Origin of the sequence: Streptomyces sp. MUSC 14, assembly GCF_001866675.1 — a bacterium.
Classification (GTDB): domain Bacteria; phylum Actinomycetota; class Actinomycetes; order Streptomycetales; family Streptomycetaceae; genus Streptomyces.
The window spans coordinates 55,285-111,730 of sequence record NZ_MLYN01000070.1; the positions used below are offsets into that span (position 1 = coordinate 55,285).

The 56,446-nt window shown below is 68.3% G+C and carries 54 protein-coding genes, 2 tRNA genes and 4 pseudogenes (2 of these 60 running past the window's edge); 28 read left to right on the plus strand and 32 right to left on the minus strand.

The window, feature by feature from the left end:
- The 3 genes and pseudogenes from BIV25_RS37950 to BIV25_RS37965 all read right to left on the minus strand — a co-directional run.
- Positions 1-325, minus strand: the start of a protein-coding gene (locus BIV25_RS37950; RefSeq protein WP_071377097.1) for a PD-(D/E)XK nuclease family protein. The gene continues 767 nt to the left of window position 1, outside the view; 325 of the gene's 1,092 nt are visible here — the first part of the coding sequence; the start codon lies at positions 323-325; its stop codon lies beyond the left edge, outside the window.
- Positions 326-389: 64 nt separating this feature from the next.
- Positions 390-1,640: pseudogene (locus BIV25_RS37955) on the minus strand (recombinase RecT).
- A 47-nt stretch (positions 1,641-1,687) separates the two neighbouring features.
- Entirely contained in the window at positions 1,688-2,074 is a 387-nt protein-coding gene (locus BIV25_RS37965; protein WP_079177139.1) for a hypothetical protein, read from the minus strand.
- A gap of 192 nt (positions 2,075-2,266) precedes the next feature.
- On the opposite strand from BIV25_RS37965, the gene BIV25_RS37970 reads away from it, so the two are divergent.
- The 7 genes from BIV25_RS37970 (at position 2,267) to BIV25_RS38000 (ending at position 6,885) form a co-directional block, all read left to right on the plus strand.
- Positions 2,267-2,752, plus strand: a complete 486-nt coding sequence (locus tag BIV25_RS37970) for a hypothetical protein (protein WP_177235551.1) — start codon at positions 2,267-2,269, stop codon at positions 2,750-2,752.
- Positions 2,753-3,201: 449 nt separating this feature from the next.
- On the plus strand, positions 3,202-3,699 hold the full coding sequence (locus BIV25_RS53580) for an SAV_915 family protein (protein ID WP_256257072.1): 498 nt from the start codon (positions 3,202-3,204) through the stop codon (positions 3,697-3,699).
- Complete coding sequence (locus BIV25_RS37980) at positions 3,699-4,001, plus strand: DUF6317 family protein (protein ID WP_071377101.1); 303 nt, start codon at positions 3,699-3,701, stop codon at positions 3,999-4,001. The genes BIV25_RS53580 and BIV25_RS37980 overlap by 1 nt, the downstream gene beginning before the upstream one ends.
- Positions 4,001-5,290: a WXG100 family type VII secretion target gene (locus BIV25_RS37985; RefSeq protein WP_071377102.1), complete on the plus strand. Its 1,290-nt coding sequence runs from the start codon at positions 4,001-4,003 to the stop codon at positions 5,288-5,290. Before BIV25_RS37980 ends, BIV25_RS37985 begins: the two co-directional genes overlap by 1 nt.
- Complete coding sequence (locus BIV25_RS37990) at positions 5,271-5,804, plus strand: hypothetical protein (protein WP_071377103.1); 534 nt, start codon at positions 5,271-5,273, stop codon at positions 5,802-5,804. Before BIV25_RS37985 ends, BIV25_RS37990 begins: the two co-directional genes overlap by 20 nt.
- Complete coding sequence (locus tag BIV25_RS37995) at positions 5,801-6,352, plus strand: hypothetical protein (protein ID WP_256257073.1); 552 nt, start codon at positions 5,801-5,803, stop codon at positions 6,350-6,352. The genes BIV25_RS37990 and BIV25_RS37995 overlap by 4 nt, the downstream gene beginning before the upstream one ends.
- Positions 6,349-6,885: a hypothetical protein gene (locus BIV25_RS38000; protein ID WP_071377104.1), complete on the plus strand. Its 537-nt coding sequence runs from the start codon at positions 6,349-6,351 to the stop codon at positions 6,883-6,885. The genes BIV25_RS37995 and BIV25_RS38000 overlap by 4 nt, the downstream gene beginning before the upstream one ends.
- 61 nt (positions 6,886-6,946) lie before the next feature.
- On the opposite strand, the gene BIV25_RS38005 is transcribed toward BIV25_RS38000, so the two are convergent.
- On the minus strand, positions 6,947-7,597 hold the full coding sequence (locus BIV25_RS38005) for a hypothetical protein (RefSeq protein WP_071377105.1): 651 nt from the start codon (positions 7,595-7,597) through the stop codon (positions 6,947-6,949).
- 125 nt (positions 7,598-7,722) lie between these two features.
- On the opposite strand from BIV25_RS38005, the gene BIV25_RS38010 reads away from it, so the two are divergent.
- Entirely contained in the window at positions 7,723-8,754 is a 1,032-nt protein-coding gene (locus BIV25_RS38010; RefSeq protein WP_071377165.1) for a hypothetical protein, read from the plus strand.
- A gap of 90 nt (positions 8,755-8,844) precedes the next feature.
- On the opposite strand, the gene BIV25_RS38015 is transcribed toward BIV25_RS38010, so the two are convergent.
- From BIV25_RS38015 to BIV25_RS54740, 4 genes and pseudogenes are all read right to left on the minus strand, one after another.
- The gene (locus BIV25_RS38015) at positions 8,845-9,090 is read right to left on the minus strand and encodes a hypothetical protein (protein WP_071377106.1); all 246 of its coding nucleotides are present in this window, start codon (positions 9,088-9,090) and stop codon (positions 8,845-8,847) included.
- A gap of 64 nt (positions 9,091-9,154) precedes the next feature.
- Positions 9,155-9,397, minus strand: a complete 243-nt coding sequence (locus tag BIV25_RS38020; RefSeq protein ID WP_079177140.1) for a hypothetical protein — start codon at positions 9,395-9,397, stop codon at positions 9,155-9,157.
- Between the two features lie 105 nt (positions 9,398-9,502).
- Positions 9,503-9,598: pseudogene (locus BIV25_RS54735) on the minus strand (N-acetylmuramoyl-L-alanine amidase); the annotation flags it as partial.
- Positions 9,599-10,353: 755 nt separating this feature from the next.
- Positions 10,354-11,610 (minus strand): annotated as a pseudogene (locus BIV25_RS54740) (NB-ARC domain-containing protein); the annotation flags it as partial.
- A gap of 193 nt (positions 11,611-11,803) precedes the next feature.
- Between BIV25_RS54740 and BIV25_RS38030 the strand changes: the two are divergent.
- The 7 genes and pseudogenes from BIV25_RS38030 to BIV25_RS48295 form a co-directional block, all read left to right on the plus strand.
- The gene (locus BIV25_RS38030) at positions 11,804-12,346 is read left to right on the plus strand and encodes a hypothetical protein (RefSeq protein WP_256257074.1); all 543 of its coding nucleotides are present in this window, start codon (positions 11,804-11,806) and stop codon (positions 12,344-12,346) included.
- Positions 12,347-14,033: 1,687 nt separating this feature from the next.
- Positions 14,034-15,404: a type VII secretion-associated serine protease mycosin gene (gene mycP, locus BIV25_RS38035; RefSeq protein ID WP_071377108.1), complete on the plus strand. Its 1,371-nt coding sequence runs from the start codon at positions 14,034-14,036 to the stop codon at positions 15,402-15,404.
- Between the two features lie 141 nt (positions 15,405-15,545).
- Positions 15,546-15,995 carry a hypothetical protein gene (locus BIV25_RS38040; RefSeq protein ID WP_071377109.1) on the plus strand — a complete coding sequence of 150 codons (450 nt, stop codon included), beginning with the start codon at positions 15,546-15,548 and terminating at the stop codon, positions 15,993-15,995.
- Between the two features lie 9 nt (positions 15,996-16,004).
- Complete coding sequence (locus BIV25_RS38045) at positions 16,005-17,858, plus strand: alpha/beta hydrolase (RefSeq protein WP_071377110.1); 1,854 nt, start codon at positions 16,005-16,007, stop codon at positions 17,856-17,858.
- 116 nt (positions 17,859-17,974) lie between these two features.
- Positions 17,975-18,811, plus strand: a complete 837-nt coding sequence (locus BIV25_RS38050) for a hypothetical protein (RefSeq protein WP_256257075.1) — start codon at positions 17,975-17,977, stop codon at positions 18,809-18,811.
- Positions 18,812-18,883: 72 nt separating this feature from the next.
- Positions 18,884-19,534 (plus strand): hypothetical protein, encoded by a 651-nt coding sequence (locus BIV25_RS38055; protein ID WP_143076774.1) that lies wholly within the window; start codon positions 18,884-18,886, stop codon positions 19,532-19,534.
- An 808-nt stretch (positions 19,535-20,342) separates the two neighbouring features.
- Positions 20,343-20,462 (plus strand): annotated as a pseudogene (locus tag BIV25_RS48295) (type I restriction-modification system subunit M N-terminal domain-containing protein); the annotation flags it as partial.
- On the opposite strand, the gene BIV25_RS51625 reads toward BIV25_RS48295, so the two are convergent.
- Positions 20,408-20,719, minus strand: a complete 312-nt coding sequence (locus tag BIV25_RS51625; protein ID WP_071377113.1) for a hypothetical protein — start codon at positions 20,717-20,719, stop codon at positions 20,408-20,410. The pseudogene BIV25_RS48295 and the gene BIV25_RS51625 sit on opposite strands and share 55 nt — an antisense overlap.
- Before the next feature lie 194 nt (positions 20,720-20,913).
- On the opposite strand from BIV25_RS51625, the gene BIV25_RS38065 reads away from it, so the two are divergent.
- The gene (locus BIV25_RS38065) at positions 20,914-21,585 is read left to right on the plus strand and encodes a hypothetical protein (protein ID WP_071377114.1); all 672 of its coding nucleotides are present in this window, start codon (positions 20,914-20,916) and stop codon (positions 21,583-21,585) included.
- Here BIV25_RS38065 and BIV25_RS50575 read toward each other — a convergent pair.
- Both BIV25_RS50575 and BIV25_RS38075 read right to left on the minus strand, forming a co-directional pair.
- Positions 21,582-21,935, minus strand: coding sequence for a hypothetical protein (locus BIV25_RS50575; RefSeq protein ID WP_143076775.1), 354 nt, complete (start codon positions 21,933-21,935; stop codon positions 21,582-21,584). The genes BIV25_RS38065 and BIV25_RS50575 overlap by 4 nt on opposite strands.
- A complete protein-coding gene (locus BIV25_RS38075) occupies positions 21,844-23,256 on the minus strand; it encodes a hypothetical protein (protein WP_071377116.1) in 1,413 nt (470 codons plus the stop codon). Before BIV25_RS38075 ends, BIV25_RS50575 begins: the two co-directional genes overlap by 92 nt.
- Before the next feature lie 317 nt (positions 23,257-23,573).
- Here BIV25_RS38075 and BIV25_RS53590 point away from each other — a divergent pair, with 317 nt between their 5' ends.
- Positions 23,574-24,098: a hypothetical protein gene (locus BIV25_RS53590; RefSeq protein WP_071377117.1), complete on the plus strand. Its 525-nt coding sequence runs from the start codon at positions 23,574-23,576 to the stop codon at positions 24,096-24,098.
- Between the two features lie 201 nt (positions 24,099-24,299).
- Here the strand turns inward: BIV25_RS53590 and BIV25_RS38085 are convergent, their stop codons facing one another.
- The 11 genes from BIV25_RS38085 to BIV25_RS54745 all read right to left on the minus strand — a co-directional run bounded on the left by BIV25_RS38085 (position 24,300) and on the right by BIV25_RS54745 (position 31,367).
- The gene (locus tag BIV25_RS38085; RefSeq protein WP_071377118.1) at positions 24,300-25,751 is read right to left on the minus strand and encodes a terminase large subunit domain-containing protein; all 1,452 of its coding nucleotides are present in this window, start codon (positions 25,749-25,751) and stop codon (positions 24,300-24,302) included.
- Positions 25,748-26,299, minus strand: a complete 552-nt coding sequence (locus BIV25_RS38090; RefSeq protein ID WP_071377119.1) for a hypothetical protein — start codon at positions 26,297-26,299, stop codon at positions 25,748-25,750. Before BIV25_RS38090 ends, BIV25_RS38085 begins: the two co-directional genes overlap by 4 nt.
- An 81-nt stretch (positions 26,300-26,380) precedes the next feature.
- Positions 26,381-26,578 (minus strand): hypothetical protein, encoded by a 198-nt coding sequence (locus BIV25_RS38095; RefSeq protein WP_071377120.1) that lies wholly within the window; start codon positions 26,576-26,578, stop codon positions 26,381-26,383.
- Positions 26,575-26,787 (minus strand): hypothetical protein, encoded by a 213-nt coding sequence (locus BIV25_RS38100; RefSeq protein WP_071377121.1) that lies wholly within the window; start codon positions 26,785-26,787, stop codon positions 26,575-26,577. The genes BIV25_RS38095 and BIV25_RS38100 overlap by 4 nt, the downstream gene beginning before the upstream one ends.
- On the minus strand, positions 26,784-27,248 hold the full coding sequence (locus tag BIV25_RS51630) for a VRR-NUC domain-containing protein (RefSeq protein ID WP_071377122.1): 465 nt from the start codon (positions 27,246-27,248) through the stop codon (positions 26,784-26,786). The genes BIV25_RS38100 and BIV25_RS51630 overlap by 4 nt, the downstream gene beginning before the upstream one ends.
- Positions 27,245-27,502 (minus strand): DUF6354 family protein, encoded by a 258-nt coding sequence (locus BIV25_RS51635; RefSeq protein WP_071377123.1) that lies wholly within the window; start codon positions 27,500-27,502, stop codon positions 27,245-27,247. Before BIV25_RS51635 ends, BIV25_RS51630 begins: the two co-directional genes overlap by 4 nt.
- On the minus strand, positions 27,499-28,407 hold the full coding sequence (locus BIV25_RS38115; protein ID WP_071377124.1) for a ParB N-terminal domain-containing protein: 909 nt from the start codon (positions 28,405-28,407) through the stop codon (positions 27,499-27,501). The genes BIV25_RS51635 and BIV25_RS38115 overlap by 4 nt, the downstream gene beginning before the upstream one ends.
- Before the next feature lie 83 nt (positions 28,408-28,490).
- Entirely contained in the window at positions 28,491-29,777 is a 1,287-nt protein-coding gene (locus BIV25_RS38120) for a hypothetical protein (RefSeq protein WP_071377125.1), read from the minus strand.
- Positions 29,778-29,949: 172 nt separating this feature from the next.
- Positions 29,950-30,021 (minus strand) — tRNA-Gly (locus tag BIV25_RS38125).
- A 341-nt stretch (positions 30,022-30,362) separates the two neighbouring features.
- A complete protein-coding gene (locus BIV25_RS38130; protein WP_071377126.1) occupies positions 30,363-30,773 on the minus strand; it encodes a hypothetical protein in 411 nt (136 codons plus the stop codon).
- A 135-nt stretch (positions 30,774-30,908) separates the two neighbouring features.
- Positions 30,909-31,367, minus strand: a complete 459-nt coding sequence (locus tag BIV25_RS54745) for a hypothetical protein (RefSeq protein ID WP_177235552.1) — start codon at positions 31,365-31,367, stop codon at positions 30,909-30,911.
- Positions 31,368-31,468: 101 nt separating this feature from the next.
- On the opposite strand from BIV25_RS54745, the gene BIV25_RS38140 reads away from it, so the two are divergent.
- The 4 genes from BIV25_RS38140 (at position 31,469) to BIV25_RS38155 (ending at position 37,390) form a co-directional block, all read left to right on the plus strand.
- On the plus strand, positions 31,469-31,834 hold the full coding sequence (locus BIV25_RS38140; protein ID WP_071377128.1) for a hypothetical protein: 366 nt from the start codon (positions 31,469-31,471) through the stop codon (positions 31,832-31,834).
- Entirely contained in the window at positions 31,824-36,116 is a 4,293-nt protein-coding gene (locus BIV25_RS38145) for a DUF6531 domain-containing protein (RefSeq protein ID WP_143076776.1), read from the plus strand. The genes BIV25_RS38140 and BIV25_RS38145 overlap by 11 nt, the downstream gene beginning before the upstream one ends.
- A gap of 9 nt (positions 36,117-36,125) precedes the next feature.
- Positions 36,126-36,926: a colicin immunity domain-containing protein gene (locus BIV25_RS38150; protein WP_071377129.1), complete on the plus strand. Its 801-nt coding sequence runs from the start codon at positions 36,126-36,128 to the stop codon at positions 36,924-36,926.
- Positions 36,927-37,129: 203 nt separating this feature from the next.
- Entirely contained in the window at positions 37,130-37,390 is a 261-nt protein-coding gene (locus BIV25_RS38155) for a hypothetical protein (RefSeq protein ID WP_071377130.1), read from the plus strand.
- A gap of 154 nt (positions 37,391-37,544) precedes the next feature.
- Here BIV25_RS38155 and BIV25_RS38160 read toward each other — a convergent pair whose 3' ends face one another.
- From BIV25_RS38160 to BIV25_RS38170, 3 genes are all read right to left on the minus strand, one after another.
- The gene (locus tag BIV25_RS38160; RefSeq protein ID WP_143076777.1) at positions 37,545-38,330 is read right to left on the minus strand and encodes a hypothetical protein; all 786 of its coding nucleotides are present in this window, start codon (positions 38,328-38,330) and stop codon (positions 37,545-37,547) included.
- A 78-nt stretch (positions 38,331-38,408) separates the two neighbouring features.
- Positions 38,409-39,344, minus strand: coding sequence for a recombinase family protein (locus BIV25_RS38165; RefSeq protein WP_071377132.1), 936 nt, complete (start codon positions 39,342-39,344; stop codon positions 38,409-38,411).
- Positions 39,345-39,877: 533 nt separating this feature from the next.
- Positions 39,878-40,075, minus strand: a complete 198-nt coding sequence (locus BIV25_RS38170) for a DNA-binding protein (RefSeq protein WP_071377133.1) — start codon at positions 40,073-40,075, stop codon at positions 39,878-39,880.
- 385 nt (positions 40,076-40,460) lie between these two features.
- Here BIV25_RS38170 and BIV25_RS38175 point away from each other — a divergent pair, with 385 nt between their 5' ends.
- Positions 40,461-42,074, plus strand: coding sequence for a tyrosine-type recombinase/integrase (locus BIV25_RS38175; protein WP_071377134.1), 1,614 nt, complete (start codon positions 40,461-40,463; stop codon positions 42,072-42,074).
- A 97-nt stretch (positions 42,075-42,171) separates the two neighbouring features.
- Here BIV25_RS38175 and BIV25_RS38180 read toward each other — a convergent pair.
- The 6 genes from BIV25_RS38180 to BIV25_RS38200 all read right to left on the minus strand — a co-directional run bounded on the left by BIV25_RS38180 (position 42,172) and on the right by BIV25_RS38200 (position 47,649).
- Positions 42,172-42,244 (minus strand) — tRNA-Arg (locus tag BIV25_RS38180).
- A 149-nt stretch (positions 42,245-42,393) separates the two neighbouring features.
- Complete coding sequence (locus tag BIV25_RS51645) at positions 42,394-42,558, minus strand: hypothetical protein (protein WP_177235553.1); 165 nt, start codon at positions 42,556-42,558, stop codon at positions 42,394-42,396.
- On the minus strand, positions 42,555-43,385 hold the full coding sequence (locus tag BIV25_RS38185) for a hypothetical protein (protein ID WP_071377135.1): 831 nt from the start codon (positions 43,383-43,385) through the stop codon (positions 42,555-42,557). Before BIV25_RS38185 ends, BIV25_RS51645 begins: the two co-directional genes overlap by 4 nt.
- On the minus strand, positions 43,382-44,008 hold the full coding sequence (locus tag BIV25_RS38190; RefSeq protein ID WP_071377136.1) for a hypothetical protein: 627 nt from the start codon (positions 44,006-44,008) through the stop codon (positions 43,382-43,384). The genes BIV25_RS38185 and BIV25_RS38190 overlap by 4 nt, the downstream gene beginning before the upstream one ends.
- Positions 44,009-44,656: 648 nt before the next feature.
- On the minus strand, positions 44,657-46,303 hold the full coding sequence (locus tag BIV25_RS38195) for an IclR family transcriptional regulator C-terminal domain-containing protein (RefSeq protein ID WP_071377137.1): 1,647 nt from the start codon (positions 46,301-46,303) through the stop codon (positions 44,657-44,659).
- Positions 46,304-46,413: 110 nt separating this feature from the next.
- Entirely contained in the window at positions 46,414-47,649 is a 1,236-nt protein-coding gene (locus BIV25_RS38200; RefSeq protein ID WP_071377138.1) for a M6 family metalloprotease domain-containing protein, read from the minus strand.
- Positions 47,650-48,290: 641 nt separating this feature from the next.
- Between BIV25_RS38200 and BIV25_RS38205 the strand changes: the two genes are divergently transcribed.
- Positions 48,291-48,983 carry a TetR/AcrR family transcriptional regulator gene (locus BIV25_RS38205; protein WP_177235554.1) on the plus strand — a complete coding sequence of 231 codons (693 nt, stop codon included), beginning with the start codon at positions 48,291-48,293 and terminating at the stop codon, positions 48,981-48,983.
- Between the two features lie 168 nt (positions 48,984-49,151).
- Positions 49,152-50,699, plus strand: a complete 1,548-nt coding sequence (locus tag BIV25_RS38210; protein WP_071377139.1) for an MFS transporter — start codon at positions 49,152-49,154, stop codon at positions 50,697-50,699.
- A gap of 54 nt (positions 50,700-50,753) precedes the next feature.
- Here BIV25_RS38210 and BIV25_RS38215 read toward each other — a convergent pair whose 3' ends face one another.
- Complete coding sequence (locus BIV25_RS38215; protein WP_071377140.1) at positions 50,754-51,266, minus strand: MarR family winged helix-turn-helix transcriptional regulator; 513 nt, start codon at positions 51,264-51,266, stop codon at positions 50,754-50,756.
- A gap of 382 nt (positions 51,267-51,648) precedes the next feature.
- Between BIV25_RS38215 and BIV25_RS38220 the strand changes: the two genes are divergently transcribed.
- From BIV25_RS38220 to BIV25_RS38235, 4 genes are all read left to right on the plus strand, one after another.
- On the plus strand, positions 51,649-52,425 hold the full coding sequence (locus tag BIV25_RS38220) for a dioxygenase (protein WP_107486585.1): 777 nt from the start codon (positions 51,649-51,651) through the stop codon (positions 52,423-52,425).
- Positions 52,426-53,056: 631 nt separating this feature from the next.
- Positions 53,057-54,055 (plus strand): RNA polymerase sigma factor RpoD/SigA, encoded by a 999-nt coding sequence (locus BIV25_RS38225; RefSeq protein WP_071377141.1) that lies wholly within the window; start codon positions 53,057-53,059, stop codon positions 54,053-54,055.
- A 1,116-nt stretch (positions 54,056-55,171) separates the two neighbouring features.
- Positions 55,172-55,786 (plus strand): methyltransferase domain-containing protein, encoded by a 615-nt coding sequence (locus BIV25_RS38230; RefSeq protein WP_256257076.1) that lies wholly within the window; start codon positions 55,172-55,174, stop codon positions 55,784-55,786.
- Positions 55,787-56,126: 340 nt separating this feature from the next.
- A protein-coding gene (locus BIV25_RS38235; RefSeq protein WP_071377169.1) for a TetR/AcrR family transcriptional regulator crosses the window boundary here: on the plus strand, positions 56,127-56,446 show its 5' portion. Its footprint extends 277 nt past the window's final position; 320 of the gene's 597 nt are visible here — the first part of the coding sequence; it begins with the start codon at positions 56,127-56,129; the stop codon falls past the right edge of the window.

Sequence of the window (56,446 nt, forward strand, 5' to 3'; positions counted from 1 at the left end):
CCGGGGCCCAGTAGGCATCGGCGTGGCCGAGGAGAGTGCCGTTCGTCAGTTCCAGCTCGGTGAAGGCGCCGTACTGCTTGGCCAGGACGCGCAGGATGCCCTCGTGGAGCCAGGTGCCGAGGATCGCGGCGTGCCTGTTGTCGGCGAGGTCGGTGGGCCACGTGCCGTGTACCTCGTAGGCGGCCCGGCGTCTGCACAGACCGATGGAGGACGGGCCGAGCAGCTGCTGACGGGAGCGGGGGCGGGAGCGGTCGTCGCGGTGGGCGGCCTTCCACAGATCGGGGATCGGGACGGTACTGACGTCGGTGGTGGTGTCGGTGGGCATGCAGGGTCCTCGCACTCTGCTGGTCAGGGGTGCCACCGCGCCGTGGCGCGGTAGGCGAGAAGGGCTACTTCGCGCTGCGGGACGAGGTCTTGGCCGAGGGCGAGCGGCGCGTCGCCGTGGTCTTGGCCGGCGTTTGCTTGCGAGATGTGGTGTTCTTCGCGGCCGTCTTCTTCGTCGCCGTTCGCCTGCGTGACGGTGTCGGTGCTTCCGCGTCCTCGGCGACCTCGTCCCGTTGTCGGCGGAACTCGGCGATGCGGGCGGCCATGTGGGGGGTTCCGATGTACTCGTCGCTGTTGGCGAGGAGCCGGACCAGATCGTCCAGTTGTCGGGCATCGGCGTCCTGGTAGGAGACGCCGTTGAGTTCGAAGCAGATGTCGTTGACCTCGCCGAACACGATGTCCAGGCAGTCAGCGGTCCGTACGACCTCCTGCCGGGCCTTTTCGAGCTGTGTCAACGGGGCCGCGCTGTCTGCCTGATCGGCCTCAGCGGCATGCTGACTTGCCCCGTGCGACTGAGCGGTGGAAGGGTCGACAACCTCGGCGTTCACAAAATCCTGCTGCGCGTCATCAGACGTGGCTTCGGCGGACGTCGGCTTCCCCGCGCTGCCAGCCGACCTCCCAGTGGTGCCGCGCAGACGTGCGACCGTGGCCTCGACGCGCTCTCGGGACTCCGCCGCGTCGGCGGCGTGCATCTCCTCGTCCACGTGCAGCCCGGAAAGATCAGCCGGGCAGGCACGACGCAGCACCAGGGCCTCGGCGACCTTGCTCAGCTGACTGGCGGGCATCTGCGGCCACAGTCCGCCGAGCTTGTACTCCTGCGCTTCGTAGTCCCAGACCTTCGGCGCGTACTCGCGCCAGTGCGCGACCGCCGAGAAGCGCGAGTCCCCGCGCCACACCACCGCCCGGCACGCCGCCGGTGGTTCCTCGCGCAGCCACACCGTGTGCTCGCCGCCGCCTGAGTCTTACCAGACGAAGTCCTCGTACGCGATGGGCTGCGCGGCGCGGTCGACGGCCCGGCGGGCGATCAGCCGGTAGCCGTCGATACCCGTCTGGATCGTCCACCGGATTTCGCCGCGCGACTTCCGCTTGATCATGTAGATCTGCCGCCCGAACGGGTCGAGCCCGGACGCCTTGCAGTAGTGGAAGAAGATCCCCAGCTGCGCCGGACTGGCCTCGGCCAGGTCTGGGAACGCCGCGCGCAGAGCGCGCAACTGTTGGTCCTCGAACGCCTTCTGGTCCTCGCGGATCGCGAGCCAGGTGACCGGTGCGTCGGCCACATCCCCTCCTGCCAACGAATCACCTTGTAGGTCAGACATTTGTCTCCACGGGTGGATGGAGTAAATGTCATTGATGAAACTTTATTTCACTGAGCTTCTTGCGTCAATGATTCTTCATCGTTCGCGGCGGAGGTCGAGCGCAGGCGGCGCAACTCGAAGGCGTCGGCCCACTCGGGGTGTTCGTGGCGCAACAGGCGCGCATAGCGAGACGTGAACACGTTGTTCAGCTGGAGCGGTGTGTTGCCCGAGGCGTCTCTGGCCGACCAGCGAAGCTGCTCAAACAATGCCTTGACGCTGATGCGCCCGCCGCCGCGCTCCACCCACTCGGTCATGAGCTCTTCGAGGGCCTCGAACACCCACGGGTGCGAGGCGTGGAAGGCGTCGAAGCGTTCATCGATCGACGGGCGTGGCTGTCTGGATGCATCTGCAGTGTCGTCGGCTATCTCCAGTGGGAGTTCCTCCTGGTGGTACACAGATCACCTCCGCACGTTGCGGCTACTGTCTCCACGGATGCTGAACTGAGACTGTCGAGGGTGATCGCGAAGGCGGCCAGTGCCCGGCCACTCCGAGCTCTGCACTGATCAATGATCCGTCCGGGGCCCCTTAAGTCTTTCGCCACGGGAAACGGGGGTGCGTTGGGTCGGGGGGCCGGGCAGCATGGCGGGGTGGCCGATCTGCTGTGGGATGACGTGAGCTGCTTCTTCGACCCGGACTTGATGGGGTCGCTGCCGGACGTGCGTGTCCCGAATACCTCGGCGGAAGACTGGCAGGCGGTCCTCGATCTTGTCGCGGAGAAGGGCTGGAAGTGTCAGTACTCCGAGGGAGGGACGGTGCTTCCGGTGCCCCGGGCGAAGGCCGTGCTGTCCCGCCCGGCGGATGCCGAGTGCCCGGACCTGCGAGTCTGGCCGACTGCCGACGTGTTGGTGATCCTCCGTTTTCACGCCGCCGATGAAGTCGACTTCGACGTCGACCTGCGGGAGTTGCAGGGCCAGGAGCGACTTGATGTGTTCTGCGGCTTCCTTCGGGAGATCGGGAGGCGGTTGGGCAAGCCGGTGCCGATGGACCCCGAAGGCGACTACGGTCATCCGGTGCTTGCCTTCGACGTCGAGGCTGATCGCGTTGTTCTCCTCGCAGGCCCGCAGGACATGTGACTGGGGCCGACGGCCGGCCTTGTGGATTTGGGCCGGGATCCGAACCGTTCCAGGAGCGTGAGGATGGCCGGGGGGCTGCAACCTTGGCCCCGGACCCGTTCCAGTGAGGGGTGGGATCTGGGCGAGCAGGTGACACCCCCGATCGTGAACAACAAAGGGGGAAGTCGTGTCGGGACCCGAAGGGCGGAGGCCCCAACAATGCCGCCGTCGTCGGCGACGCCCACGGGCCGGCGAGGCAGGTCTTGCCGGTAGTCCTGCGCGGTTCTCGGGCCATGTCGCACGGGTGCATCAACAGGTCAAGGTCTGATTAGCGTACGGCCAAGCCGCCGTATGGGTTCCGTGTGCGCCCTGATCGGCGACCTGACATAGGGGGATTTGCCCCGACGACCGCTGGCTAATGTGGTCAGGCTCCATCATCAACGGGGAATCACGGGGAAGAGGTGACGGCGGTGGGAGCGCCGATACGTTCACGCCTGTTCGACTACGTCGAGCCGGATCCGGCCGCCCCGTCAGAACCGGCACCCGAGCCGCAGCGCTCGCGTCTGCTGGACCTCGTGGAGGAGGCACCGCCCGCGCGGCTGGACACAGACGATCGTCCCGGACCGAAGCCGGGCGTTCCGGCCTATCACACGCCGGTGTTCGTCCCGGCCCATCCCAGGTCTGTCGTGGCGACGGGCGCCAGGGGCAGTCTGGCCCGCGTGCCGTTCATTGTCTACGAGCTCTTCGCGCACCCCTCGCACGGCACCGTGGCCTTCGCTTTCACCACGCTGGAGAAGCTGGTGGAGGCGCTCGGGGAGTCGCAGCCGTGGGTCGCCACGTCCATCGGCCCGCTCTCCGAAGGTGTCCGTGAGCAGGGCGTCGGTGTCCTCCTCGACCCGCGGGTCGTCCCCGGACACCACAACTGGCAGCCGGACGACGTGGCCGCTTATGCGCGGGAGGCGAGCTGATGTCGGCCGACTTCAAGGTGATCCTGGGTGACCTCACCAGGATGACGAAGGCGTTCCACGACTCGGCGACCGACTATCGCAAGCTGCACAGCGATGTGGCGCCGCCCGTAGGCAGCGGGGGCGATCCGGGACTGGACCACGCGATCAAGGAGGTCGCCGACCTCATCATCGGGCTGCACATCGGCCTGGCGGACAGGTTGGACGAGCACGGGGACAAGGTCGGATACGCGCGGGACTCCTTCCACCGGCACGACATCGACGTGCGTGGGCTGTTCGACGACCTGGACTTGGGGGAGGGCTGATGGGCGACAGCTGGGTCGGGGGCGACATCGGCGTGCTGCGCACGATGTCCGACACGTACAAGAACGCCAAGGACAAGCTGGACGGCGTGGTGAAGCCGCTCACTCAGGTCGTCGACGAGCTGGCCACCGATGCGAGCTGGAAGGGCGAGGCCGCGAGCAACTTCCGTGGGCAGTGGACCGCCGACGCGATCACAGCTGGCGCCTTCGCGACCCTTGTGTACGAGGCGGGCAAGATTCTCGGGGACCTCACCGACGCCCTCTCCACCTGCGACACCGCTCTGAAGAACGCCGAGCACGTCGCCGCGCGCAAGGGCGTGCCGACAGTGGGCGGAGGCGTCGTCGCACCGAGCGTCACCTCCGACCCCACGACGGCGGCCGCCGTGAAGGAGTACGAGGCGGCCCGCACCGAGATCCTGCACACCGCGCAGCATGCCCGGCTGGTGGCAGCGGACGCGTTGCGGGGGTTGTACCTGCAGGTCACGGAGAAGAAGAAGTCTTCGGTATCCACGGCCGACAGGATCACCATTGACGACTTCCTACGCGGCCTGTACGCCTACTCTGCCGAGGACACCCGGGTCGACGGCAAGGAGGCCCGCACCAAGATAGACGCGGCCAAGGCCGAGGAGCAGGCCGCCAAGAACAAGCTCAAAGCCGAACGCAGGGTGTTCCAGCAGCAGGGCCGCACGATGCCCGACGACCTTCCCGCCAAGAGCGCCTACCGCGATGCGGTGAGCAAGGTCAAGACGCTGGAGGACGACATCCTGGCCGCCGACCACGGCGCCGACAGGCTGCCGCTCGACCGCGCGCTGAACATCAAGATGGTCGACGCGGCGCATGCATTGCGTGTCGGGGAGGGCGTCGAGAAACTCCCGGACTTCCTCAAGGAGGTCCCCGTCCTGGACGTCGCCGCGGCAGGCACCTGCGGTCTGCTGGAGGCGAAGGACGACCATGAGAAGGGCTGGTCCTGGCAGCACTCTGTCGTTGTGGACGGCGGCGTCGCGCTCGGTGGCCTGGCCGTCGGCGCGGGCATCACAGCGGCACTCCCAGTGGAGGGTGCTGTTGGTGTCTGCGTGGTGGGCACTGGGGTGATTGTTGGCGTTACCAGCATCTTCGACCACTCGTTCCATGAGCACTGGAGCGAGGACATCCACGACCACGGTGTGGTCGGTGGTCTACTGCACGGCGCCGGCAACGTTGGGTCAGAAACGTGGGGCGACGCCAAGCGGTATGGAAACGACGTCAAGAGTATGGGAAAGAGTGTCTGGCATCATGTCACAAGCTTCCTCTGAGGTCCCCGTCCCAGGAGCCTCCGTCCAGATCCCATCGCTGCCGGGGCTCGGCACCACGTGGTACGTACGCGGCGCACGCTACTGGCTGCGCCGGATCCTCACGGGGATTCTCTGGCTCGCCGTTCTGGCGTTTGCCTTCTGGATTCTGCTCGGCATCTACATGGGGTTCCTCAGTGGGATGTCACCAACCGTGCGCACCGTGTGGAACTCGGTTCTGGCCGCAACATCCTGCGTAACCGCCGTCTGGGGGTGGGTGGCTCAGCAACGCCGCCACCGTGAAGCCCTCATGAACCCGCCCACACCTGAGCAGACCCGCCAGGCCAAACGCCGCCGGGCTCGCCGCAACATGGGAGTGACCTTCGCCGGCCGCGGACTCGTCCTGCTCGCAGCACCCGTCTTGCCCGCACTGATCGCCTACACCATGGGCGAGTTCCTCGCCGTCCTCACCGTTCGCGAATCCGCCGCCGAAGTCGGCGCCCGCCGCTGGCTAGAGGAGCACCCGTCCGGAGCATGACGACGAGCACATCCTCTGAGGCTTCTCGCTCTCAACCCTCCGGCTTCGGGTCACCGACTCAGATCCCGGCGCTGCAAGGTCTCGGCACCAGCTGGTACGAGCGCGGCACGCGCTACTGGTTGCGCCGTGTCTTCATGGCCCTCTTCCTGCTCGCCGTGATGGCGTTCTGCTGCTTCATGGCGCTCGCCTTCTACGACGGATTCCGCAGTGTGCTGCCGTCGGCCGTGCGCACCGTGTGGGACTGGGCGCAGGCGGTCGCGTCCTGTGTGGCCGTGGTCTGGGGGTGGCTGGTGCAGCGCCGGGCCCTCAACAAGCAGCTCCTGGATCCGCCCACTCCGAACGAGTTCCGCAACCGCAAGAGCGGCGAGGTCCGCCGCTCCACGGGGCTGGCCATCGTCGGTCGCGGGCTCGTGGTACTCGCGGCACCCGTCCTCCCGGCACTGGCCGCGTTCGCCGTCGGCTGGATCGTCGCCATGCTCACCGTTCGCGAATACCCCAGCGAAGTCGGCGCCCGCCGCTGGCTGCAAGAACACCCCTCGGGAACATGACGCAGGGAAAGGGCTGTGCAACGCCCACTGCCCAGCCACTGACCCGCGTCCCGTCCCTACCGGGACTCGGCACTTCCTGGTACAAGCGCGGAGTGCGCTACTGGCTGCGCCGGATCCTCACGGGGCTCCTCTGGCTCGCCGTGCTGGCCTTTCTCAGTTACATCGTGGTCCGGCTCTACCAGTCGTTCCGAGTCGACCTGTCGAGCACTCTGCGCCTGGTGTGGGACTGCGCGCAGGCGGTCCTGGCCTGCGTGGCGCTGGTCTGGGGATGGGTGGCAGCTCGCCGGCGGCACGAGAAGGCCCTCCTGGACCCGCCCACGCCGACCGAGGCCCGTGCAGCCCGACGTGCCCGGGCCGGCCGCAATGTGGGGCTGGCCCTCGCCGGCCGCATCCTCTGGCTGATCGTGATGCCCGTCATGCCTGCGGTGTTCGCGTACGCCATTGGCGAGTTCCTCGTCGTCCTGACCGTTCGGGAATCCGCCGCCGAAGTCGGCGCCCGCCGCTGGCTGGAGAAGCACCCGTCCGGAGCATGACGACGAGCGTGCTCTCTGGACCTCATGCCGCTCCCAACTCGGCTTTCGCCGCGTCAGGTCACTACCGCTTGGCGCGCACCGACACGGTCAGTCCTGCCGCCCAGATCTCCTCGATGAACGCGGTGACGTCCTCGAGCTTGGCCTGCCCCGGCTTGTAGGAGCGGGTCGGGGGGAGTTCCGGGGGCAGCGGCTTGGGCGTCGCGCTCCGCTTCCGGCCGCGCGGCTTCAGCCCCTCCCGTTCGCCGACGCGGATCCGCTCGACCGCTTCCGGGATAACGGTGCGCCCGCGAGCCTCGGCATCGGCCAGGACCGTGTCCAGCAACCACAGCGGCGAGCCGGAGATCACGGCGTCCTCGGCGGCCATGCTGTTACGGGTGCGCCACTGGTAGATGTCCCCGTACTTCTTGCCGAAGATCCAGGGGATCTCCTTCAGCCCGATGACCGGCGGCAGGTCGTCCACGTCATCGACGACAACCCAGTCCCGCCTCTCCGCCTTGAACTCCTGAAGGCGCTGTGGGTCGACCTCGCGAACGCCGCTCTCGGCCATGCCCAGCACCGTCGGCAGGAACCAGCACGGGTTGCCGGAGACGACGAAGTCCGGCTCGGGCAGTACCTCGCGCGTGCGCCACAGCTGCGAGGTCTGGCGCTCCACGCCGTAGAGGAGCGAGATCTCCCCGTGCCCGAGCAGATAGGGGAACTTGCCCGTCGCCATCCTCGACACCACTCCAGACCACGCGCATACAGGTAACTTGATGCGTCAAGTCTAATTGGTCTCCTGTCGGGGTGAACCGCAGGATCTCAGGCAACCCGGTGCAGGGCACGTCTAGGGTCACGTGCATGTCGAGGACCACACCGTCGCGCCCGCTCGATGTTGAGGCGCTCTTCCCGGAGCTGGCGAACTACCGAGGTACCACCACCCGGCTCCACCCCCGCCCGGGTCGGCCAGAGGCGACGGACAGTTCGGTGGGGGGTCCGCTGCTGTGGCCGGCGAACGAGCCCTGGCCGGTGTGCACCGAGCCCCACAGCCATGCGCGTGGTCGACGGCCGGCGGACATCCACCGGCAGCGGCAGATCCTGGCTGCTGTATGGCTCCGTGAACCGAACCCCGGGCCCACAGTTGAGGAGCGGCAGCTGCTGGAGGAACTGGGCAGGAAACACCGCGTTCAAGACGTTGCTGCCACCGATCCACTGCCACTGATCGGCCTTGCGCAGCTGTACCGGAGGGACATCGCCGACTTGCCGGCCGGGCCAGACGACTGCGATCTGCTCCAGGTCTTCTGGTGCCCCTTCGACGCGCACGGCCCGACCGGCCACAGCATGCTGCTCGACCTGCGCTGGCGCCGGTCGTGGGAGGTCACCGAAGTGCAGACTTCACCGCCGCAGCCGCTGGTCGTCGGCTACGAAGGGTACGTGCCTGAGCCGTGCGTGCTGCATCCGGAGCAGGTGGCCACCTACCCATTCGCCGGCCTACTCCCGGAGGACGTGTGCGCTCGGATCGATGCCTGGGAAGAGGGCCTTGAGGAGGTGGCCGAGCAGTTGGCGGACGAAGCTACCGCAGCGCCGGTGGGCTACCAGTACGACCTGTCCATCCCCCCAGGCTGGCGCGTCGGCGGCTTCGCCTCCTGGCACGCCACCGACCCGTCCCCCATGAACTGCCGCACCTGCGCGGTACCAATGCACCTACTGCTGACCATCGACAGCACGGAATGGGACGGCGGCAGCGGCAGCTGGAAGCCGCTGGAAGAGCAGGACCTGCCCACATACCAGTCCGCCAGGCCGACCCAGGTCACTGTGGGTCGCTGGGGCGAACTCAACATCTTCGCCTGTCCCGAGGGTCCCCACCACTCGCACCGCTGGAGCATCCAGTAGGTGATTCGGTCATGATCAGCGCACGTGCCTGGACGCAGTTCCGCCGGGCTGCAGCGGCGTTCGAGCTGCGCAGCCATGGCTGGCGCCCGGTCACTCCCCGAGAGGCTGCATCAGCACGAGGACGATCGATGCGACGGCGGCCAGTACGGCGATGGTGGGCAGGGGCCAGCGAGTCTTCTCCAGGGAAGTGACTCGCTCCTGGAGGTCGGCGATCTCCTTGTCGGTCTGGTCCGAGCGTTGTACGAGCAGGGCGAGCTGCCCGTCGATGCGGGAAAGGCCCACCTCCAGAGCGCGGCGCAACTCGGCGAGTGCCAGTGCGACATCTCCCTCCGGCATGCGGTTACTCCTTGCTGATCGGTTGTGGGGCGGGGAGTTGTCGGTGAGGGGAAGCCGGGCTGGCTCAGGACGCGGGGTCGTGCTTGAACGGGAGCCAGGAAGCGGTGCCCAAGCGGCCGAGCCGAGTTCCAGCGGTGCTCTTCAGCGCGGCGAGGGCGGCCGGCATCGTGGAGACCGCGGCCGCGCCGAGCGTCGAGAGGTCGACGAGGGCGGTCGTCCTGGTCGCGAGCAGCAGACCGAGGAAGGACTCCGCGAAGGTCATCATTGTGCGCTCGGCGGTGTCCGCGAGACTCTGGGAGAGCGTCACCGTCTTCTTCTCCGTCTCGTCCTCGGCGGTTGCCGGGTGCGGGACGTGGAGCTTGTCCCAGCTCGCCTTTCCCGGGATGCCGTCCGCATCCGGACCGCGGAAGCCGCACCTGAGCTGCCAGGCGGCGTACGACCGGCGGTGCGCCGCGTTCCATGTGCTGCCGGGCGCGGCGGGGTAGGCGTTGCAACCCTCGGCGACCATCGCCGTATGACGCCGAGCTCGATCAGTGCGCCGGCCAGTGCCCACTGGTCGCCGGTGTGCCGGGCGGCCTCAGCGGCCGTCCGATGCAGCCCGATGGCCTGGTCCCAGGGGCCGGCCTGCCGGAGGAAGGGCGCCATGGCCGCCGCCAGGCGGATCACCAGGTCGTACCGGGCGAGGGCGTTCGCCCGCCGGATGCAGGCCAGGATGTTGGCCCGCTCGCCCTCCAGCCAGCTCAGGGCTGTCGTGCGCGACTCGAAGTACGGAGTCTCCACACCCTCCGCGTCGTCCGGCGGGGGCGGGACCGCCGCACCGCTCCGGATGATGTGGTCGTTGGCGGCGGCGAGAGCTGCCAGATAGTAGGTGCCCACACGCCGGACGGCCGGTACGTGGTCCATGCTGTCTCCTTCGTCAGCGAGACCGCGGGCGTAATCGCGTAGGAGGTCGTGAAGCCGGTAACGGCTTCCCGGATGCTCGTCGATCAGGTGGGCGTCGTAGAGCGCGTCGAGCTGGTCGCGGGCGTCCGCCACCGTGACCGCGGCGAGCGCCGCCCCGACGTACGCGTCGAGATCCGTACCCGGGTAGTGACCGAGGGCCCGGAAGAAGCGCTGCAACTCTGCTTCGAGGTCCTGATAGGACAGGTCGAAGGTCGCGGCGACCGCACGCTCCCCGGCTCGCAGTTCTCCCAGCCTGTCCCGGGCCGCGACGAGCCTCGCGTGGAGATCCGTGGCACTCCACGAGGGGTGATGCCGCAGTCGTGCGGCGAGCAGCGATACCCCGAGCGGCAGGTACCCGCACAGCCGTACCAGTTCGCCGAGAACGTCCCGGTCGAGTGCGTCGGCTGGCCGGCCGCTGAGCCGTACGAACAGATCCACCGCGTGATCCGGTGGCAGCGCCACCACTGGCAGCACCACCTCTTCCTGTGCGGCCAGCCGCTTGCGGGACGTCACCAGTACCAGGCAATCGCTCCCGCCGGGGAGCAGAGGCTCCAGCTGCCGGTAGCTGCCCGCGTTGTCGAGAATGAGCAGCGCCTTCTTCCCTGCGAGCCGACCACGCCACATGGCGGACCGAGCCTCGGTGACCGCGCCGACGTCGTCACCGACGGGAATCTGCTGCGTTGGCACGCCGGCGGCGGGGAGCAGCGAGGCCAGAGCCTCGGTGGCCTGCACTGGGCTGCGTCCGGGGGTGTGTCCGTTGAGGTTCACGAAGAGCTGTCCGTCCGGGAACCGCTCCGAGAGGACGTGCCCCGCGTGCACGGCGAAGGCGGTCTTCCCGACGCCCGGCATCCCGTCGATCACATGGACGGGGAGCCCTTCGCCGGTCTCCTGCGCCGCATGGACCGACTGGACCAGCGACTCCAGCTCGGCGGACCAGTTGGTGAACGCCGACGTGTCGCGAGGCAGCGACCGCAGCACCAGGGCGGCGCCGGGCGGGCCCGATCCGTCGTCCGGTCGGAGCACGGGCTCGGGAACCTGACGCGAGGGCCGGCGGTCGCCCAGCACGGTAAGGACCGCGGCCAGCGCGGCCGCGATCACTCCCAGCATGACGAACGACAGCCAGGGATGCTTCTGTAACCATCCCAACCAGGACGGCCAATGCGACTGTGCCGACACCGCGTTCGTCACCAGACCCACGAGCATCGTGGTGACCGCGCCGCCACCGGCGACGCCTGCGAGTGCCGCGCCGCGCCGCATCCTCATGCCTGCAGCTCCGCTGCGCTGCTGCGCGAAGAGCGTCTCGGTGGCGGTGTATCCCGATCCTGTGGGGCTTCTGACCTGGGTACCCTTCGTGTCGCGGTGCGGAGTGAGCAGCGAGTTGGTCGGCACGGCACATGCAGGTGCACCCAGATCACGTACACACCCCCGGATCGCGCTGATCTCGACGCCACATCGGTAGTAAGCGGACCAGCCGCAACGGACCCGGTCAAGGTCACCTCTGCGCCACCCACTGTCGGGTATCGGCCATTCAGAACGGCCGAACGCCCGCGTCTGAGTACACGTGCTCATGCGCTTCATCACGCCGGAGTGTTGGGTGGAGGCATACCTGATGAGCCGCTGGCCTCCTGGCTGCGGGCAGAACGGCCCTACGCGGATGGTCTGTTCTCGGTCGCCCGCCGCTACGGGTCGACTGTGGCCTGTCACTGCTGGTAGCTAAAGTTGCTGGTGCACTTCGGGTGATCGGTTGTTCTGACGGTACGGGGAGGACGTTGTGTTGCCGAGCGATGGCGGATCGGCGCCGGGCACGTCGTCGTGGATGTCCGGCCTGTTCGACATGGCGCGCGACGCCGTCGCCGACGTGGCCACGGAGCTGTCCTCCTTCACAACCTTCCAGAAGCGCGTCGACGGCCTGATCCACGATCTGAAGGGCTCGCAGGCGGGTCCGGGCGAGATCGGGCAGGAGCAGCTCGCACGCCACCAGTTCGGCGGCGGGGCCGGGGCATGGACCGAGGCGGCCGGGCTGTTCAGCACGTACGAGACGGTGATCAGCGAACTGGAGACGCTGTCGAAGCTGTTGTCCGACTCCATGGAGGGCATGAACATCGCCGTCATGGCATCGCACAAGGGCTACCACAACATCGACCTGGACATCCGCGACCGCATGGCCGCGATCAGCGCGGAGACGACAAAGTACTACGGCGGCAGCTACGACCCCGAGGGGCCGAGCAATCACCGCGACGGCGGGAATGGGAAGCAGACGGGGCAGTCGTCGGGGCCAGCGCCGGCGGGTGGCGACGCGGGCGGTTCGATCTGATGGAACCGACGGGAGCGGGGAGGTTCTGATGCCTGGCAAGGGACCCGGCGGCGGTACGTCCTTCGAGGACATGAGCCACGAACAGATGCTGGAGTGGCTCGACCAGGCCAATGCCGGCACGGTGCAGGGCGCCGCAGCCCGGCTGCTCGACGCAGCCAAGGAGATCCGCAAGATCGCCGAGGAGCTCAAGGTCCGGCCGCAGTGGGTGGAGTGGAAGGGGGAGGGCGCGGACGCGTTCCGCACCTGGTCTGCCGACCTGGCCAACTCCACTCTCCGGCTGGGTGACTTCAGCGAAGGCGCTGGGAAGTGGCTGAGCGAGGCATCCGGGGCGATCGCGCACGCACAGGTATCGATCCCGCGCGACACTACGGGCGCGCAGGCGAACCTGGACGCGGCGAACGCGGCGCACAACGACCCGGACGCGGCGGCGGTCAGCGCCAAGGCCAAGAGCGAACTGGCTGCCTTGGCGGCACACAAGGAGAAGGTCCGCTTGGAGGCGGCGGCGCAGATGCGGAAGCTGGGGCAGACCTACGAGTGGTCGGCCACCCAGATGAACGGGCTCGAGCGGCCGAAGTTTCCGCCACCGCCGAAAGCGATCGTACCGCCGTCGGGATCCCTTACCGTGGACCGGGACAGGAGCGTAGTTGGCCCGGCGAGAAGCGGCGTCGGCCATGCTCCCGCGGTGACTGGCGTGTCCTCGCATGCAGTCGCCCAGGGACCGGCCACGCACTCAAACTCTGCCTCCGTATCGCACCCGACAACTTCGCCCGACCACGTCGGTTTGTCACAGCATCCTCCGGTGGGGAAGGCCGAACCACCTGCCCGGATGGGCATCGACTCCGTGGGCACGTTGCCCCATGCCCCACACACGACGGCGAGCACGCCTAGTGGTCTCCCTGGCGCCGGTCGGGCCGACGGCCCGGGCCCAGCGCAGCCTGCGATCATCCCTCCTGCGTTCGGGAGCAGCACCAGAACACCTGCGTGGCAGGCGGGGCCGGTCAGGTCCGCAACTGGCTCGGTGCCGCCGGGCAGAGACGTCACTGGTCCTCTGCAACGAGGAGGAATGCCAGCGCAACGAGTAGGAATGCCAGCCGGTCCGGCAGAACCGGGGCGGGGGACGATTCCCGGACGGCCCCCCTTGGCGCCAGGCGAGGAAGTCCCGACGCCGAATCCTGGACGCATGCCAAGCGGCGGCGGCAACGGCATTGTCGGGGGCCGTCCGACCACGCCTTCTACGGGCTGGCCGACAGGGGCCATCCCCCGCGGAACGGTGGTGGGTGCGGAGGGCCCGACCGCCCGCGGTCCCGTGGGGCGTCCTACGACAGGCACCGGTGGTCCTGCGCCCCATCCAGTTGGTCGCACGGCTGGGGTCCCCGGTGGTCGCACCGCCTCGCCCTACGGAAGAGTCGTGGGAGGCAGTACGCAGGAGTCGTCTCGGGGGTCCCTGAGCTCGGGAGCTCCTGTGCGAGGGGGCATCTCTGGTGGTGCGCCCACCTCCAAGCGGTCAGGCGGCACCCGCGTCAACGCGACTCCGCGGGAGACGTCATCGGCATCTCCCAACCAGCCGCGGAGCACCGCTGTCACGCCTGGCGGCCGCCAGTCCAAGGAGCAGCGGAACCGGAAGGACGACCAGCGTTCCGCTCGTCCGACCTCCGAGTGACCGCCCGCGAACAGCGAAGGAAAGCCCATGCTCTTCAAGAGGACCCGACTGGGGCGCCGTAAGGCCGCGGCAGCAGCCGTGCTGGGCCTGCTGCTGGTAGGTGCCCCGGGCCAGCCGGCGTATGCGGAGGGGATGCGTGCGCAGCAGTGGTTCCTCGACGCCATGAAGGCGGAGCAGATGTGGCGCACAAGTACCGGTAAGGGCATCACGGTCGCCGTGATCGACACAGGAGTGGACGCGGGCAACGCTGACCTGAAGGGGCGCGTCCTGCCTGGAAAGGACTTCGCCGCAGGCCAGGCAGGAGACGAGCACACCGACTACGACGGTCACGGAACGGGCATGGCTGGTCTCATCGCCGGGACCGGAGCAGCTGACGGCGGAAACGGAGCCTTCGGGCTCGCTCCAGGGGCCGAGATCCTCCCGGTACGGATGCCGAAGTCCACAACAGCGGCCAACGAGGCGGCGTCCATCGAGCAGTTCAACCGGGTGCTCCCGAAGGCGATTCGTTACGCGGCGGACGCGGGTGCACGGGTCATCAACATCTCGATGGCGGCGGAGGAGGGTTCGCCGGACGTGACCGCTGCTGTCACGTACGCCTTGGGGAAGGGCGCGTTGGTCTTTGCGGGCGTCGGCAACAGCGGCGACAAGGGAAATCCGGTCGAGTACCCCGCAGCGACGCCTGGTGTCGTCGGCGTGGCCGCGGTGGGCAAGGACCTCCGGCGTACTTCCTGGTCCGAGTACGGCTCGCAGGTGGACATGTCCGCTCCAGGCGCTGACATGGTCGCCGCTTGCACCAGCACGACAGGCTTCTGCAAGACCGACGGCACCAGCGACGCCACCGCTATCGTCTCCGCCAGCGCCGCCCTGATCTGGTCCAAGCACCCTGACTGGACCAACAACCAGGTCCTCCGCGTCATGCTCAACACCGTCGGCGCCCCCACGGACGGCGCCAAGCGCAACGACTCCATCGGCTACGGCATCGTCCGTCCGCGAATCGCCCTGCAGAACCCCGGCGACCCGGGCCCCGCCAACGTGTATCCGCTCCTGGACCTGAAGGGGGAGGCGGCGTCGAAGCCCACGTCTCCGAAAGCCTCCCAGACCGCAGGTGCGGGTGCACCGGCAAGGAATGACAACTCAGCCGCGGCATCTTCCTCGTCCGATGCTGACGACATCCTCTGGATCGCGCTGAGCGTTGGAGCAGTCGTACTCCTCGGAGCCGCGATCACGGTTACCGTCGTCGCCCGCAGGCGTCGGACGACCACAGCACCACTCCCAGCGCCCCCCTTGGCACCCGGTCAATCGCCCTACGCAGCCCCAGGGGTCACGCCCCCGCCGTACGCGCCTCCGGTTCCACCGAACAGCGCTTCCCCATCCGATCGAGGACCGGGTGTCGTCTGAGTACGCGTACTCAGACGGCTGGTGGCCGATACGGATGGGGCACTCGACGCAGCGTTACTACTGTGCTTGTCGACCGCAGCATCGCAGTCGCACGTTCACCACAACTCGGCGGCGTACAACGGGACACGGGGAGAGGCACGCATGGCGTGGGACGAGTGGGAGCAGCTCAAGGCCGCAGCGGCTGATCGGAGCACCGGTCGGATGCAGATCGACCACTTGGCTGACCCGGTGGGTGGGGGCGGCGTGTCCGGCAAACTCAGGTCCGACAAGGCCGCGTGGTCCAAGGTAGGCGGCGACGTCGGCGACCTGAGGGGCAACATCAGCAAGGCGCTGGCCAAACTGGCGGACGGCCAGAAGGGCCTCGGTAAGGACTCAGGCTGCCTGACCACCGCTGCCCAGCGAGAAGTCCACACCTCCTGGGAGCACTACGTCGGGAACGTGAGCGGGCGCTGCGAGAAGCTGTCCGGCCTGCTGGACAAGGTGGGTAACGATCAGCTCAGGACAGACGAGGCCATCAGTGCCGAGATTGCGAAGCTGAAGACCGAGTACAAGGACACGCCGGCGGTCGGCGGTCAGTCCAAGGGCCGGTGATCGGATCTCATGGACTACACGACGCTGAAGGCGCTGAAGCCGTCCGAGTATTTGGACGCGGCGAACGGGTTCCGCGCGGTGAGCGACATGGCCAGCGCGGCCAAGGACCGCATCGACATGCAGATCATCGGCGCCATGAAATCGGCCAACGAGGGTGATGCCGCGACTGCGGCTGAGGGCCAGTTACAGGAGTTGGCGAAGAACTTCCATTACACGCAGGCCGAATGCGGCCTGATCAGCACGGCGCTCGACGGATTCGCGTACGACATGGAGGCGGCCAAGAGGAAGCTGGACGCCGCCGTCGAGGACGCGCACGCCAAGAACTTCACCGTGAACCCCGACGGCTCGGTCAGCTACCCGTCGGCCGGCGAGAAGACCGACGGCAAAATCCCGGAAGGCGGCACTCTTGCCGCCCTACCGGATGACCCGGCCGCAAATGCGATCGGCCGCCAAGCAGCAAGATTCAACCCCAACCCGAACGCTCGGTACGCCCAGGAGTACGCCGACCGCATCGCCGACGCCCTCAAGGAGGCTACGGCGGCTGACGAGAAGTGGGCGCCGAAGCTGCGGGCGCTGAAGGCCGACGACGACCTGACCGTCTCCGACAGGGACTGGGTGGACGTCAAGAAGGACACCGCCGGTGTTCTCGAGGGAGCCCAGGACTACCTGCATTCGATCAAGGAGCCTCCCAAGCACGGCACTCCCAAGGAAAACGCGCAGTGGTGGAAGAGCCTTACCGACCAGCAGCGGGCTGACTACGTCGCTGTCCATCCTGACTCGATCGGGTGGATGGACGGCCTTCCCGCCACCGTGCGTGATGAGGCGAACCGAACCGTGCTTGCCGAGACCCGAGGCACTGCTCAGGTCGAACTGGACGCCTGGATGGCCAAGGAGCCCGCTCGCTTTCAGACCATTCACCAGCTCAACCCCAACACGGGTGGAGAGGTGGATGTCCCCGTCACGACTCCTGAAAGCGAAGCCGCATGGCAGAAGTGGGAAGCGAAGCGCGAGGAGTTGCAGGGTCGGATCGACGGCATGGATGCGATCCAGAAGCGCTATGACAACTTTACTGGAGATGAGGGGACTCGGCCCTACCTGCTAGGATTCGACAACAAGAATCTCGGCCACGCAGTTGTGTCCATTGGAAATCCGGACACTGCCAATAATGTGGTGACATATGTTCCGGGAACCACGGCGAATCTGAGTGGTGTCGATGGCCTCATCTCAAGGGCCGAAGCTCTCCAGGGTAAAGCGGCGCGAACGGACTTTACACATTCGACCGCATCGATCCTTTGGCTCGGCTACGATGCTCCGCAGAGTCTCGTGCCTGACGCGACTTACAACACCAGTTGGGCCGACAATGCCAGCGAGCCGCTGAGTAACTTTCTGAATGGTCTTGAAACGTCCCATCACGGAGGGCGCGTGAATTCGACCCTTCTGGGTCACAGTTACGGCTCCCTTGTGGCTGGCGAGACCCTGCGTGACCATCCGGACCTGCCCGTTAATAACGCGATCTTGGTAGGAAGCCCGGGCACTGGAGTCGATCACGCCAAGGACCTGAACATTCCCGCAGATCACGTCTGGGCGGCAACCGCCCAGAATGACATGGTAAATATGGCTCCGCCGCCGCTGGCGGGAGTGCAGGCCCCGCTGGATCCGAACACATACAGGCATCTCTTCGATGATCACTCAGTCATGTATGGGACCGACCCGACGTCCGATGAATACGGTGGGAATACCTTCAGAGTGGGTAACGGGCATCTTCCGGGCTGGCATCTTAAAGGCATGCCCGCTCACTCCCAGTACTGGGAGGGCGATTCCCTGGACAATATGGCGGAGATCGTAACCGGAGGAACCCCGTGAAGCTACGAAATCTGATGTCGATTGGTGCAGTGCTGACCGCACTGGTTGCTGTTACGGCGTGTGGGTCACACGGAGGCGGGAAAGGAGATGGCGTCGCAACGCCGAAGCATGTCGCGATGAACGAGCAGCAGGCAACCAAGCGCGCAGAGGAAATCATTCACCAAGCGGTGGACGGTATGTCACCGAAACCGAAACTCGAGCGTATCGGTCCCGAGCCTGTGGGGGCCTGTATTGCTCGGGACGACGGCGGTCCTGATAATCGGTTGCAGGTCAGTCTCGCGTACAAGCTGACGGGAGTGCCGGGCAGCGAAGCCAAGTCGCTGGTGCGGCAGGCCAGAGACGCCTGGGTGAAACTGGGCTACAAGTTCCAGTCGTCGGACGCGGACTGGTCCAAACCGTTCCCCCACGTGAACATGCGCACCGAACCCGATGACTTCTGGATGGACGCCATCACCGGCGTGGTGAACCGAGCCACGGGCGAAGGGCTGGCCTCCGTCGGTGTGACCTCACCGTGCTTCCCGCGCAGCACCAGTGATCAGTCCACTGCTGACTCCACAGCCTTCCACCGCACGCAGGTCGACGAGCACGCCGAGCAACTGGCTCTCGCCCACTCCAGCCGGATCTACGACGCACTCCACGTACGACACGCCCCGGCCCAGGAGGGAGACGGAACCAGCGTCTACCGGGACGCCGAGGGCACCTATGTCCACCATGCCTGGTCGACCCAGCCGCTCACAGAAGAGGAAACGGTTCAGGCTATGGCGCGTGTGCAGACCTACCTCGAGAGGGCGGGCTGGACCGTGCGTCACGTGCCGGCGGGAACCGGCGTCACCGCGCTCATCGCTCGTAACGTCGAGGACGAGAGTGTGACCCAGATCGCCCCGTCGACCACGGGCGCTTTGCGCGTAGCAGTGACGACGCCGGTCTCACCCGAGAAGTCGGCCAGCAGCTGAAACGCCAACGAGCGAGAAGCGGCCCAGTCGAAAAGGGCTCACGTGCGTCTGAGCAGGAGGGGACGTACCGCCATGTTCTGCACGGCACCCGACGCCGTCACTGATGTGGCTACGGAGCCGCAGAGAGTGAAGCGGTACCGCACGGCGGCCTTTGTCAGCCTCGCCGCCACAGTTGCGTTTTGCCTGCTCATGTCAGGATGTTCGAAGACCGCGAGCGACAGCGGTCAGTCGCGCGCGCTGCCTCAGTCCCCCAACCCGGACCCAGTTTCCAGGTATCCCTCGCTGGACGTGGACAAGGCTCGGGACAAGGCGAGGGCCGCCTCCAAGGCGATCTACGAGATGATCGACATGCCCCAGGCCAAGGCCACAGAGCCGGGCCCCGGTATCTCGACCTGCGACGAGGACCCCGGCCATCTCTATAAGACCTTCCACCCCTGGTCGGTCTACGACGTCTCCGAGGGCGAGCTGAAGGCGGGCTTCCAGCGGCTGCGGAAGGAGCTGCCGAAGAAGGGCTGGAAGATCGTCGACTACGGTCCCAACAAGAGCCAGGCCAAGACGCTCTCCCTCACGGCGGATTCGGAAACGGACCGCTTTTCGGTGAATGCCGAGCTCATGGTGTCCACCCCGTCCAATCCGCACGAGAAGAAGCCGTTGATCCTGGTTAACGTCGTGTCCGGCTGCTGGCGAGCTCCCAAGGGAACGGATCTCAACACCCAGTACTGATCACGTTGAGGTAATCCGGTTGACTCTGTCACCTGGACACCCGGAAAACCCAGGCGGGAGCCTAGCGATGGGACATCTCTGGGACAGGCTGGCTGGCACCAAGCACCCCCGGCAGCGCTGTCGGGGGTGCTGTGGGCGGTTGCCGTGTGGGGAGTTCTGCCGCCCCCTCGACGGCTCGCCGTTCGAGATGCGTGACCCTTCCAACAGACCGTGCTGGCTGAAGTGCGGGCACATGCCGATGGGCGGGGACTCGGTCACTCTCCAGACCGTGGGCCGGACCTGGATCGTCCTGGGTGATGCAATTACCGTTCTAGATTTGTTGGATTAAGGGTAGCGGCATAAAAGAGAGTAGTAATGCATTTTGAGGCAATTGGGGCCATTTTCTTTTTCCTGGGATTGGTCCTCTCTTTCAACATTGGTGGCGCTGCCGAGTATGCTTTCCGTGTTTTCACTCGCACGAACCCCATCGTTGGAACCGCCACCCCAAAAACCTTGCGCATCGTGGGTGGAGTCTGGATCCCGCTGGGAGCATTCCTTATAGCTGTCGGCCTCATCAGATGACGCGTCTCGACCGGTAGCGGGCGTGCCCGGAGCGGCGGTCGATCCGTACCAAGCCATTCGCGAGACTGGGTCGGGCTTGCGGTGGCAGAGTGGATCGAGCCTCGGACAGTGCCGATCGGGTCGTAGCCACGCCCGTCGACAGTACGGGGATGCGGTCTTCCGTAGGCTAGTCCAGCCCGTCACAGCTAGGCACTGTGACCGACGGGGTGGCGAGAGTGCAGTGAGCGGCAACACAAGAGGGTGACGAGTGAGCGACAAGAATCAGGAGCTGGCCGACTTCATCTGGTCGGTGGCTGACCTCCTGAGGGGCGACTACAAGCGCTCCGAGTACGGCAAGGTCATCCTGCCGATGACCGTGCTGCGCCGTTGGGACAGCAGCTCGCGAACTCCGGCGCGGCGGCCCTGGTCCTTCTCGCGGGTGAAGCGGCGCGTGAGTTCGTCCTGGGAGAGTGTGACCTGGCCGGGCTGGGGCGGTGGGGTGCCACCTGTGTCGGGGGTGCCGTCGGGCTCCTGCCCCGTGGGGTCGTCCTCAGAGGCGCCGAGAACCGGCAGGATCGGGCGGCCGTCGCGGCGGTAGCCCAGCGGTGCGAGGGGGAGCGGCGGCCGTGTCGGTCGCGTGTTCATGGGCACACTCTCCTTGCCCAGCCGCCCCCGCGCCGGCGGAGTCTAAACCCATGCCGTGCCCATGACGCGAATCCCTGTTTCGGAAGTCGTCATCTTTCGAGCACGCGAACGCAGATCAATTGAGTACGCATACCCACTCCTTGCCGGTAACCGCACCCATCCGCAGCGCTCCTCTGCCGACATACCGTCCCCGTATGCCCGAGGAGACCGCACCGACCAAAACCACCGTCCCGACCGATCCCGGGTCCCCCTCCTCCGCCCGCGGAGCCCTCGGATGCGGCTGCGCCGCGCTCGTCGTCGTACTCGTTCTGGTCGTCCAGCTCGCATGGGGGTCGACGGACGTTCCCCGCATCGCGCCCGAGGACATGGCGAGCCGCGCCTTCCAGCGTTCCCAGGAGGCGTACGACGTCATGGGGTTCAAGCGCACCGTAGAGCCTGGAGTCGAGCACATCGGCGTCAGCACGAGGAACACGTTCAGCTCCGGCTTCTGCTACGACGGGGGCCTGACAGGGCTGGAGGACAAGACCGTCGATGGCGCCTACCAGATGAGCCACAGATGGGCGCTGGACCACGTGCCCGCGAGCCAGGCCGTCTCCGGCCTCCGCCGACTGCGCCAGCATCTGAAGGACAGCGGCTGGGAGGTCACGTCCTACCGTGAGGGCGGTAAGGCCAAGTCCTGGGACCTGTACGTCCAGCGGGACGACGGCGACGAGCTGATGTCCTTCACCTGGTATCCGGACCGGGAGTACTTCACCGGCGGCGCCACTGTGCCCTGCGCCTACGACCCCGAGTGGAAGCACGGCGACGTCGGTCCCTCCGGGGACCGCCAGACGCCACCCACCCTCGGGCCCTCACAGCGGGACTAGGCAGCCGTCGCATCGGGCGCTCGCCCTGCCTCGCCATCCCCTACATTGTCCTGATCGTCATCGCCTGCCGCAGCGGTCCCGCCCAGCATCACGGCCTCTCGGGCGGCGGCCGCTTCCTTCTGTGCCTGGATGCGCTCCAGCTCCTGCGCCGCGTCCTCGATGGGAAAGCCCGCATCCATCAGCATCCGCACCCCGGTCTCCAGGGACAGCACCCCGGCTTGTACGCCCCGTGTGACCAGGTCGAGCGTTCCGGCCTGGTCACTGGGCAGGTACGAACCGAACGAGATCTCCGCCCGCGGGTTCTCGCCGGCGGGCAGGAAACCGCCTGCCTGGTACAGGCGCTGCACCATCTTCAGCAGCAGCGGGTACTTGGCGGCCCGTGGCCAACCGCATCGAGCGCACCATCGCGTCCAGCGGACCGAAGCTCAGCTGCATCGCGTAGCCGGACGGCACCTGAGACGGGTTCACTGTGCCCAGCACGGAGCCCGGCAGGCGCGCGGTCACCGACAGCCGGTCGCGCAGGACCTCCACGTACGCGCGCATCTCGGCGAGCTGGGAGGACGTGTCGACAGTGGACAGCTGCCCGCTCTCGCCGAGTGGCCACACCATCCCCGGCTCCGCCCGCACCGGCAGCGGCTGGCCGGTCTTGCGGTCGACGGGCAGCCGTGCTCCGGACAGGCCGATGATCGGAGAGCCGGTTGTCGCGGCGGCGCGTTGGCTGTCGGTGTCGGCCGCGCCGAGGTCGTCGAGGAGTTGCGCGGCGGACATGAGGCTGGACTGGCCGAAGTGTTCGGGGCCGCTGATGGTGTTCGGGACGTGCACGATCGGGATGAAGTCCAGTTGCAGATCAAGCCGGTTGAGCAGTTCACCGTCGGCGTTGGTGCGGAACCGGGCGTACTTCAACGACAGCGCGTCCACCTCTTCGCCCCTGTTGACGTGCTCCAGGTCCCATTCAGCGTCGGTGAGGTAGCAGGTACGGGTGCTCGGTTGTGTCGACCATGGGTAGCGGCGTGTGGCGGTGCCGTCCTCCGCGATGGGGCCGAGCTCGTAGGTCACGCGCCGGAGGCTGCCTCCGCGGCCGGTCGCCGGGTCGGCCGGGGTCTCCCAGGCCAGGTGCACCCGCTCCGGGTACGCGTCGGCGTCGATGGCCCCGTCCGGCAGGACAGGGACGTAGAAGCCGGGATCGATGGTCCGAAGGACCGGCCGTCCCTTGGTGCGCGACCACGCCAGCAGGTACACCGTGTCGCCGAGGAGCACGGCGGTCCGCTCCGCGTGCTGCATCCGCAGCCACAGGTGCTCCTGCTCAGCCCACTCGCGCAGCAGCGTCTCCCGCCCGCTTGCGGTCCCCGGTCCCGGGCCTGGCGCATCGGGCACGGTGATCTTCTGCGTCTTGCCGAGCAGATGGGCCAGCGTCTGGTTCACGATCAGCGCCGGATCGCCATACTCGCGTCGCTCCGCACCCTCTTCGCCGAGCAAAGCCGCAGCCTGGTTGGTGTCGTACGCCGCGAGCACCATGGAGGCGGCCAGCCGGCGACGATCCGCCTCCGGGATCCAGCTCGCTCCGGCGTGACCCGGCAGGCGCCCGGACCGGCCTTCGGCCGCCAACTGGAACGCCGACTTGTACGACAGGGCACCCCACGTATCGATGATCAGGTTGCGCCAGCGGCTCACGGTCAGCTCCGTTCCAGGTGACGAGGGCGGCGCAGTCTAAAGCTGTGACGAGCCGCGTGAGAGGACGCACCTGCCCGGCGCAGACCTCAACCACCGGCGTCCGAGCCCCTCTCCACTTCGCGGTGCCTTCGGACAGAGGTCCGCCCGTCACCGCTCAGCGATACGTCGACGCAGTCCACGGCCGCCCGGACAGTGCAACGGCGGCAGACCCGGTGATCGGATCAACTCCTTCGTGAGCCTGGCGACCCGTCAGTAAAGTGGCTGCCAGACGAAGGCCGCCGCCAACAGCGCGTCCACACGGGGATATCGGAGAGACAGTGGACAACCCTTTCGCCCCACCTCCTTCCGACAACGGGCATCGACCTGCGTGGTCCGCGCTCGACGAGTACCTGTGGCACTCGTGCGACATCATCGCCGACCTGGTCGAGAAGCGGATCGATCAGCGTCCGCTGGTCGCCACCATGGCCCGGCTCGAACCCGGAGACCGCGCACTGGCCGTCGGGCCTGCTCAGCGTCTGACCTGGAGGGCCATCGGGAACGGCAGCTACAGGCACCAGAACACGTTCGCCTTCGGCAGCCCCGCCTTCGTGATCGGCAGCATGGTCGGCTCGGCTGTCGGCAACTCAGCCCGGCGCCGTGCCGCCGCCAACGACGCGCAACCCCGCTGGGTACTGGACGGGCCCGGCGAAATCACCGTCACCACGCGCAAGGTCTACTTCGGCCATCCACAGTGTCCACTCGACCTCTTCTGGGTCGGCCTCGACACCATCGACCTCGTCGCACCGGACGTCTTCCAAACCAGCTTCCAGGACATCAACAACCACCGGCACACCACGGTGTAGCTCCGCACCCCCTGGGCATCGCTCCTGTTCGTCCTGGCCGCGATCACAGCATTCCCCGCCCACCCGCGGCTCCTGGGACGAGGCTGGCTTCCGCCGGACTTCGAAAGCCGATGCGCCCAGATCGGACGACCACGCCGCCCGGCAGCCCGCCTCCTGCTGGAACACAGGCACTGACTGCGAAACCGATCTCCGGCATTCGAATCAACGGCGGCCCGCAAGCCGACCGTCAGACGGACGCGACGGTCCAGGTACCGAAGCATCCAAGAAGAGGTCGGTGAGCGCCCACACGCAGGAGTCGAGGAGGTCGGGCGACTTCTCCTCCTGCTCAGAGGCGCCCACGTAGGTCGCCATCTGCTCCTCCAGGATCGCGAAGATGCGTGGAGGGCTGGCGTGGCTGATGCGGGACTGCTCATACAGCATCGCGACAGGGGCGGCACGGGCTCGCTTGTTGCGGGTGGCGTGGACGACGCGCCACTGGACGGTGGGGTCGATCTCGGTGAGGAGGGCGGGGAGATAGTCGCCGCCGTTGTTGGCCTCGATGACCACGCAGTCCGCCTGGTGCTCGTGGTAGAGGGAGGCGGCGCGACGCATCGCAGCGGTGGGCGTGTAGCGGTCCTGCTCGGCGTGGAGGACGTAGCCGCGGGGGCGGCGGTCGCCGTACATCTGCTCCAGCGGGTAGGAGCGGCCGGCCACAGTGAAGGCGGTCAGGTCCGCGGTGTCCGTCGTCGTGACGGCCGGGTCGACGGCGACGACCAGGCGGTCGAGCGGCGGGACCGTGGGGCGTGCGATGCGGAAGCCCTCCACCTCGAACATCCACTGCTTCCACAGCGCGCCCTCGACGTCTTCGAGGAGGACACCGTCCAGCTCCTGGCGGCCCAGGCGAGTGCCGCCGTACTCGGTGTCCAGTTCGGCGAGCGCGGCGGGGGAGAGGTTGGCGCGGTTGTCCTCGGTGCGGCCCGTGGTCAGTACGACACTGGAGCCGGGTCGGCTGCCGCGCTCGACGAGGCGCTTGACGTGCGGCAACGGCTTCGGCGTGGTGGAGATGACCACCTGCGGGCTCGGTGCCTCGCGCAGGCAGAACCACAGCATGTCGTACACGGACTGGGCGGTGTGGCGGTTCCAGGCCGCGTACTCGTCGAGCCAGCCCTTGTCGAAGGCGAAGCCGCGCAGGTTGTCCGGGGTCTCGGCGCCGAAGCCGTAGATCGCCGAGCCGTTCTTCAGGCGGAGGATCGTCAGGCCGTTGCCGGGGCTGTAGCGGCGGATGTCCTCGGGCGGGATGACCGCCAGCAGGCCGGACTTCGGGGACTCGAAGCAGATCTCCTTCACCAGGGTGGCGTTCTTCGCGACCACCGCGATCATCGTGCCGGAAGTTGCCGCCCAGGAGCGGACCGCCTCAGCTGCCGACTTCGTCTTCCCCCAGCCGCGGCCCGTCAGCATCATCCACGCCGTCCAGTCACCGGCCGGCAGACGCTGGGCGGCGCGAGCGTGGTGGTGGAGCCAGCCCTCGTGCGGAAGGCCGTCGCAGTCGGCGCGGCCGCAGGACCAGCGGCGTGCCGATGCGGCGTCGGCTTCGAGCAGTGCCGCCACCTCGGCCTGCAACTCGGCGTCCGACATGGCAGTCGGCTCGGGGAGCGCCGGCGGCGTGCCCGTCACGACGACGCTCCGTCTGCTCCATCCAAGGAGCCGATGCGCGACTCGAGCTCACGGCGCAACTGCTCCATACGGGCCCGCCGCTCCTCGTCCGTCAGACCGGTCACGTCGCCCACATCAGGAGAAGCGGCGCTGTTGACGGCCACGGCGAGGTCGATGCCGTACGCCTGGCGCTCGATGCGGACGGTGACCTCCAGCCAGCGGATCACGTCGGCGGGGCTGAGCCGGGACGCGTCCAGCTGCTGGAGCTGAGCGACGATCTTGGCCTGCGCGGCAGAGGCGAGGCGGGCATGACGGCGGGCGACCTCGCGAGCCGCCTGTTGTCGCTCGCCGCGCCACAGCCGGTCCTGCTCGCGGTCCCATGCCTCCGCACGCAACACCCACTGATGCGCGGTCGACCAGCGCTCGATGAGGGTGCGCGCCTTGTTCAAGGCGTCGGCGACCTTGCTGACGCTGCGGGACAGTCCGAGATCGCGGGAGCAGGCAAACGCCTCCCACGCGGCCGCCGACTCACCTGGCTGCCGCTCCCACGCCTCGGCCCGATCCGCCATGACCGCCTGCTGCTCCTCCTACGTCCTGTGACCTCCGTCGTCTCCTCGCTGGCTTCCGACTCGCGCGGCGCACTGCATGCGTCACCTCGTGGCGCGTAGATCCGGGTCGAGGAGACCGAGATGCGCCAGGAGGGAGTGGACATCGTCACGGCGCTGCGCTCGGCTACGACCCGTGGCACGACTGGCGACGTACAGGGCCGCCTTCCGGCGCACCTCCACGGGCAGGGGAGTGACGGACAGAGTGCGCTGCCAGTTCGCGTTGTCCTTCGCGAGGTTCAATCCGCCCTCTCCTCATACAGGACGACCAAGTCCTCCGGCTCCAGCCGTCCCTCAAGGAGCCCGGCAAGCTGGTCGGCCAGATGGAACGTCTCATCCGACAGGCGCTCGGTCATGCCGCGTGCCAGGCGGGCGGCGAGACGATGAACGGTGACCAGGTGATCGATCTCCGAGTGCAGGCGGTTGAGCTCGGCGGCGTACGGACTCCTCAACCGGCTGGCCTCCGGAAGTTCGGCGGCAGAACCGCACGCTGGCGGGCCGGACCGAGGACACGCAGTACGGTGTGCAGATCGCGGGGCCGCCACAGGGCGACTTCAAAGCCGCAGTCGGACAGGTGCGCCAGCCACAGCCGCTGGGCCGGACGGATGCGGCCCGAGTCGGTCTTGAACTCCACGAACAGCGTGCGGCTTTGAGACGCATGGCCGAACACCTCGTCCGGCCAGCCAGCATCGGAGCGGCGCGAGTCCGCCGTGTGGTACTGAAGCCGCCAGCCGTAGCGGGCGGCGATCTCACGGACATGCCGGCGCCACTGCTCCTCACTCGCTCCCTTCGCCAGCCCTGGTGCGTCACTGACGACGGGGAAACGCTCGGCTTCGAGCCGATCAAGCGGCCCGTACCGTTCGGCGAGCAGCTTGCGGTACAGCTGCTGCTCGGCGCGTGCGGCCGGACTCACGCCGCACCACCACCCTCGGACGGCGTGCCGGACGTCTCGTCGTCGGTGAGGAGGCGGTAGCCGTTGCTCATCGGCTTCATCCGCTCCAGGAGGATGCGCACCGTGTGGCCGGTGCGGCCGCCCGGCGTCGCCGAGGTGAGGACGACGCACTGCGCGTGCCTGGCCGATACGGCCTCCACGCGCAGGGTACGGCCCTTGCTGCGCCTGTCGTTGTCGGCCCAGATCTGGCCCGGCCGTACCTCGGGGAGCGTCATGCGGCGGCTCCCGCGAGGTAGTCGGCGGCCCAGAGTTCCAGGGCGCGCCATCGCTGTCCGGCGTCGATCTCGCCGTCGCGTTCCATCCGGTCGATGGCCCGCTGTACGACCGCTGCGGCGTCGGCCGGCATAGTGCGGGTCGCCAGGACAGTCTCGATCGGGGCGGTGCCCTTGCGCGTGGCGAGCTGTTCATCGGGGTCGTACCACCCCTCTGCCAGCTCGTCGAGATGCCGTTCCACAACGGCGAGGAGGATCGCGAACGCGGCGGCGACGTTGCCGATGTTGTGGGCGCCCTTCACCGTGTCGAGCGTGTCCAGCACGGCTTCGTACTGCTCGATGCGGGCCAGCCAGCGGGCATCCGCGGACGCCGACTTGCGGGCCGCCTCCAGAGCCTTCTCGGCAGCCTCCTTCTCGTCCGGCAGGAAGACGATGGAGACGGTCGCGAAGTCGAGGTTGGCTTCGGCCAGCGACGGCACGGAGACCTCTTCAAGGAGATCGAGGGTCTTGTCGTCCAGGCCCGAGTACAGGCGCATGGACACGTCTTCCAGCTCCTCGTACAGGGCCTTGAGGGTGGCAGGGTCGTCTTCGCCCGCGATGGCGTTGTGGGAGAGCTGAAGGGCGATCTGCTTCTGCCGCGGCAGCGGGTCGTCGACCTCCAGCCAGAAGATCGACGACAGGTCGGCCTCGATCGCCGCCTTCGTACGGTGGTTCCCGGACAGGACGATGCGGCGCCCGGAGCCGGCGTCGTGCCACACCAGCGGCGTCGACGTCAGGTGCCCGTCCTCGCGGATGTTCGCGACAAGGCGGTGGAACTGCTCGTGCCGCATGAAGCGGGCGTTCACGTCGAGCAGCGTCAGACCACGCGGGTCGCCCTCCACGATGCGGGGCTTGCTGAGCTGGGTCACCAGACCGTTTCCTCCTTGTCCTCCGTCTTGTCCTCGGTGAGTCCCTGGGTCAGCCCGTGCTTCGCCCGCCACAGCCGGTAGCCCTAGGCGAGGCTCCAGCGGCCCAACTCGCCGACGTAGTCGAGCTGGTAGCGGTACAGCGGATCGGGGGAGTCCTTGCGGGAGTTGAGATGCAGCAACCCGCGGTACTTCATCGACACCGGGCGCTGCGTGAACGCCGTCGTGTTCATCCGCCTGAGACGGGTGTTCATGGTGCGTTGCGCCAGGAACTGCGCCTTCCTCGACAACGCCGCGTACAGCACGAGCTTCGCCAGCCGGCCGTACGACGTCGGCGCGACCGGGAAGTCGGACAGCAGGTACACGTTGTGCGGGTCGTACTTCGGCGTCGAGAACGCGAACGTCCCCACGACGACCCCGTCCACGAGAACCGCGAGCGCCATCGTCGGCGTTCCGGGTCGGATGTTGTGGTTCATGTACTGCGAGCGCAACGTCGCGAACTGCCCCATGCTCAGCGGCGCCAGAGACAGCCGCTCACCCAGCCGCTGACCGGGCACGAGCTGCGGTGCCCTGACCATCTCCAGCCGCTGGCTGGGTCGTACGATCCGCGACCGCGCCACCGATGAGTACACGTTGATCGGCAGCCCGCGGTTGGCCGTCTGCACCTGACCGCGCAGATACGGAGCGAGTTCATCGACGTCGAAGTGCAGGCCAAGGACCCAGTGAGGCCGGTCGGTGATGCGCTCGATCAGGGTCTGCTTCGCCGCGTCGTCCAGCGTCGGGTACTCCGGTGCCGGCCACTCCAGGTGCGCATCGAGGGCGGCGAACTGGGACTCGTAATCCCCAGCGAAGAACGGAGGGAACGCCACCACGGGCGCGTCCGCGGGCACCCGCTCGGCAAGCCACTGGTTCACGTCCAACGCCGCGTACGAAGCAAGACGGAGCGGCAGCGCCTCGATCTTCGCGACCGTCTTCGCGTGCAGCTCGGGGAACTGCTGCCGGTACGCGGCCAGCATCCGCCCGTAGTACGGGTGGTCGCCGCGCCCGAACCATTGGAAGAACCTCGACCCCAGCAGGACCACCGCGAGCGTCCCGGCTCGGCCGTCGAAGTACGGGGCCAGCCAGGTCAGTTCCTCCGCCGACTCGGGCCGGATGGTGATCGGCAGTTCCTGCCCGGCCAGGTACCAGCCGATCGCTGACGAGTACAGCTGCACGTCGCAGCCGTGCAAACGGAACCTGGCGTCGTGCAGGACGCGTTCGATGGTGAAGTTCCCGGAGCAGCCGACATAGATGTCCTCGGCCTGTCCCGCCCAGGTGGCGGCATGCTCATGAATGATCGCGCGGAGGTCGGCGGGGATCGAACCGTGGAACAAAGTGGCCTCCCCTGCACACAGCTGGTCGAGAAGGATGCGGGCCCGAAGGGGCAGGGGGCTGGTCCTGCCGTGCCGGGCCGCCCGGTAACCAAGAGGCGCGGGGGACGCCTGGAGGGGTTGATTCCGTAAGCGAAGCGGCTCCGCACCACATACCCGTGCGGACGCATCCTCGAGCGCCAGGCCCGACTCGAACGGGCTCCTCCCCGCCGGGGGCGGGGCGTGCTGCCAGGTGCACTACCAGCGCGCGGCGGCACCCGCCCCGAAGGGCGGGCCTCACCGACACGTGAACGCTATCAGACTCTTAACTGTCTCCACAGATGCAGACACTATGGAGCAGCATCAGCCGCAGACGAGAACGGCCCCGCCAGCGGCTACTCGTCCGACTCGACGAGAGTCATCATGTCGATCGTCCCGTACGGGCACGGCTCCACCGGAACCGTCCGCCGCGCCGTGGTCGAACCGGCGGAGCCTCGAACAATTCGCCCTGGCCCGGCGGGGCGGACCTGGGCTCCGGCTGCTTCTCGAAGTCCTCCCGCGTCATGTCCACCCAGCTCCGACCGCGTTCCTGCTTCTGCTTCTGTCCGCTCACATCAACACCCCCTGCTCGTACGCCGGCCCCACCGGACCGAGCTCCCTCACCTGCGCTCCGGCCTTCTCCTGCCACCAGGCCGCGAACATTCGGCGATGGCACCACTCCCCAGTCTTGGCCAAGTCCTCGAAACGAAGCAGCACCAAGCGCAGGTCGCTGGCAGTGACCGCGATCTGCTGGAACCGTGCCGCGAGTGCCTCGACGCCATGCCCGTCCAGCTGGGCTCGATACGCCGCCTCGAACTCCGGCTGAGCCCATGCGAAGTACGTGCGATTGGGCGCCAGCTCTGGCAGCCGGTGCCCCAGGGAGTACGGCAACGTCCACCGCGGCGGCGACAGGGTGATACGCACCGGCACGCCCATCCCAGACTCGAAGCCCTGGTAGCGGTACGTGAACAACTCGAACATGCTCCTCCTTGCTCAACCGGACTCCCGCCGCGCAGCGTGCAGCCGTCATCAGGCTCCCGTGCCTCACGGCCTCCACCTCAATCCGAATAGGTCGATGATTTAATTCTATCAGGATTGATCATTTCATGTAATGTTTCATTTATCATCGAGGCGTGGAAAGAGACCCGCAGGCTCCCCGATCCACCCCACCTTCACCCCACTTCCGCCCCACCCTCCGCCCCGTGGCCCGCCCCCCCGTCTCTGCGCGTTCACCGTCGACGGCCTCACCTTCGGTGGCGCCATCATCGAGAGCGGCGCCGACTCCCACCGCCTCGTAAGCACCTGTGCACGGTGCCGCTGGCCGACGCGGTTCGTCTTGGCCAAAGCGAGCCGCGTCGTCGCGTGGTCGCTCCCAGGGTGGCCGTTCATACCGACCGCGGCCCGCTCTTGCAGAAGCCAGACTTGCGGGGTGCCGTCGAGCACGCTCGCGATGGTGGAGCGCACGGCATCGCTGGCCTGCTGAGCGATGCCCTCGGACATGACCACTGCGAGGCGAATGCTGGTGCCCGGTCCGCCGAAGGCGTCGAACTCGACTGCACCGATGGGTAGCGCCACCGTCGACACATTACCTACGCACACCTTGAATATGACCGTTCCTTGACTCGCCTCCCCTAGGGTCAGAAGCCGCGGTTGCGAACCGGGGGGAGACGACAGCGATGGGTGACGGCAAGGTCCCCGGCAAGGTACTGGACATCAAGACCGCCGATATCAAGGCGGCAGCGCCGGCCTTCCATCAGGGGGCCATCGATCTAAGCAAGGCCCTGACCACTCTCATCAAGACCCTGGACGGCCTCGGCGAGCCCTGGGGCCACGACGACCAGGGCAACCAGTTCGGCGGCGTCTACAAGCCGAACCAGAAGAAGATCGAGAGCGCGGCGGGCATCCTGGTGCTCGGCCTGACGAGCATTCACGAAGCCATGGTCGACATGTCCGACGGACACGTGGACAACGACAAGCTCGTCGCCGGCATGTTCACGGAAATAAAGACCCACAAGCAGAGCGACGGTGCCGGTGAGCATTGAGTCCAAAGCCCGCCACATCCTTCTCGACATGGGCCTGTGGTGGCCCGAGGCCGACCCCGACAAACTGCGAGCCGCGGCCAAAGCCTGGCGCGCATTCGCCCACTCGGTGGATGACGTCCGCTCCCCGGTGAACCGCAGCGCGTCCGGGATCATCCACAACAACACGGGCGAGTCGATCGAGGCGTTCCACAAGTTCTGGAACCGCTACGCCAAGGACCAGCATGGCGGCTGGCTGAGCGACCTCGCGGAAGCTTCGCGGGACATGGCCAACGGCTTGGACAAGTTCGCCGACGGTATCGACGACGCGATCAACAAGCTCTGGACGCGGATAGCCATCGACGCCGCCGTGATCGCGGGTGGCGTAGCCCTGGCCATCATGACCGCGGGCATCGCCTCCGGGGCGGCGGCGGCAGCAGCGGACGCGGTCATCGAGTTCGGCGCCACGATCGGCGTCGGGGTCTCCGCAGTGGTGGCCGACATCATCGGAGGTGCCTTCGCCGGCGTCGCGTTCGGCGGGGTCGAGTCGGTCACCGTCGACCTTGCCGTGGCCCAGCCGCTGCAGATGGCGGCGGGTCTGCAGCACGGCTTCAGCCTGGACGAGGTCAACCAGGCTGCGAAGGACGGCATGATCTTCGGCGGCGCGCTTGGGGCGGGCGGTGGCCTGCTGAAGGCGAGCATGGAAGGCGGTCTCGCCGACAGCACCCCGCTGCTGCTGCGCCCGCCGTCGCTCCGCCCGGACCTGGTCGATCTGGGCACGGCGGCCCGCAACGCCGACGACACGCCGTGTGTGGGCGAGCCGATCGACGTGGCGACCGGCGCCATGCTGATGACGCAGACAGACCTCACGCTGCCAGGCAGTCTGCCGTTCCAGTTCACCCGCACTCACCTCTCCTCCTACCGGGGTGGCGTCTGCTTTGGCCCGACCTGGATCTCCACTCTCGACGAGTGCCTCCAGATCGACGGCGAGGGTGTCGTCTTCGCCGCTGCCGACGGCATGCGCCTGGTGTACCCGGTGCCGGAACCGGGCGTGTCGACCATGCCGGTGAAGGGCGCCCGCTGGCCCCTGGAGTGGGACGGCAAGCCGGACGGCGCGATGACGGTCACCGACCCGGCCACGGGCGTGACCCGGACCTTCGCCGCCCCAGTTCCCTCACCCTCCTTCGGCGTCTTCCACCTGGCCCTGGACTCCTGGAGCGACCGCAACGGCAACCGCATCGACGTCGAACGCGACGACGAAGGCATCCCCTTCGGCATCCGCCACTCCGGCGGCTACTACGTCGCCGTCGACACCCAGGGCCCCCGCATCACCGCCCTGCGCCTGCTGGACGAGCCGCCCTCCCGCTACCGCCCGGGCACCGCGACCGAGGGCACGGTCGTCATGCGTTACGGCTACGACGCCACTGGCAACCTCACGGAGGTCATCAACTCCAGCGGCGAGCCTCTGCGCTTCACCTACGACACGGAGGGGCGTGTCACCCGCTGGACCGACAGAAACGGCACGTGGTTCTCGTACATCTATGACGAGCGTGGCCGGGTGGTCCGTACCGAGGGCGTCGACGGCATCCTGTCCGGCACCTTGGACTACGACGACGCGAACTGCACCACGAGGTACACGGACTCCCAAGGCCGTGTCTCCGTCCACCAGTGCAACACCGAGGGCATGGTCGTGGCGGAGACCGACCCGCTCGGCCACGTCACTATCACCGAGTGGGACGAGTACGGAACCCGACCACTCGCGGTGACCGACCCGCTGGGGCACGCGACCCGGTACACCTATGACGACGCCGGCAACCTCACCGAACTCACTCTGCCGGACGGCTCGGTGGCCCGGGCGGTGTACAGCGCGCTGCGCCTGCCGACGCAGGTCATCGAGCCAGGCGGCGCGGCCTGGCACCACACCTACGACGAGCGGGGCAACCTGCTGACGACGGTGGACCCGACCGGTGCCGAGACCAGATACTCGTGCGACACGGCCGGGCGCCCGACGGCGATCACCGACGCCCTGGGCCATACCCGCACAGTGGCGTACGACCAGGCGGGTCTCCCTGTCGCCCTGACCGACGAACTGGGTCACACGACCACGGTCCTCCGGGATTCCTTCGGCAGGGTCATCGCGGTGACCGACCCATTGGGCCACACCACCCGCATGGGCTGGACGACCGAGGGCAAGCCGGAGTGGCGGGAGTATGCGGACGGCACGCGCGAGTCCTGGACATGGGACGGCGAGGGGAACCTGCGCAGCCACACGGATCCGGCAGGCAACACCACCCACCAGACCGCCGCACACTTCGACGTTCCGGGGACGCGCACGGACCCGGACGGCGCGCAGTACGCGTTCACCCATGACACTGAGCTGCGGCTGACCGGCGTCACCAACCCCCAGGGTCAGACCTGGACGTACCGCTACGACGAGAGCGGGCTCCTCGTCGAAGAGAGGGACTTCAACGGGCGGACACTGACGTACGCACACGACGCGGCGGGCCGTCTGGTCTCCCGCACCAACAACGCGGGCGAGACCCTGCGCTTCGTGTGGGACGCGCTGGGGCGTGTAGTGGAGCAACATGCCCCCATCGGCAGGGCCACGACGTACACGTACGGCCCGGACGGCATGCTGTCCCGCGCAGTGAACGCCGACGCCGAGATCGTGCTGAAGCGGGACGCTCTGGGACGGGTCCTGTCGGAAACAGTCGATGACCGCACGACGACGTTCGCATACGACCCCATCGGACGCTGCACCCGCCGTGTCACACCCTCGGGACTCACATCCGACTGGACGTACGGACCGACCGGTCTTCCCGCCGGCCTGCATTCCCAAGCGGGCTCGCTCGACTTCTCGTATGACGCTGCGGGCCGCGAGACGGAGCGTCGGATCTGCGAAGCCGTGACACTCGCCCAGGGCTGGAACGCCACTGGACGGCTAACCTCCCAGTCCTTGACATCGGTTGTGTCGACTGCCGGAGCGGACAGCCTCCTGCAGCACCGCTCCTACGCATACCGAGCAGACGGCTATGTGACGGAAATACGTGAACTGACGTCAGGTACCCGGCACTTCGACCTTGACGGAATGGGCCGGGTCACGGGGATACGCGCCCTTGGGTGGTCGGAAACCTACGCATACGACACACTGGGTAACCTCGTTCAGGCGGAAGCCCCTGGCCACAATGCCTCCGGTGATCGCGAGTTCGAGGGCACGCTCGTCCGACGTGCGGGAAGCACAGCATACGAGTACGACGTTCAGGGCCGTCTGATCCGCAGAACCCGCAAACTCCTGAACGGTCAGACACGCAGCTGGACGTACACCTGGAACGCTGAGGACCGCCTGACCGAGGCTGTTGCTCCGGACGGTGAGCGGTGGCGGTATGTGTACGATCCGCTGGGCCGCCGCGTCTCGAAGTACCGCGTGACGGAAGACGGATCAGCGGCCGACTGCGTGGACTTCTCCTGGGACGACACCCGTCTGGCCGAACAGCTCGGCCCGAACTCTCAGGTCATAACCTGGGACTACGAGCCGGGCACGCATCGTCCGGTGGCTCAGACCGAGCACAGAGCCTCCTCTGTCAGCGTCGAAGCGTCCTTCCTCGCCCGGCTGGCCGAGGAGTCGGACCCCGATCGCGCGACACGTTTTTATGCCGTGGTGACGGACTCCGTGGGCTCACCCACGGAACTCGTCTCCGCGTCCGGCGTTCTGGCCTGGCAGCAACGCACCACTTTGTGGGGAACCAGGATGCCGTCCTCGGTGGACGACAGCACCACGCCAACGTGTCCGCTGCGGTATCCGGGCCACTACGCCGATCGCGAGAGCGGTCTGCACTACAACTACTTCCGGTACTACGACCCGGAAACAGGCACGTACCTGACCTCGGACCCGCTGGGTCTCGAACCAGCGCCCAATCCCAACAGCTACGTCGACAACCCTCTCGGATGGACCGACCCTCTGGGGCTCGCGCCCTGTGCCAAGGCTCAATGGGAGCAGCGGGCCGACTTCAGCAGTCAGAAGGTGATGAGTAAGAAGTTCGACAGCCATGCGCAGGACTTCGGCGTCAGTGGAAGTCGGAACAAACAGACTCTGTCTCAGTTCCAGCAGGCCATGCGAGACCACATGCTCGCCCCGGATACCAAGATCTACCGGTACGACTACCGAGGACAGGGACAGGCCGTGGGCTTCATCGATCCGACCACACGGAAGATGGTCATGCTGCACAGTGACGGTAAGTTCTGGTCAGCCTGGAAACTGAGCGACAAACAGTTCCAGAGCATTGTCCAAAAGGGCTTCCTTACGTAAGGACCTGCAGTGCCGCAGATCAAGAACCGTGACGTGATCGAGACCGTCCTCTCCGATACAGGGAACTTCCGTGAGGACTGGCTCGCACGTGTGCAGGCCGTCTCGGTTGCTCCGCTGACCGCGCACCTCCCGCTGGGGCGAGACACTGTTGAGCGAGTGGCGGCGGGAGCGCGGGAGACTGGTGCCGCAGCCGTCTTCGGGGTGCCCCTCGACGAGAAGTTCGCCGAGCGGCCAGCGGTCACCGCACCTGCCGAACCGGACGCGCTCCTCGTTGTCAGCGCACAGTGGCCGGAAACGCACGGCTTGTTGCTGGTCGCGGACAATTTCCTGGGGGCTGTGCTGTGCCGAGGCAGCTACGCCCTGGCAGCAGGAAGCCCGGAGTTCATGAGAGGCGCTGTGGCCGAGGGCACTGACAGAGCCCGGGCGGAATTCCAGCGCTACGCTCGCAGAAGCCCCACGGGCGCAGCGGAACTCTCTGTCGTCTCCGGCCACTACCCTCCGCAGACCAGGGCCTTCAAATCGGCTGGGGAAGCCTCCGCTACCAGCCATACCGGACAGCAGATCGATCTGATGCGCTCTCTCGCGTCCCGTTCGATCGACGGCCCCTCCTTCGCCAGACAGTGGCTCGACGAGCGGCGCCGAGCCATGGACGCGGGCGAGCGTCTGGGCGAGGCCATGGAGAACGCGCTGGACGAGGTCTTCTACACGTTGGAGGACTACAGCATCGATCCTGACCTCAGAGACCCAGACGACCTGACCGACGAAGAACTACGGGACCGAGTGGCAGCCGTACTGGACCGTTTGACATGAGCGGCTCCGGGGGCCCCGTCAGCGACCACGCGGCCATGCCCCACTGATCCCTCTGAGCGGAGGAAATCTCTTTCCGTACGGCTGTACCTGAAGTACGGGCTTGGACGCCCTCCTGGGCTCCTGGACCGACCGAGGCGGGGAACGACGAAAGGAACGCCAAGAAAATGCAACACCTCGCCGCTGGGGCACATGGACCGTCCCCGGTGATCGACATCGTCTTCGCCGTGGGAGGCATAGTTTTCCTGTGGTGCGGATTGAGTTGGGCGTTCGATGTGCGGGGGATCACCACGCGCAGAGCCGAACGGATTCACCGCAGGAACCAGGAGACGTGGGCGATGGGCCGTCTCGGCGGCTCTCCGAACCTTTTCGCGTCCATTGGGTACCTGCGGTTCCTGGGCGCTGTCATGGCAGGTGCAGGACTTCTCCTACTCGTCGCGGTGTATGCGCTGTGGCACCTGGGCTGAAGGCAGCGCTACGTGACCGCTCTGGCAATGAAGACCGTCCGCGCAGGACAGCGCTCTCCAGCGGAGCACTTCGCTGTCGCCGGACATGGCCATCGCCAGTACAACAGAAAGCGTCTGGGCCCCGGCAGGGCGCTCAGCCGCACTGCGGAGGACGTCAGGCCGCCGCTGACTCCTCCCGCTCCTGTGCGGCCGCCGCCGTCAGCTTGGCCAACTCCGCTTCCGCCTCGGCCAGCTCCGCCTCCGTGGGCTCCAGCTCCGCATCGCCGCCCACGGCGTTCGCCGTCTCCTCCGGGGCCTCGGCCTCGCCCGGCTCGTCCTCCCCGGTCTCCAGCTCCTGCGGTGCAACCTCCAGTTCGGGACGCACCTCCAGCTGCTTCGCCTCGGACATCGCCTTCGCCTTGCGCGGCTTCTTCGCCGCCTCGGCTGCTGCCTTGCGCACGCGCTCCACCGCGTCCAGGTGCTTGCCGACCTCGCCCTCGAACAGCTCGGCCAGCTCCTCCGGGCTCTTCTTCGCCAGCTCCGCCAGGAGGGTCCCGGCCCGCTCGACGTGGTAGACCTTGGTCCTGGCCTGCTTGCGCTCCTTGGCCTTATCCTCCTTCTCCGACAGCTCCTTGTCGGAGAAGAAGCCCTCCTGCTTCTCCTTCATCCGCAGAGCCTGCGCGAAGGTGGAGGCGTCCGTCTCCGACCTGAAGTCGCCCTTCATGTACGGGGTGACGGCAGCCTTCTGGTTCGCCGTCGACAGCCGCGACAGGTGCCAGGCGAAGTCCGGCTTGATCTTTCCGTCGGCCACCAGCGCCGCGATGTCGGTCGTCAGGTTCAGCAGGTCCATCCGCCACTTCACGTAGTCCGGCGTCTTGCCGAACATCTCCGCGATGCGCTCCGCCGTGTGACCGAACCCGACCAGGTCGGCGTACGCCTGCGCCTCCTCCATGAGCGTCATGTCCGCACGGCCGACGTTCTCGGAGGAGGACGTCTGGGACGCCTTTGACCTGGCCAACTTCCCCGTGTGCCACCGGAGTCAGCGATACGTGATGGTGAAGCGGTCCTCGTCGAACTTGTTGGAACCGCGCCGCGTGGCCGGCTCCACCCGCACCTCAGCGACCACGAGCTGAACCAGCGTGCGCCGCTGCTCGGAGCCCGCCGTCTTGTGCCACCACTCGGTCAGGCCCTCCTCGGTCAACTCGGGGAGTTCCTCGACGTACTTACCGCGCCGCTGCACATCCAGGGCAGACCGGCGCAGCCGGTCCAGTTCCTTCTTCGCGGCCTGGAAATCCTTGACCGTCAACTCGTTCGCACCGAGTGCCTTCGTCAACTCGTCCTTGCGCGATTCCAGTTCGGTCAGCGTCTGGGTCGCCTCCTGCGCCTGCTCCAGCACCTGGTCCCTCAGCGCAGAGAGCTTGCGCAGGGTGTTGGGGCGAGACAGCCTGGCCAGCACGCGGTCGGCCACGTACTCGTCGAGTGGCGGCGCCGAGATCCAGATTTTCCCGCACCCCTCGGCCTCGCACATGTAACCGCGGGCACCCTTGGAGCTGGAGCGTGAGACCAACTCCGCGTCGCACACGTCACACAACGCCGTTCCGCTCGACAGCAGGTAGACGTGCTGGGGGACCTGGCCGCGCTCCTTCTTGGAGAAGTACTTGTCCAGCGCCTCGAACATCTCGCGCGCCTCGGCCCTGTCGTGGCTCAGCAGGGGCTCCGCAGGGCCGTCGACCAGTTCCTCCTCGGCGTTGCGGCGCAGTCCGGCGATGGCGGGGTTGCGGAGGCGGCGACGCAACGTGGTCGGTGCCCACGGGCGCCCGGACACGGTCGGGCCGACTTCCTTGGTCATCCACTCCGCGACGGCGCCGAGCGTCACGTCCTCCTCCTTGAGGAGCTTGCGCGCTGCGGCGGCCAGGTGCTCTGCCTCATGCGGAACCCGGGTGATGCCGTCGTTTTCGTGACCGTACGCCCTCATGGTCTTCTCCAGCCCGATTTCCCCACTTGCGCGACAAGGGTATGACAAGTCCCTCCACTGTCACCCCTGGATGATGTGTACTGGCCTACTTAGCTAGATAAGCCAAGGCGGACCGTAGTGACGTCACGCATGCCCGTCCATCGAGGTCGCAACCGTCGCTCGATGTGTCGCCGAAAAGCAGCATTCCACCAGGTCAACGCCCCTATCCAACTTGCAGCGCCGCCATGCGCAGATGCGCAACACAAAAGATGCAGGTAGGCGGCGGGCGGGCTCCAGTACCGGTAGAGCTGTGGCTGGGTGTACGGAGGTCCGTACACCTCCGGGCGCGTACCCCACGGCACCTCGCTAGCGAGGTCGTGACGTGTTCGACATCACACTTTCAACTTTGCGTACCGCGCCGTCCTTCTGTGGAGACAAAGTCCCGTCGGTCGTTCAGCTCCAGACCGGAAAGCGGGGCGATCGGCGGACAGCCGTGCCCCGCGAGGCGCGCGATGGCTTCGCGGGGTGCTGAGGCGGTCTCTGCTGGAGCCGCGTTATGACGGGCCGACACCCAGCGCCGCCCAGAGATCCGCGGTGACGACACGCTTCACGCCGCCCCACGGATGCACCGGCACCGGGAACTCTCCCGCGTTCACCAATTCGTATGTCGTGTTCCGGCCGAGGCCGAACGCCTTGCCGGCCGTCAGCACGTCGACGGCCACCGGCAGGGCCAGCAGCTCCTCGCGCGTCATGAGGGCATCACCACCGACCTGGCGCGGTGGCTGGCTGGAATGCATCGATCGAGCACGTTCAGGCACTCCCGTTCCGCCCCCGCGCCTCCCGGACAGCCCCGGTTGACTCTAGATTCTCCTCAGGTGGCCGACAAGATCCAGAGCGTTCCGCGGACGCTCAGGCTCTTCCTTTGTCTCCACAGGTGTTTCGCGCGCCCGTAGGCGCGTGCACCTCTGTGATCTAGTAGATCAAGGCAGTCCGGTTGGACGGCGACGCCATAAACGTATCAGGCAATCCATTTGTCTCCACGTATGATCGCAATACTTCAGGGCTGCCCGCACAGCATGGGAGGGATGCGTGTTCGAGGGATCCGTCTACCGACGTTGCACCTGTCGAGTGCCGGTCATGGACGACGAAGGACGTCCGGTCCTGCGTCGCGACGGCCGGCCCAAGACGAAGGAACTCGGTGCATCCTGCCCTGACTTGGGCAAGCGCGACCATGGCAGCTGGTTCTACTGCATCGAGCTCCCACCTGGCCCCGGAGGCAAGCGCCGTCGGCCCCGCAAGGGAGGCTTCCTCACCCAGAAGAAGGCGCAGGAGGCCGCCCAGCAGCTCTGGGACAAGGCCCAGGGCGGCATCGACGTCGACTCCAAGGAGACCGTCGAGCAGTACCTCCTCCGCTGGCTGAACAAGCGCGTCGACCTCAAGCGCAGCACCCGCGGGGACTACGAGGACTTCATCAACCGCATCTACATCCCGGCCCTCGGCCATCTCGCCATGCGCGACCTGCGAACCCGTCACATCCAGGCGATGTTCGAGGAGATCTGGGCCTTCAGCGAGGTCAAGGCCGCCAACCGCCTCGCCGCCCAACAGGCCAAGGCGGAGTGCGAAGCCGCCCGCGAAGCCTGGAAGCAGGCTCCCAAGCCCCGACCGCCCCACCTGCGGGCCCGCTGGAAGGCCGCCCAGGCCACCCTGAAGGTGGCCAACGCCAAGCCCCGCCAGAACACCGGCCCCGGCACGCAGAAGCGGTACCTCGACACCCTCTCCGCAGCCCTCGGTGACGCCGTCAAGGAAAAGCTGATCAGCGAGAACTGCGCGGACGGCGTCATCATCCCCAAGTACCGCAGACCCGACCCCCTCGTCTGGACCGACGAACGCGTAGCCCACTGGCGCAAGACCGGCGAGAAACCAGGCCCCGTCATGGTCTGGACACCGGAGCAGACCGGCGAGTTCCTCGATGCGGCCGCCGAGCATCCGCTGTACGTCATGTGGCATCTCATGGTCTTCCGTGCGCCACGGCGCGGCGAGGCCACCGGCCTGCCCTGGTCCGAGGTCGACATGACCAAGGGTCGCGCCAACATCGTCGAGCAGCTCGTCTCCGACTCCTCCTACGGCGTGTGGGAGGACACCCCCAAGAGTCGTAGCGGCCGGCGCACCATCGCCCTGGACTCCGCGACCTTCGCCCTCATGACGGCCTGGCGCGACGTGCAGAAGGCGCAGCGGGAGGAGTGGGAGCGCAAGTACAAGGAGGACCCGAAGAAGTACGGGCCGTACGTCGACAGCGGCTACGTCTTCACCCAGGCCGACGGTCGCCCCTGGCACCCCGACAACGTCAGCCAAGCCTTCGAGCGCCTCATCAAACGGCTCGGTCTCCCGCCCGTCCGCCTCCACGACCTACGGCACTGCGCGGCCTCCCTGAGCCTTGCCGCCGGGCTCTCCATGAAGGCCATCCAGGCCCTCCTCGGGCACGCCTCGTACTCACTCACCGCGGACACCTACACCTCCCTCATGCCGCAGTTCGAGAAGGAGGCCGCGGACGCCCCGGTCGAGCTGGTGCCCCGCAAGGGAGGGGGGCGGGACTACAACCCAGCTGCCGCCGAGGCGACTTCGGAGACGGAGCCGCAGGCGTCCTCCACCGACGACACCACGGAAGCGGCCGCTGCGCAGCGCCGGAGGCTGTACCTCGTCAGGCCCGACACGCACGGGGACAGCGGCAGCGGTGACCAAGGCGTCGCCTAGAGTTACGTCCCCGCATTGTCCCCGGACGCATGAAAACAGCCCCTCCGGGAATCATCCCAGAGGGGCTGTTCGATACATATGGCCTGGTCAGGCCGCGTGCCCCCGGCAGGATTCGAACCTGCGACACCCGCTTTAGGAGAGCGGTGCTCTATCCCCTGAGCTACGAAGGCGGGGCCTTGCGTAGAACGTGGCTGAATACTCTGAGTGACTATTCGGCTCGGTTGTGGCAAGGGTGGGGACCGTCACCTAGGTGGCGGTCCCTGACAGGGTAGCGGATCGGGGTGGGGTTGGTGGGCTGAGGCTGATGCCTCAGCCCGGTTCATGATCTGCCGGGTGTGTTGCCGCCGTCGCTGAGGTCGGTGGTCTCTGTGCTGGCATCGGCGTAGGTCGGGTCCTCCTGGTAGCGGGCGGCACTGGTGGCGTTCTGGGCGAGGAGGAACCCGGGGACGACGAGGCTCTGGGCTTCGGCGCCGAAGGCGATCATGCGGCGGTTCCACAGGGATCGGTCGAACTGGGAGAAGCCGGCTTCGGTGTCCTCGCGGCCGCCGCAGAGGTTCTGGTGGACGGCGGTGTCGTCGGGGATCTGCAGGAGGTGCTCGGCGCGGTGGAAGCCGGTCTCGGTGTCGCTCTGGCCTTCGTCGCGTTCTCCGGGGGGTGGTGACGCCGACGGGTTCGCGGTGTTCGTGCGGGCCGCGGGGGGCAGAGGACGGTGAGCAGGTGGTACCAGCGGTGGGTTTGGGCGCTGGCGCGGCGTTCTGGTTTGCGGACGGGCAGGGGGATGAGGGTGCTCGTGCCGTTGTCGAGGTAGGCGCGTTCGTGGACTCGGCCGCCTGAGGACCACAGTTCGTGGCGGCAGCGGCCGTAGCCGAGGGCGGCTGCGGCGGCGTGGCGGGTGGGGCGGTCGGTGAACTCCGCGGCCATGCGCAGCTCGACCGTCTCGGCCTCGTCCAGGGGCCGGGTCTCGCCGACCGTGCGCGGCGGAAGGCCGATGTCCCGAGTGGGGTCGGTGTCCATCAGGCCGAGCCGGCGGGCGGTGGTGAAGCACATCCGCAGCACGCTGCGGCGCAGATGCCGGGTGGACAGAGAGGCCGGTGCGATGTGCCCGTGGCGGGTGCGGCCGTGAGCGTCGACGAACTGCGTGGCCAGGGTCGTGTCCAGACCGGTGAGCAGCGGGGCGCCGCGCACGAGGGCGAACGTCTTGAGACGGTGGAGCAGTTGGCCGAACCGGCTCAGGGTCTGTTCGGACATCTCGCCGCGCGCGACCAGACCCTGCCAGGCGGCCAGGACCTGGCTGACGTCGGTGAGGCTCACAGCAGCCGCCTCCACGCGTCCTCGTAGCCCGCCATGAACGCGCGCTGCTGGACACCGGTGCCGAAGGCCGGTGCGACCAGGGACTGTTCGGCGAACTCGCGGCGCACGGACTCCATCCTGGTGTCGAGTTCCGCGAGCGAGGCGGCCGAGACCAGCGCCAGCCCCTGCCGGTTCGTCGTGTTGCGGACCTCCGGGACGTCGTTCACACCGAGCAGGGCCGCGATGCGCAGCTCGTGGATGTCGTCGGCCTCGGTGAAGCGGTCGGCGTTCGGCAGCTTGACGATGGTGCCGCGCGGCAGATGCAGTGACGTCGTCGCCACACAGCGGTCGCTGGGATCGCCCACGGACCCCACCGGCCGGCCGAGCGCCACGTCCACGGCAGCGCCCGCCAGCGAGAAGCCGTGCCTGAACAGCACCGCCTCCTGGATCAGGACGTCACCGACGCGGGCCGCCACCTCGCCGAAGAAGAAGCTGTCACTGGAGCGGTCCAGGAGCAGCTCCATGTGGAAGACGCCGTCGGTGTAGCCGAGCGCCTGAAGCGCCTTGCCGGCGACGGCGCGTGCCTGCGCGCACCCCTCGCCCTCGTCCGTGCCGTCCGCCCGGTATATGCGGAGCGGATCCACGTCCGTCGGCAAAGTGGACCGCCAACTGCTGTGCGAGACCGCGAAATTCGCTGCTACACCGCCGGCTGCGAGGCCAGGTCGGCAACCCTTCTGCCAACCGTCAGGAGGAACGGGCACGCCTGGCGCGAAGGCGGATGGCCGCCTCATGACATGACCTGAGGCTGTCGGGCATGGATGTGTACCGACGGCCGCCTGACCCCTGGGGTGCTTCCGTGTACGCCATCAAGGTCGTCCTGGAGCCGGAAGAGGAATCCCGGAGCATGATGGATCGCCTCTGTGATTCGGCTGCCTCCTGGCCTCGGCGCTGCCCGCAGCCAGGTGCGGAGCACGTCACTCTCGTCTCCGCACCGCCCTTTGTCCTGGCGATGACGTTCATGGCAGCCAGTGTCTGCTGGAAGCGGGGAAGACGGCCGTGGCTGTCTGGACCCACTGGCTTACCCGGATGCGGCCGGCAGCGACGGAGTCGCCCTTGCCGGGCGACGGCGCGAATGATTCTGTCATCGGCTTTCCGGAGGGTTGAGCGTGTACGCGGGCGGCGGGCGGCATGAGACGTCGTTCTCGAAGCAGGTGCCGAGGCGCACCGACGCTGCTGGAGAGCCGGTCGTTGTCCGTCGTCCCGGCCGATGTCCTCCATGACGTACCTCGTCGTCAGGCCGGGGGGACGGGGGTGAAGCGGGAGGCGGTGTGGAGGTCGGCCCGGAGGCGGTCGGTGGTGGTGCGCAGGGCGGGCAGGACGTCGTGGACGCAGGACTCCAGGGTGCGGCGGGCCGTGTGCGTGGCCACGCACACCGCGGCGACCGCCCGGCCCGTGCGGTCCCGTACCGGTACGGCGATGGAGCGCAGGCCGGACTCCAGTTCCTCGTCGGCGAGGGCGTAGCCCTGCGCGCGGACCTCCGGGAAGGCGGGGGAGGTGTCCGCCAGCAGGACGCGGCCGAGTGAGGTCGCGGCGGCGGGGAGGCGGGCGCCGACGGTGATGTGGACCGTGAGGACACGGCTCGTGCCCGCCCCGGCCGTGTACTGGATCTCCGTGCCGTCGGGGGTGAGGACCGCGAGTGCCGTCGGCTCGTGCAGGGTCTGTGCCAGGGCCCGTAGATGGGGCTCGGCCAGGCGGGCGAGGGTCGTGCGGGACAGGGGAGGGAAGCCCAGGTCCAGGACGCGGGGGGTGAGGGTGAAGGTGCGCTCGGGGCCCGCGGCCACCAGGCCCAGGTGTTCGTGCGTGAGCAGAGCGCGCCGAGCCGTGGCCCGGGACAGGCCCGTCGCCCGGGCCACCTCGGTCAGCGGCAGCGCCGAGCGGCCCGCGCCGAACGCGGTCAGGACGGTGAGGCCCCGGGCCAGCGACTCCACGAAATCGCGGCCCAGTTGGTGCTTCGACGCCGTCGTCCAGGCCGCCAGGCCCGAGGGCGGCGGGCCGGGCTCTGGCGCGGGTGCCGTACGCAGGTCGGACTCCATCGCCGCCACGGCCGTATGCAGTCGGGGCAGGAGGCTGGTGCGCAGGTCGGCCGCCGAGTGCCGGCTGGTGTGGCTGACCACGCTCGCCACGCACACCGGGCGGCCGGTGTACGGGTCCCGCACCGGTACGGAGACCGCGACCAGGCCCGGTTCGATCAGCTGGTCGTCCAGGGCCCAGCCGTCCTCGCGCGCCCGCTCCACCCGTTCCGGGAAAGAGGGGAAAGGCGGGGAAAAGGATGGCGGAGAGGGGGTGTCGGCGGGCGGTGCCTGCCGGGGCGGGAGGGCGGGGAAGGCCGTGTCGTGGGGGTCGGCGGACCGGCGGTCCCGCCAGCGTGCCCAGTCCCGTTCGGTCCACTCGGTCGCGAACAGCGGGCCGGGGCCGGTGCGTTCGGCGGGGAGCAGGTCGCCGATGCGGAAGCTCACCGACAGTGCGCGGCGCCGGGTGGCCTGGTGGATGAAGCGGATCCCGTCGAGGTCGGCGACCGCGAGGGACACCGACTCGTCCAGCTCGTCGGCGAGGGCGTCGGCGCGCGCGCCCAGCAGGACGGGCAGGCGCAGGGCGGCCAGATAGGAGTTGCCCAGCTCCATCACGCGCGGGGTGAGGACGACGTCCCGGCCGTCGAGGCGGACGTAGCCCATGCGGGCCAGGGTCGCGGTGATCCGGTCGACCGTGGAGCGCGCGAGCCCGGTGGTCCGCTCCAGCGCGCTCGGACCGAGTGTGCCGCCGGCCTCGGTCAGCCGCCGCAGCACACCGACCCCACGGATCAGCGGCCCGACTGCTTCACCCGGCGGCCCGGCCTCGGTGGTGTCCACGTCGGTGTCCAGTACGGGGTCAGCAGCGGGCATCGGTTCTCCGGTACGGCGTTCGGGCACGCCTACGGTAAACCCCGCCCGGCCACGGTCGGGGCCTGCGGTGAACCCCGCCCGGCCCCGCCCCGTCCGTCCGGACCGTTCCCTCAGCTCCGTGTCACCCGTACCCGGTAGTTCCCGTCCTCGTCCTTCTCCCGTACCCGGACCGTGATGCCGTGGCCGGGGTCCTTGAAGGTCTCGCCGGGGGAGTAGGGGGCGTCGGAGAGTTCTGCCTGGACGTTGGGGGTGCGGGTGCAGCCGCCGCTCTTCGGGTGGCTGTCGCGGACCGTGATCGGGCCGCGGCCGGTGTCGACCGTCGCGTCGACCCGGTAGATCAGGATGCCCGGGTGGCACACCGCCTCGTCGTTGCCGCCCTGGGTGCGCAGCTCCAGCGCGTATCCGCCGTGCGAATCCGTCGGGATGAACACCAGCTTCTCGCCGCCCGCCCGCGACAGCGGCGTCAGCGTGTACTCGGTGCTGCCCGGCCGAACCGCGCAGTGCACCTGCGAGGCGTCCAGCCAGCCCAGTTTCCACTTGTGCCAGCCGAGCAGATCGTTGTCGGCCCCCCAGTCCTCGCTCATGATGTCCCAGTGGCCGACGGCGCCCCCGCCCTCCTGCGTGTACAGGTCGGGCAGGCCGAAGGTGTGTCCGTTCTCGTGCGGCAGGACGCGGTAGCCGGTGTGGGCGTAGGAGCCGGAGCCGTCGTCCTGGCGGGAGTAGATGAAGGAGGCGTTGGCGACGGGTACGCCGTCGGCGACCGGCGCCTCCCCGTTCCCGGCGAAGGTCACGGACAGCACGGTGTCGAGGGCGGACGGGCCGGCGTTCGGAGTGACCAGGACGTTGAGGAGGTCGTAGGAGCGGAAGTCCACCGCCGGGTCGGCCGCGGCCACCATGTCCTGCACCAGCTGGCGGTAGCCGGGGTCGAAGGGGGCGCCGCGGTCTATGCCGTACGCCTTGAAGGGCTTGGGCATCCGCAGCCAGCCGGTGATCGGGGTCTCGGGCACGTAGTCGAGCCGGCCGTACGACGCGGTGCGGAACCACTCCTGCGTCTGTGGGAAGAACTCGTGGAAGCGGTCCATGGCGCTGCCCTGGCCGGGCGCGTCGGAGAAGTCGATCATCAGGGTCAGCGCGTGGACCGTGCCCGTGGAGCGGGAGTAGCCGTGCGGGGTGGGGACGCCCTCGGTCATCTGGATGTCGGGGCTGCCGTGGATCATGCAGGGCGCGAAGGCGGAGGAGTGGGCCAGGGCGATGGGCCCGGCGGTGGTGGGCGCCGTCAGATGTCCGGTCCCGGCCGAGGTGCTGACCGCGAGGGTCAGTGCGGTCACCGCGGTGAGGGCGGCCACCCGGCGCGCGCGTATCCGGCGTCGGCTGCGCGCCCCGCCGGCCCGGGATCTCCCGCGGCAAGAGGCCAAAGGGGGCAAAGGGACCAGGGGGGCCAGAGAGGTCAGAGAGGGGGCCTCGGCCGCGTCGTACAGGCCGTCGGGCGGACTCTCGTGCCGAGTACTCTCGCGTCGACGGCTCTCGTTCCGACGGCTCTCGCGCCGGCCCTCGTGCGGGATGCGGTCCGCGGTCGGGTGGTCGTGGGGGATGTTCTCGTGGGGGAGACGTATGCGGCGGGGTGGCTGCGGATGCATGCACGGGCCTCTCGCTCCACGGCAGCCGCCGGTCGCCGACTGCACCCTTGCGCTCACCCTGTGTCGACGAGGTGCGGGGCGCGCGTCGGAGGAGACCGATCGTGGGAAAACGGGGTCGCAAGAGGGTGAATCCCGGCCCGAGATGAGTGTGGCTCAGGTCACAGGGATTCTTTGCGCGGGAGGGAAATATCCGGGGACCCGCTCCCCGTTTAACCCTGCGTCCGAGCGAAACGGGGACTGCTTCCCCGGATCGCGATCATCGCCCGCCGGAGATCCAGGAGATCTGGAACATCCGCGAGATCCGGAAGATCCAGGAGATCCAGGGGAACCAGGAGTTCTCGGAGCTCCCGATGCTTCCGGCCGGGCCCCGTCACTTCGACAGTGAGGAGTACGCCGTGTCGACCGCGACCACCCCGGCCGTGCGCAAGGTGCCCCGGCCCAGGGCCGACGCCCTGCGCAACCGGGAGCGGATCGTCACCGCCGCCCGGGAGATGTTCGTCGAGGACGGCCCGCACGTGCCGCTGGACGAGATCGCCCGCCGGGCCGGCGTCGGCAACGCCACGCTGTACCGAAACTTCCCCGACCGCGAGGCCCTCGTCCGCGAGGTCGTCTGCTCCGTCGTGGACCGTACGGCCGAGGCGGCCGAGCTGGCCCTGGCCGAGACCGGCGACGCCTTCGCCGCGCTGGAGCGCTTCGTGCACGCCTCCGCCGACGAGCGGATCAGTGCGCTGTGCCCGATGGTCTCCAGCACGTTCGACCAGCACCACCCCGACCTGGAAGCCTCCCGTGAGCGCCTGGAGCAGCTCATCGAGGAGGTCATGGGCCGGGCCAGGGCGGCCGGGCAGCTCCGGCCGGACGTCGGTGTCGGCGACGTGATGATCGCCGTGGCGCAGCTGAGCCGGCCCCCGGCCGGCACGGACTGCCTGCACAGCGACCGGTTCGTCCACCGTCACCTGCAACTCCTCCTCGACGGTCTGCGGGCACCCGCCCGCTCCGCCCTGCCGGGCGAGGCCGTGACCGTCAGGGAGCTGCGCAAGCCCTGACCGATTAGTTCGGCCCCGCGTCCCAGTCCACCCTCACATCCCGGCCGCCCGACCCGGCCGCCCGACCGGTCCGTCGCCACCGCCGTCGACGAGCCGCGCCACCGTCTTCCCGTTTTTTCGCTTTACTTCAGCCTTTTCCGTCACGAAAGTCCCGAAGTGGGTAATCCCATGTCCGAAACGGACCGCAAAGGCGCCTTCGGCGTCACCGCCCCCGGCGTCGACCCCAACCGCTGGAAGGCGCTCGTCTTCATCGCGCTCGCCCAGCTGATGGTCGTCCTCGACGCCACCATCGTGAACATCGCGCTCCCCTCCGCCCAGACCGACCTCGGCATATCCGACGGCAACCGGCAGTGGGTCGTCACGGCCTACGCCCTCGCCTTCGGCGGCCTGCTCCTCTTCGGCGGCCGTATCGCCGACAAGTGGGGCCGCAAGCGCGCCTTCGTCACCGGCCTCGCCGGCTTCGCCCTCGCCTCCGCGCTCGGCGGCGCCGCCACCACCGGCCCGATGATGTTCGGCGCCCGCGCCCTCCAGGGTGTCTTCGGTGCGCTGCTCGCCCCGGCCGCGCTCTCCCTGCTCGCGGTGATGTTCACCGACGCCAAGGAGCGCGCCAAGGCGTTCGGCATCTACGGCGCCATCGCGGGCGGCGGCGGTGCCGTCGGCCTGATCGTCGGCGGTTTCCTCACCGAGTACCTGAACTGGCGCTGGACGTTCTTCGTGAACATCCCGTTCGCCGTCGTCGCGGCCCTCGGCGCCCTCTTCGTCATCCGTGAGCCCCAGGGCGGCCGCAACCGCTCCCCGCTCGACATCCCCGGCGTGATCCTGTCCTCGCTCGGTCTGATCGCGCTCGTCTACGGCTTCACGCGCGCCGAGTCCGACGGCTGGGGCGACGGCGTGACCGTCGCCATGTTCATCGCGTCCGCGGTGCTGCTGCTCGCCTTCGTGGTCGTCGAGGCCCGGGTCAAGGCCCCGCTGCTGCCGCTGCGCGTGGTGACCGACCGCAACCGCGGCGGGATCTACCTTTCCCTCGGCCTCGCGATCATCGGCATGTTCGGCCTGTTCCTCTTCCTGACCTACTACCTGCAGGTCGTGAAGGGCTACACGCCGGTCAAGACCGGCTTCGCGTTCCTGCCGATGGTGGCCGGCATGATCACCGGGTCCACCCAGATCGGCGCCCGCCTGATGACCCGGGTCCCGGCCCGCTTCCTGATGGGCCCCGGCTTCCTGGTCGCCGCGCTCGGCATGCTGATCCTCACCCAGCTGAAGATCGACTCCGCGTACCTCACCCAGCTGCTGCCCGCGATGGTGCTGCTCGGCCTCGGTATGGGTACGGCGTTCATGCCGGCGATGTCCCTGGCCACCCAGGGTGTGCAGCCCCGGGACGCCGGTGTCGCCTCCGCGATGGTCAACACCTCGCAGCAGGTGGGCGGCGCGATCGGCACCGCCCTGCTGAACACCATCGCCGCCTCGGCGACCACGTCCTACATCAAGGACCACATCGCCGGTGCCGCCGCCAAGCCGCAGCAGGAGCTGGTCAAGCTCCAGGGCATGGTGCACGGCTACAGCAGCGCGATCTGGTTCGCCGTCGGCATCCTGGCCGTGGCTTCCCTGATCGCCTTCACCTTCGTCAACGCCGGCCGCCCGGGCTCCACCCCGGTGACCTCCGGCGAGGGCGAGGGCGTCGAGGACGAGCTGCCGGTGCCGGTGGTGGCCCACTGACCCTGTCCGCAGGACGGCTCGCAGGTCAGCTCACACGACGGCGTGCAGGATGACTTAGCGGAGCCAGGGCAGGTCCGCACCCGCTTCGTTGGGCTGGAGGCCCTCGGCGATGATCCCCATGATCTCGCCGAGGGCCTTCTGCTGTTCCGGACTGAGCCGGTCGAACATCGCCTGTCGCACGGTCGCCACATGGCCGGGCGCGGTCCGCGCGAGCACCTCGGCGCCCTCGTCGGTGAGCACCGCGAGCTGGCCGCGCTTGTCGGAGGGACAGTCCTCGCGGCGCACCCAGCCGTTCTTCTCCAGCCGCGCGATGGCGTGCGAGAGGCGGGAGCGGGTGATCTTCGACTTCATCGCCAGTTCGGTCATCCGCAGCCGCCGGCGGGGCGCCTCGGCGAGTCCGACGAGCAGGCCGTAGTAGATGTGCGGCATCCCGGCGTCGCGCTGGAGCTGCCGGTCGAGGTGGTCCTCCAGCAGGGTGGTGGCGTGCATGTACGCGCGCCAGACGCGCTGTTCCTCGTCGGTGAGCCAGCGGTGCCGCGCGGCGGCGGGGTCGGGTGCCGTGTTCATGTGTCCCACTGTACGAGGCATCTCCTTGAAACTTGAACAAGTCGGCCGTATGCTGCGGATGGAACTTGAGAGTTAAAACAACTCTGGGATCTTCGCGCGAAGCCCTTCCGAGTTCCTCCGAGTTCCTCTGAGCTCCTTCGAGTCCCCCCCGAGTTCTTCCGGGGCCTTTCCGGGGTGCTCCCGCAATTCTGTCGGGCGCCCGACGGGTGCCTGACGGGAGTCTGGCGGAGGCCTCTCGGGGGCTTCTCGGGGACCTCGCGAAGACCAGTCGTTGGACCTGCCGTTGGGAGCCGCCGCCATGTCCGCCGTGTCCGCTGTATCCGCTACGTCTGCTGTGTCCGCCGTGCCGCAGGAGATGCCCGCCGAGGCGTCGCCGGAGCGCATGCCCGCCCTGTACCTCAGCCACGGCGCGCCGCCCCTCGCCGACGACCCCGTCTGGCCCGGACAGCTCGCCGCCTGGTCCGCCGGCCTGCCCCGCCCGAAGGCGATCCTCATGGTCTCCGCCCACTGGGAGGAGGCCCCCCTCGCACTCGGCGCGGTGGAGACGGTCCCCCTCGTCTACGACTTCTGGGGCTTCCCCGAGCACTACTACCGCGTCCGGTACGCCGCCCCCGGCGCGCCCGAACTGGCCGCGTCCGTCCGCAAACTGCTGCGCGCCCCCGGCGTCCCGGTCCAGGACATCCCCGACCGCGGCCTCGACCACGGCGCCTACGTCCCGCTCGTCGAGATGTACCCGGACGCCGACATCCCCGTCCTCCAGGTCTCCCTGCCGACCCTCGACCCGGTCCGCCTGATGGACCTCGGCCGCAAGCTCGCCCCGCTGCGCGACGAGGGCGTGCTGATCGTCGGCTCCGGCTTCTTCACCCACAACCTCGCCGCCCTGCGGCACACCGGCGGCGGCGTGCCGAGCTGGTCCTCCGAGTTCGACGACTGGGGCCGGCGCGCTCTGGAGGCCCGCGACTGGGACGCCCTGCTCGACTTCCTCGACAAGGCCCCGGCCGGCCGCTATGCCCACCCGCGCACCGAGCACTTCGCCCCGCTCTTCGTCACGATGGGCGCCGCCGAGGCGGGCGGTGAACTGGACGCGCAGAAGTCCGTGACCTCCGTGATCGACGGGTTCTGGATGGGCATGGCGAAGCGGTCGGTGCAGTTCGGCTGAGGTTCCGCCTGGGGAATGCCGGAGCCGGAGAGGGCGTTGCGTGTCGGCTGCCGCGGGGGACGGGGGACGGGGGACGGGGGACGGGGCGGTGGGTGATGTGCGGCGGACGGCGGGCCGTGGATGGTGGGCGTTGGGCGTTGGGTGGTTGCTGGCGTGCGCGGTCTTCGCCCGGTAAGGGCTGGATATGGCCTAGCTCTGGATTTGCCGTGATTCCGCTTGCGCGGCAACCATCGGGCGGCGCGGGCCGTCTTCCGGGTCGGGAGGGCGGTCGACGGCGACGGTCTTCCGGGGCTGGTCCTTCCAGGGCTCGTTCCGGCGTGAGGGGCGCGACACCGAGTGTGACGATCGTCTCGCGGGCGCAGGGCTCGTGGATCACCGCGAGCGCGTCGAGATCCACCTCGACTCCCGGTCTGACCTGCGTCTCTGTAGGTTCGGCGGCCCCTCTCGCCCCATGCGGCGGGACAGGGTACTGCATGATCAGAAAAATCGGAGGGCAGGTTGGGAATTCTGTCCGGATTCCAGTCGTTGTTTCCATCGGACGCAGGGCAGTCGAGGAGAGTCCCTACACAGTCCCCGGAGTGCTGAGCGTCCACAGGACCACCTGCCAGCCCACCATCGCAAGGGAGCACGCATGGCAACCCGTGCCGTCGCCCGTCGTCAGTCCGCCTCCGGCGAGACGGCCGACTCGGCAAGCAGGCTTCGCGCACACGGCGGCGAGATCGCCGACCGTGACCTGGTCGGCATGTACCTCGACGAGATCGCGCGTACGCCGCTGCTCGACGCCGCCAAGGAGGTCGAGCTGTCCCAGACCATTGAGGCGGGTGTGTTCGCGCGGCAGGTCCTCGACGGCGAGGAGGAGTCCGCGTCGGACGCCACCCGTGAGGAACTGGAGGCGCTGGTCGTCGCCGGTGAGCGGGCCAAGGACGTCTTCATCCGCTCCAACCTCCGCCTGGTCGTCGCCGTCGCCCGGCGCTACCCGCGCAGCGGCCTGCCCCTGCTGGACCTGATCCAGGAGGGCAACGCCGGCCTGGTGCGCGCGGTCGAGAAGTTCGACTACCGCAAGGGCTTCAAGTTCTCGACGTACGCCACCTGGTGGATCCGGCAGGCCATCACCCGCTCCATCGCCGACCAGTCCCGCACGATCCGGCTCCCCGTCCACCTGGTGGAGGAGCTGGGCCGTATCCGCCGCATCCAGCGCGAGTTCAACCGCGAGCACGGCCGCGAGCCGGAGCCCGCGGAGATCGCCGCGGAGCTGGGCTCCACCCCGGAGCGCGTCACCGACGTCCTCGACTGGGCCCGCGACCCCGTGTCGCTGAACATGTCGGTGGACGACCAGGGCGAGACCCAGTTCGGTGACCTGCTGGAGGACACCTCAGCGGTCTCCCCCGAGCAGTCCGTCCTGACCCTGCTGCGCAGCGAGGAACTGGACGACCTGATCGGCCGCCTGGACCAGCGCACGGCCTCCATCATCAAGATGCGCTACGGCATCGAGGACGGCCGCGAGCGCACCCTGACCGAGGTCGGCAAGGAGCACGGCCTGACCCGCGAGCGCATCCGCCAGATCGAGAAGCACGCGCTGCTCGAACTGAAGAAGCTGGCGCGGGACACCGGATTCGACGCGGCGGCGTAACGGTCGTAGCCGCGGTCGTACGCCGCTCCCGTCGAGGAACGGCGTACGACCGCGAACGGAAGGCAGGACGAGGCGTCGACGGAACAGGAGGGGGCGTCTGCGGAGTCGTGTGCGCGCTGCGCGCGGTGTGTGAGGTGTGTGCGCTGCGGAGGGTGGGGGTGGTTGTGGGCGTGCGATGCCCGGGACCGCGCACGCCGGTGGCGAAAGACGGCGCAAACATGGCGTGGACCTGTCGCTTCAACGCCCGGGCTCGCGGGAACAACCCATGCGGGCCCAGCGCAAGCCCCCCGGGAACCCGGACCGCACTCCCCAGAGTGTCTGACACACCGCCCGCCCGACACACCTGACAGCCGCACCGCACGGCAGCCGATCCAGCGCCGCCGGCCGTCCCCACGCGAACCACGTCCCGACGCACCATCCCCCCCGGCGCCGGGACCTTCCGAAGCCGGGCTCCGGCACCCATCCCCCCTGGGTGCCGGAGCCCGGCTCTCTTGTACGCGAGGTGGTCGGCTCCTGCCTGCGGAAAGTCCGTCGGCGGCTGCTCGGGCGGCCGGTGCGTGGAAGCGCAGTGCCGTGACCGTCCAATCGGTCAGGGCAGTTGCGGGCGGCGGCTTCGAGGTGTCGGAGCAGCCCGGTCTGCCCGGTCTGCAGGGTCTGAAGGGTTTGCACGGTCGGCTCGCACCGGGCGAGGGCAACGAGGTCCGGGCACGGCGTACTTGAGACATCCTGTGTCGGTGTCTGCATCCATCGGTTCGGCGGGCTCGGGAGTGCCGAAGACGGCGTTCTGGAAGCCGTCCAGGGGCCGTTGGTCAGCCGTCGCCGCTCGCTCTCGGACAGGGGCGCCGACCGGTGCACGAGTTCCGTCTCCTCCAGGGTGCGCGGGCGGGGTGCCGTCGCGCACGGGCCCACCTTCCGGTCTCCCTCCGGGGGAAAGGCAAGTGTGCGGGAGGGCGAGTTGCGGGAGAGGCCAACTCCTGCGGGTGCGGGGCGACGTGACCGGGCTGATTGACTGGGCCGTATGACGTCCTCCGCGTTCGAGACGACCGGGCCCGACTCGGTCACCTACCTCGACCGGCTCGCGGCGACCGCCCCCCCGGCCGCTCGTACAAGCAGCGCATGCTTGAGGAACTCGGCCTCCGTGCCGGGCACACCGTGCTCGACCTCGGCTGCGGGCCCGGCACCGATCTGCGGTTCCTCGCGGCGGCGGTCACCCCGGGCGGCTCCGTCATCGGCCTCGACCACGACCCCGCCATGGTGGACACGGCTCGCGCCCGCACCGCCGAGCTGCCCGCGGTGGACGTACGGCACGGCGACGTCCACGACCTGCCGCTGTCCGACCGGTCCGCCGACCGGGCCCGGACCGACCGGGTCCTGCAACACATCGCCGTTCCCCGGGCGGCGCTCGCCGAGATCCACCGGGTTCTGCGGCCGGGCGGGCGCCTCGTCACGGGCGAGCCCGACGGGGAGACCCTGGCCGCCGACCACCCGGACGGTGAGCTGACCCGCGTCTGCACCCGCTATGTGGCCGAGCGCGTCGTACGCAACGCGGCCATCGGCCGGCAACTCGCCCGACTGGCGGCCGAGGCGGGCTTCACCGTCCCTGACGTCGTTCCCGTCACCCCGTCTTCCTGGACGCCCGGGCCGCCGACCACATCCTCGGCCTGGAGCGCACCACGCGCCCTGCCGTCACTGCCGGTTACTTCACCGACGAGGCGGCGGAATCCTGGCTGACCCACCTCGGCTGACCCACCTCGGCCGGGGACCGTTCCTCGCCACGGTCACCTTCTACGTGGTGGTGGCAGAGGTGTAGTCAGGGCACTCCCTGAACACGGAGCGCAGACGCGCCGACGACGGCGTGACACGTGGGAACGGCGGGAGACGTTGGAACGGGGGGAAACGTTGGAACGGCGGCCCACCCCGTACCTGAACCCCGGGGTGGACCGCGCGGATGGCAGATTCTGCCACATGGGCATAGCCTGCCCGAATGAGCACCACCCCCAGCGCCTCCCACCAGCAGTTTTCCGCCCCCGCCCCGGTCTCGTTGACCGAGCGCCGGAAGGCCGAGACCCGGATGGAGATCGCCCGGGCGGCGGGCGCGCTGTTCGTCCGCCAGGGCCTGCGGGCGACCCGCGCCGAGGACATCGCGCAGGCCGCGGGCATCGCACCCCGCACCTTCTACCGCTACTTCGCCACCAAGGAGGAAGCGGTCGCCCCGCTCTACGCCGCCGGCGCCCAGCGCTGGGCGGAAGCGGTCCGCGCGGCTCCGGCCCACCTCGGTGTCCCGCAGGCGCTGGAGCACGCCGTGCGCCTCACCCTCACCCCCGGTGTCGGGGTCTCGGCGGCCTCCTGGGAGTGGGTCCGCACCCTGATCCGGCTGGCCGACAGCAGCCC

What these genes read in the sequence shown, in the direction of transcription:
- BIV25_RS37980 (WP_071377101.1), top strand. Translation starts at nt 3,699, where the DNA reads ATGTCGGCCGACTTCAAGGTGATCCTGGGTGACCTCACCAGGATGACG.
- BIV25_RS37985 (WP_071377102.1), top strand. Translation starts at nt 4,001, where the DNA reads ATGGGCGACAGCTGGGTCGGGGGCGACATCGGCGTGCTGCGCACGATG.
- BIV25_RS37990 (WP_071377103.1), top strand. Translation starts at nt 5,271, where the DNA reads ATGTCACAAGCTTCCTCTGAGGTCCCCGTCCCAGGAGCCTCCGTCCAG.
- BIV25_RS37995 (WP_256257073.1), top strand. Translation starts at nt 5,801, where the DNA reads ATGACGACGAGCACATCCTCTGAGGCTTCTCGCTCTCAACCCTCCGGC.
- BIV25_RS38000 (WP_071377104.1), top strand. Translation starts at nt 6,349, where the DNA reads ATGACGCAGGGAAAGGGCTGTGCAACGCCCACTGCCCAGCCACTGACC.
- BIV25_RS38005 (WP_071377105.1), bottom strand. Translation starts at nt 7,597, where the DNA reads ATGGCGACGGGCAAGTTCCCCTATCTGCTCGGGCACGGGGAGATCTCG.
- BIV25_RS38010 (WP_071377165.1), top strand. Translation starts at nt 7,723, where the DNA reads ATGTCGAGGACCACACCGTCGCGCCCGCTCGATGTTGAGGCGCTCTTC.
- BIV25_RS38015 (WP_071377106.1), bottom strand. Translation starts at nt 9,090, where the DNA reads ATGCCGGAGGGAGATGTCGCACTGGCACTCGCCGAGTTGCGCCGCGCT.
- mycP (WP_071377108.1), top strand. Translation starts at nt 14,034, where the DNA reads ATGCTCTTCAAGAGGACCCGACTGGGGCGCCGTAAGGCCGCGGCAGCA.
- BIV25_RS38040 (WP_071377109.1), top strand. Translation starts at nt 15,546, where the DNA reads ATGGCGTGGGACGAGTGGGAGCAGCTCAAGGCCGCAGCGGCTGATCGG.
- BIV25_RS38045 (WP_071377110.1), top strand. Translation starts at nt 16,005, where the DNA reads ATGGACTACACGACGCTGAAGGCGCTGAAGCCGTCCGAGTATTTGGAC.
- BIV25_RS38050 (WP_256257075.1), top strand. Translation starts at nt 17,975, where the DNA reads ATGAACGAGCAGCAGGCAACCAAGCGCGCAGAGGAAATCATTCACCAA.
- BIV25_RS38055 (WP_143076774.1), top strand. Translation starts at nt 18,884, where the DNA reads ATGTTCTGCACGGCACCCGACGCCGTCACTGATGTGGCTACGGAGCCG.
- BIV25_RS51625 (WP_071377113.1), bottom strand. Translation starts at nt 20,719, where the DNA reads ATGAACACGCGACCGACACGGCCGCCGCTCCCCCTCGCACCGCTGGGC.
- BIV25_RS38065 (WP_071377114.1), top strand. Translation starts at nt 20,914, where the DNA reads ATGCCCGAGGAGACCGCACCGACCAAAACCACCGTCCCGACCGATCCC.
- BIV25_RS50575 (WP_143076775.1), bottom strand. Translation starts at nt 21,935, where the DNA reads ATGGTGCAGCGCCTGTACCAGGCAGGCGGTTTCCTGCCCGCCGGCGAG.
- BIV25_RS38090 (WP_071377119.1), bottom strand. Translation starts at nt 26,299, where the DNA reads ATGGCGGATCGGGCCGAGGCGTGGGAGCGGCAGCCAGGTGAGTCGGCG.
- BIV25_RS51635 (WP_071377123.1), bottom strand. Translation starts at nt 27,502, where the DNA reads ATGACGCTCCCCGAGGTACGGCCGGGCCAGATCTGGGCCGACAACGAC.
- BIV25_RS38130 (WP_071377126.1), bottom strand. Translation starts at nt 30,773, where the DNA reads ATGTTCGAGTTGTTCACGTACCGCTACCAGGGCTTCGAGTCTGGGATG.
- BIV25_RS38140 (WP_071377128.1), top strand. Translation starts at nt 31,469, where the DNA reads ATGGGTGACGGCAAGGTCCCCGGCAAGGTACTGGACATCAAGACCGCC.
- BIV25_RS38160 (WP_143076777.1), bottom strand. Translation starts at nt 38,330, where the DNA reads ATGACGCTCATGGAGGAGGCGCAGGCGTACGCCGACCTGGTCGGGTTC.
- BIV25_RS38165 (WP_071377132.1), bottom strand. Translation starts at nt 39,344, where the DNA reads ATGAGGGCGTACGGTCACGAAAACGACGGCATCACCCGGGTTCCGCAT.
- BIV25_RS38170 (WP_071377133.1), bottom strand. Translation starts at nt 40,075, where the DNA reads ATGACGCGCGAGGAGCTGCTGGCCCTGCCGGTGGCCGTCGACGTGCTG.
- BIV25_RS38175 (WP_071377134.1), top strand. Translation starts at nt 40,461, where the DNA reads ATGGACGACGAAGGACGTCCGGTCCTGCGTCGCGACGGCCGGCCCAAG.
- BIV25_RS51645 (WP_177235553.1), bottom strand. Translation starts at nt 42,558, where the DNA reads ATGATCGCCTTCGGCGCCGAAGCCCAGAGCCTCGTCGTCCCCGGGTTC.
- BIV25_RS38195 (WP_071377137.1), bottom strand. Translation starts at nt 46,303, where the DNA reads ATGCCCGCTGCTGACCCCGTACTGGACACCGACGTGGACACCACCGAG.
- BIV25_RS38205 (WP_177235554.1), top strand. Translation starts at nt 48,291, where the DNA reads ATGCTTCCGGCCGGGCCCCGTCACTTCGACAGTGAGGAGTACGCCGTG.
- BIV25_RS38210 (WP_071377139.1), top strand. Translation starts at nt 49,152, where the DNA reads ATGTCCGAAACGGACCGCAAAGGCGCCTTCGGCGTCACCGCCCCCGGC.
- BIV25_RS38215 (WP_071377140.1), bottom strand. Translation starts at nt 51,266, where the DNA reads ATGAACACGGCACCCGACCCCGCCGCCGCGCGGCACCGCTGGCTCACC.
- BIV25_RS38220 (WP_107486585.1), top strand. Translation starts at nt 51,649, where the DNA reads ATGCCCGCCCTGTACCTCAGCCACGGCGCGCCGCCCCTCGCCGACGAC.
- BIV25_RS38225 (WP_071377141.1), top strand. Translation starts at nt 53,057, where the DNA reads ATGGCAACCCGTGCCGTCGCCCGTCGTCAGTCCGCCTCCGGCGAGACG.
- BIV25_RS38230 (WP_256257076.1), top strand. Translation starts at nt 55,172, where the DNA reads ATGCTTGAGGAACTCGGCCTCCGTGCCGGGCACACCGTGCTCGACCTC.